The sequence below is a fragment of the Allobosea sp. P2_A10 genome (assembly GCF_056405115.1).
Genome location: NZ_JBFUCS010000013.1, coordinates 1 through 54,368, shown reverse-complemented (window position 1 = coordinate 54,368; position 54,368 = coordinate 1). Strand labels below are relative to the sequence as shown.

The 54,368-nt window shown below is 67.1% G+C and carries 56 protein-coding genes and 1 riboswitch (1 of these 57 running past the window's edge); of the genes, 28 read left to right on the top strand and 28 right to left on the bottom strand.

The genetic code is table 11. From position 1 onward, the window contains the following. Positions 1-689: the 3' portion of a phosphate/phosphite/phosphonate ABC transporter substrate-binding protein gene (locus AC1DZY_RS18360; RefSeq protein ID WP_476821583.1), read on the top strand. 118 nt of this gene lie to the left of the window's left edge; the window shows 689 of its 807 coding nt (coding positions 119-807); its start codon lies beyond the left edge, outside the window; the stop codon is at positions 687-689. Between the two features lie 5 nt (positions 690-694). Here the strand turns inward: AC1DZY_RS18360 and AC1DZY_RS18355 are convergent, their stop codons facing one another. From AC1DZY_RS18355 to AC1DZY_RS18305, 11 genes are all read right to left on the bottom strand, one after another. Next, positions 695-1,465 (bottom strand): SDR family NAD(P)-dependent oxidoreductase, encoded by a 771-nt coding sequence (locus tag AC1DZY_RS18355; RefSeq protein ID WP_476821582.1) that lies wholly within the window; start codon positions 1,463-1,465, stop codon positions 695-697. A 57-nt stretch (positions 1,466-1,522) separates the two neighbouring features. After that, the gene (locus AC1DZY_RS18350) at positions 1,523-2,281 is read right to left on the bottom strand and encodes an SDR family oxidoreductase (RefSeq protein ID WP_476821581.1); all 759 of its coding nucleotides are present in this window, start codon (positions 2,279-2,281) and stop codon (positions 1,523-1,525) included. Positions 2,282-2,344: 63 nt separating this feature from the next. Beyond that, positions 2,345-3,151 carry an aspartate dehydrogenase gene (locus AC1DZY_RS18345; RefSeq protein WP_476821580.1) on the bottom strand — a complete coding sequence of 269 codons (807 nt, stop codon included), beginning with the start codon at positions 3,149-3,151 and terminating at the stop codon, positions 2,345-2,347. Next, positions 3,148-3,975 carry an alpha/beta fold hydrolase gene (locus AC1DZY_RS18340; RefSeq protein ID WP_476821579.1) on the bottom strand — a complete coding sequence of 276 codons (828 nt, stop codon included), beginning with the start codon at positions 3,973-3,975 and terminating at the stop codon, positions 3,148-3,150. The genes AC1DZY_RS18345 and AC1DZY_RS18340 overlap by 4 nt, the downstream gene beginning before the upstream one ends. Further along, the gene (locus AC1DZY_RS18335) at positions 3,972-4,286 is read right to left on the bottom strand and encodes an NIPSNAP family protein (protein WP_476821578.1); all 315 of its coding nucleotides are present in this window, start codon (positions 4,284-4,286) and stop codon (positions 3,972-3,974) included. Before AC1DZY_RS18335 ends, AC1DZY_RS18340 begins: the two co-directional genes overlap by 4 nt. 235 nt (positions 4,287-4,521) lie before the next feature. Continuing rightward, positions 4,522-5,619, bottom strand: coding sequence for an alpha-hydroxy acid oxidase (locus AC1DZY_RS18330; RefSeq protein WP_476821577.1), 1,098 nt, complete (start codon positions 5,617-5,619; stop codon positions 4,522-4,524). After that, the gene (locus AC1DZY_RS18325; protein WP_476821576.1) at positions 5,616-6,443 is read right to left on the bottom strand and encodes an energy transducer TonB; all 828 of its coding nucleotides are present in this window, start codon (positions 6,441-6,443) and stop codon (positions 5,616-5,618) included. The genes AC1DZY_RS18330 and AC1DZY_RS18325 overlap by 4 nt, the downstream gene beginning before the upstream one ends. Beyond that, positions 6,440-6,925 carry a TonB system transport protein ExbD gene (exbD, locus tag AC1DZY_RS18320; RefSeq protein WP_476821575.1) on the bottom strand — a complete coding sequence of 162 codons (486 nt, stop codon included), beginning with the start codon at positions 6,923-6,925 and terminating at the stop codon, positions 6,440-6,442. Before exbD ends, AC1DZY_RS18325 begins: the two co-directional genes overlap by 4 nt. A gap of 4 nt (positions 6,926-6,929) precedes the next feature. Beyond that, positions 6,930-7,772 carry a tonB-system energizer ExbB gene (gene exbB / locus AC1DZY_RS18315; RefSeq protein ID WP_476821657.1) on the bottom strand — a complete coding sequence of 281 codons (843 nt, stop codon included), beginning with the start codon at positions 7,770-7,772 and terminating at the stop codon, positions 6,930-6,932. Then, complete coding sequence (locus AC1DZY_RS18310) at positions 7,741-8,424, bottom strand: Fe2+-dependent dioxygenase (protein ID WP_476821574.1); 684 nt, start codon at positions 8,422-8,424, stop codon at positions 7,741-7,743. Before AC1DZY_RS18310 ends, exbB begins: the two co-directional genes overlap by 32 nt. Positions 8,425-8,510: 86 nt before the next feature. Beyond that, complete coding sequence (locus tag AC1DZY_RS18305) at positions 8,511-10,922, bottom strand: TonB-dependent receptor (RefSeq protein WP_476821573.1); 2,412 nt, start codon at positions 10,920-10,922, stop codon at positions 8,511-8,513. Positions 10,923-11,291: 369 nt separating this feature from the next. Here AC1DZY_RS18305 and AC1DZY_RS18300 point away from each other — a divergent pair, with 369 nt between their 5' ends. The 4 genes from AC1DZY_RS18300 to rmf all read left to right on the top strand — a co-directional run bounded on the left by AC1DZY_RS18300 (position 11,292) and on the right by rmf (position 15,215). Then, positions 11,292-13,091: an ABC transporter ATP-binding protein/permease gene (locus AC1DZY_RS18300; RefSeq protein WP_476821572.1), complete on the top strand. Its 1,800-nt coding sequence runs from the start codon at positions 11,292-11,294 to the stop codon at positions 13,089-13,091. Between the two features lie 130 nt (positions 13,092-13,221). Next, the gene (locus AC1DZY_RS18295; RefSeq protein WP_476821571.1) at positions 13,222-13,797 is read left to right on the top strand and encodes a hypothetical protein; all 576 of its coding nucleotides are present in this window, start codon (positions 13,222-13,224) and stop codon (positions 13,795-13,797) included. Between the two features lie 178 nt (positions 13,798-13,975). Next, positions 13,976-14,950 carry a lysylphosphatidylglycerol synthase domain-containing protein gene (locus AC1DZY_RS18290; RefSeq protein ID WP_476821570.1) on the top strand — a complete coding sequence of 325 codons (975 nt, stop codon included), beginning with the start codon at positions 13,976-13,978 and terminating at the stop codon, positions 14,948-14,950. Positions 14,951-15,035: 85 nt separating this feature from the next. Next, entirely contained in the window at positions 15,036-15,215 is a 180-nt protein-coding gene (gene rmf / locus AC1DZY_RS18285; protein WP_476821569.1) for a ribosome modulation factor, read from the top strand. Between the two features lie 35 nt (positions 15,216-15,250). Here the strand turns inward: rmf and AC1DZY_RS18280 are convergent, their stop codons facing one another. Both AC1DZY_RS18280 and ppk2 read right to left on the bottom strand, forming a co-directional pair. Further along, positions 15,251-15,517 (bottom strand): hypothetical protein, encoded by a 267-nt coding sequence (locus AC1DZY_RS18280; protein WP_476821568.1) that lies wholly within the window; start codon positions 15,515-15,517, stop codon positions 15,251-15,253. A gap of 116 nt (positions 15,518-15,633) precedes the next feature. Continuing rightward, positions 15,634-16,605: a polyphosphate kinase 2 gene (gene ppk2, locus AC1DZY_RS18275; RefSeq protein WP_476821567.1), complete on the bottom strand. Its 972-nt coding sequence runs from the start codon at positions 16,603-16,605 to the stop codon at positions 15,634-15,636. Positions 16,606-16,759: 154 nt separating this feature from the next. On the opposite strand from ppk2, the gene AC1DZY_RS18270 reads away from it, so the two are divergent. The 8 genes from AC1DZY_RS18270 (at position 16,760) to AC1DZY_RS18235 (ending at position 24,751) form a co-directional block, all read left to right on the top strand. Continuing rightward, positions 16,760-17,818 (top strand): ATP-binding protein, encoded by a 1,059-nt coding sequence (locus AC1DZY_RS18270; RefSeq protein ID WP_476821566.1) that lies wholly within the window; start codon positions 16,760-16,762, stop codon positions 17,816-17,818. A gap of 99 nt (positions 17,819-17,917) precedes the next feature. Continuing rightward, positions 17,918-18,943: a phosphate ABC transporter substrate-binding protein PstS gene (pstS, locus tag AC1DZY_RS18265; RefSeq protein ID WP_476821565.1), complete on the top strand. Its 1,026-nt coding sequence runs from the start codon at positions 17,918-17,920 to the stop codon at positions 18,941-18,943. A gap of 230 nt (positions 18,944-19,173) precedes the next feature. Continuing rightward, complete coding sequence (gene pstC, locus AC1DZY_RS18260) at positions 19,174-20,145, top strand: phosphate ABC transporter permease subunit PstC (RefSeq protein WP_476821564.1); 972 nt, start codon at positions 19,174-19,176, stop codon at positions 20,143-20,145. 14 nt (positions 20,146-20,159) lie between these two features. Next, on the top strand, positions 20,160-21,050 hold the full coding sequence (gene pstA / locus AC1DZY_RS18255) for a phosphate ABC transporter permease PstA (RefSeq protein ID WP_476821563.1): 891 nt from the start codon (positions 20,160-20,162) through the stop codon (positions 21,048-21,050). A 45-nt stretch (positions 21,051-21,095) separates the two neighbouring features. Continuing rightward, complete coding sequence (pstB, locus tag AC1DZY_RS18250; protein WP_476821562.1) at positions 21,096-21,896, top strand: phosphate ABC transporter ATP-binding protein PstB; 801 nt, start codon at positions 21,096-21,098, stop codon at positions 21,894-21,896. Between the two features lie 53 nt (positions 21,897-21,949). Then, on the top strand, positions 21,950-22,669 hold the full coding sequence (phoU, locus tag AC1DZY_RS18245; protein WP_476821561.1) for a phosphate signaling complex protein PhoU: 720 nt from the start codon (positions 21,950-21,952) through the stop codon (positions 22,667-22,669). 31 nt (positions 22,670-22,700) lie between these two features. Further along, positions 22,701-23,399, top strand: coding sequence for a phosphate regulon transcriptional regulator PhoB (phoB, locus tag AC1DZY_RS18240; protein WP_476821560.1), 699 nt, complete (start codon positions 22,701-22,703; stop codon positions 23,397-23,399). Positions 23,400-23,539: 140 nt separating this feature from the next. Further along, entirely contained in the window at positions 23,540-24,751 is a 1,212-nt protein-coding gene (locus tag AC1DZY_RS18235) for a TIGR03862 family flavoprotein (RefSeq protein ID WP_476821656.1), read from the top strand. Positions 24,752-24,873: 122 nt separating this feature from the next. Here the strand turns inward: AC1DZY_RS18235 and AC1DZY_RS18230 are convergent, their stop codons facing one another. Both AC1DZY_RS18230 and AC1DZY_RS18225 read right to left on the bottom strand, forming a co-directional pair. Further along, a complete protein-coding gene (locus AC1DZY_RS18230) occupies positions 24,874-25,803 on the bottom strand; it encodes a dihydrodipicolinate synthase family protein (RefSeq protein WP_476821559.1) in 930 nt (309 codons plus the stop codon). 182 nt (positions 25,804-25,985) lie between these two features. After that, on the bottom strand, positions 25,986-26,672 hold the full coding sequence (locus tag AC1DZY_RS18225) for a fumarylacetoacetate hydrolase family protein (RefSeq protein ID WP_476821558.1): 687 nt from the start codon (positions 26,670-26,672) through the stop codon (positions 25,986-25,988). Positions 26,673-26,894: 222 nt separating this feature from the next. On the opposite strand from AC1DZY_RS18225, the gene AC1DZY_RS18220 reads away from it, so the two are divergent. Then, positions 26,895-27,104, top strand: a complete 210-nt coding sequence (locus tag AC1DZY_RS18220; RefSeq protein WP_054210450.1) for a cold-shock protein — start codon at positions 26,895-26,897, stop codon at positions 27,102-27,104. 178 nt (positions 27,105-27,282) lie between these two features. Here the strand turns inward: AC1DZY_RS18220 and AC1DZY_RS18215 are convergent, their stop codons facing one another. Both AC1DZY_RS18215 and AC1DZY_RS18210 read right to left on the bottom strand, forming a co-directional pair. Then, positions 27,283-28,521 carry a multidrug effflux MFS transporter gene (locus AC1DZY_RS18215; protein ID WP_476821557.1) on the bottom strand — a complete coding sequence of 413 codons (1,239 nt, stop codon included), beginning with the start codon at positions 28,519-28,521 and terminating at the stop codon, positions 27,283-27,285. A 312-nt stretch (positions 28,522-28,833) separates the two neighbouring features. Then, positions 28,834-29,466 (bottom strand): glutathione S-transferase family protein, encoded by a 633-nt coding sequence (locus AC1DZY_RS18210; RefSeq protein ID WP_476821556.1) that lies wholly within the window; start codon positions 29,464-29,466, stop codon positions 28,834-28,836. A gap of 145 nt (positions 29,467-29,611) precedes the next feature. Here AC1DZY_RS18210 and AC1DZY_RS18205 point away from each other — a divergent pair, with 145 nt between their 5' ends. From AC1DZY_RS18205 to AC1DZY_RS18180, 6 genes are all read left to right on the top strand, one after another. After that, positions 29,612-30,325, top strand: coding sequence for a hypothetical protein (locus AC1DZY_RS18205; protein ID WP_476821555.1), 714 nt, complete (start codon positions 29,612-29,614; stop codon positions 30,323-30,325). Positions 30,326-30,438: 113 nt separating this feature from the next. Then, on the top strand, positions 30,439-33,135 hold the full coding sequence (gene uvrB / locus AC1DZY_RS18200) for an excinuclease ABC subunit UvrB (RefSeq protein WP_476821554.1): 2,697 nt from the start codon (positions 30,439-30,441) through the stop codon (positions 33,133-33,135). Between the two features lie 87 nt (positions 33,136-33,222). Beyond that, the gene (locus AC1DZY_RS18195; protein WP_476821553.1) at positions 33,223-33,768 is read left to right on the top strand and encodes a hypothetical protein; all 546 of its coding nucleotides are present in this window, start codon (positions 33,223-33,225) and stop codon (positions 33,766-33,768) included. Positions 33,769-33,971: 203 nt separating this feature from the next. After that, positions 33,972-34,520, top strand: a complete 549-nt coding sequence (locus tag AC1DZY_RS18190) for a hypothetical protein (protein WP_476821552.1) — start codon at positions 33,972-33,974, stop codon at positions 34,518-34,520. A 1,016-nt stretch (positions 34,521-35,536) separates the two neighbouring features. Further along, positions 35,537-35,950 carry an NAD(+)--rifampin ADP-ribosyltransferase gene (gene arr / locus AC1DZY_RS18185; protein ID WP_476821551.1) on the top strand — a complete coding sequence of 138 codons (414 nt, stop codon included), beginning with the start codon at positions 35,537-35,539 and terminating at the stop codon, positions 35,948-35,950. Positions 35,951-36,036: 86 nt separating this feature from the next. Continuing rightward, the gene (locus AC1DZY_RS18180; protein WP_476821550.1) at positions 36,037-36,330 is read left to right on the top strand and encodes a hypothetical protein; all 294 of its coding nucleotides are present in this window, start codon (positions 36,037-36,039) and stop codon (positions 36,328-36,330) included. 723 nt (positions 36,331-37,053) lie between these two features. Here AC1DZY_RS18180 and AC1DZY_RS18175 read toward each other — a convergent pair. Next, positions 37,054-37,332 (bottom strand): hypothetical protein, encoded by a 279-nt coding sequence (locus AC1DZY_RS18175; protein ID WP_476821549.1) that lies wholly within the window; start codon positions 37,330-37,332, stop codon positions 37,054-37,056. Positions 37,333-37,527: 195 nt separating this feature from the next. On the opposite strand from AC1DZY_RS18175, the gene AC1DZY_RS18170 reads away from it, so the two are divergent. Beyond that, a complete protein-coding gene (locus AC1DZY_RS18170) occupies positions 37,528-37,965 on the top strand; it encodes a tetratricopeptide repeat protein (protein WP_476821548.1) in 438 nt (145 codons plus the stop codon). 37 nt (positions 37,966-38,002) lie between these two features. Here AC1DZY_RS18170 and AC1DZY_RS18165 read toward each other — a convergent pair whose 3' ends face one another. Together AC1DZY_RS18165 and AC1DZY_RS18160 are read right to left on the bottom strand one after the other, a co-directional pair. After that, entirely contained in the window at positions 38,003-38,497 is a 495-nt protein-coding gene (locus AC1DZY_RS18165; RefSeq protein ID WP_476821547.1) for a copper chaperone PCu(A)C, read from the bottom strand. Between the two features lie 121 nt (positions 38,498-38,618). Beyond that, entirely contained in the window at positions 38,619-38,993 is a 375-nt protein-coding gene (locus AC1DZY_RS18160; protein ID WP_476821546.1) for a hypothetical protein, read from the bottom strand. Positions 38,994-39,435: 442 nt separating this feature from the next. Here AC1DZY_RS18160 and AC1DZY_RS18155 point away from each other — a divergent pair, with 442 nt between their 5' ends. From AC1DZY_RS18155 to AC1DZY_RS18140, 4 genes are all read left to right on the top strand, one after another. After that, positions 39,436-39,666: a hypothetical protein gene (locus AC1DZY_RS18155; protein WP_476821545.1), complete on the top strand. Its 231-nt coding sequence runs from the start codon at positions 39,436-39,438 to the stop codon at positions 39,664-39,666. A 7-nt stretch (positions 39,667-39,673) separates the two neighbouring features. Further along, a complete protein-coding gene (locus tag AC1DZY_RS18150) occupies positions 39,674-40,780 on the top strand; it encodes a methionine ABC transporter ATP-binding protein (protein WP_476821544.1) in 1,107 nt (368 codons plus the stop codon). Next, a complete protein-coding gene (locus AC1DZY_RS18145; protein ID WP_476821543.1) occupies positions 40,770-41,450 on the top strand; it encodes a methionine ABC transporter permease in 681 nt (226 codons plus the stop codon). The genes AC1DZY_RS18150 and AC1DZY_RS18145 overlap by 11 nt, the downstream gene beginning before the upstream one ends. A 92-nt stretch (positions 41,451-41,542) precedes the next feature. Beyond that, positions 41,543-42,343: a MetQ/NlpA family ABC transporter substrate-binding protein gene (locus tag AC1DZY_RS18140; RefSeq protein ID WP_476821542.1), complete on the top strand. Its 801-nt coding sequence runs from the start codon at positions 41,543-41,545 to the stop codon at positions 42,341-42,343. Between the two features lie 92 nt (positions 42,344-42,435). On the opposite strand, the gene AC1DZY_RS18135 is transcribed toward AC1DZY_RS18140, so the two are convergent. Further along, on the bottom strand, positions 42,436-42,870 hold the full coding sequence (locus AC1DZY_RS18135) for a hypothetical protein (protein ID WP_476821541.1): 435 nt from the start codon (positions 42,868-42,870) through the stop codon (positions 42,436-42,438). Between the two features lie 143 nt (positions 42,871-43,013). On the opposite strand from AC1DZY_RS18135, the gene AC1DZY_RS18130 reads away from it, so the two are divergent. Continuing rightward, complete coding sequence (locus tag AC1DZY_RS18130) at positions 43,014-43,856, top strand: helix-turn-helix domain-containing protein (RefSeq protein WP_476821540.1); 843 nt, start codon at positions 43,014-43,016, stop codon at positions 43,854-43,856. A 97-nt stretch (positions 43,857-43,953) separates the two neighbouring features. Next, complete coding sequence (locus tag AC1DZY_RS18125; protein ID WP_476821539.1) at positions 43,954-44,145, top strand: CsbD family protein; 192 nt, start codon at positions 43,954-43,956, stop codon at positions 44,143-44,145. Between the two features lie 218 nt (positions 44,146-44,363). Here AC1DZY_RS18125 and dnaJ read toward each other — a convergent pair whose 3' ends face one another. Both dnaJ and dnaK read right to left on the bottom strand, forming a co-directional pair. Continuing rightward, positions 44,364-45,494, bottom strand: coding sequence for a molecular chaperone DnaJ (gene dnaJ / locus AC1DZY_RS18120; protein ID WP_476821538.1), 1,131 nt, complete (start codon positions 45,492-45,494; stop codon positions 44,364-44,366). Between the two features lie 153 nt (positions 45,495-45,647). Then, positions 45,648-47,576, bottom strand: coding sequence for a molecular chaperone DnaK (dnaK, locus tag AC1DZY_RS18115; protein WP_476821537.1), 1,929 nt, complete (start codon positions 47,574-47,576; stop codon positions 45,648-45,650). Positions 47,577-47,912: 336 nt separating this feature from the next. On the opposite strand from dnaK, the gene AC1DZY_RS18110 reads away from it, so the two are divergent. Beyond that, positions 47,913-48,797 carry a hypothetical protein gene (locus AC1DZY_RS18110; protein ID WP_476821536.1) on the top strand — a complete coding sequence of 295 codons (885 nt, stop codon included), beginning with the start codon at positions 47,913-47,915 and terminating at the stop codon, positions 48,795-48,797. A 147-nt stretch (positions 48,798-48,944) separates the two neighbouring features. On the opposite strand, the gene thiE is transcribed toward AC1DZY_RS18110, so the two are convergent. From thiE to AC1DZY_RS18085, 5 genes are all read right to left on the bottom strand, one after another. Continuing rightward, on the bottom strand, positions 48,945-49,607 hold the full coding sequence (gene thiE / locus AC1DZY_RS18105; RefSeq protein ID WP_476821535.1) for a thiamine phosphate synthase: 663 nt from the start codon (positions 49,605-49,607) through the stop codon (positions 48,945-48,947). Further along, on the bottom strand, positions 49,604-50,347 hold the full coding sequence (locus AC1DZY_RS18100; RefSeq protein WP_476821534.1) for a hydroxyethylthiazole kinase: 744 nt from the start codon (positions 50,345-50,347) through the stop codon (positions 49,604-49,606). The genes thiE and AC1DZY_RS18100 overlap by 4 nt, the downstream gene beginning before the upstream one ends. Positions 50,348-50,355: 8 nt before the next feature. Continuing rightward, the gene (gene thiC / locus AC1DZY_RS18095) at positions 50,356-52,218 is read right to left on the bottom strand and encodes a phosphomethylpyrimidine synthase ThiC (protein ID WP_476821533.1); all 1,863 of its coding nucleotides are present in this window, start codon (positions 52,216-52,218) and stop codon (positions 50,356-50,358) included. A 76-nt stretch (positions 52,219-52,294) separates the two neighbouring features. Further along, positions 52,295-52,397, bottom strand: a riboswitch (TPP riboswitch). Between the two features lie 98 nt (positions 52,398-52,495). After that, entirely contained in the window at positions 52,496-52,696 is a 201-nt protein-coding gene (locus tag AC1DZY_RS18090; protein WP_476821532.1) for a hypothetical protein, read from the bottom strand. A 118-nt stretch (positions 52,697-52,814) separates the two neighbouring features. Beyond that, a complete protein-coding gene (locus AC1DZY_RS18085) occupies positions 52,815-53,726 on the bottom strand; it encodes an OmpA family protein (protein WP_476821531.1) in 912 nt (303 codons plus the stop codon). Positions 53,727-54,368: the final 642 nt, after the last annotated feature.

The following is a 54,368-nucleotide window of genomic DNA, read 5'->3' as shown; positions in this document are numbered from 1 at the left end:
CCGCGCCAGCGCCGCTTGAGGAACTCTGGCGGCGCGACGATCTCGGGCTCGCCTTCATCTGCGGCTACCCGTTCGCGATGGGTGATTTCGCGCTGCAGCCGGTCGCCGCGCCCATCCCCGCAAATCCGCTCGCGGCGGGCCGGCCGTTCTATGCCAGCGACCTGATCGTGCGTGCTGACGGCCCTCTGCAGACACTGGAGGATAGTTTCGGCGGCCGCATCGGCTGGACGGCGCGGCATTCGCAATCGGGCTTCCAGGCCCCGAGGCGGCATCTGTCGGCCTATCGTCGCGAGGGCCGGCCGCTCTATCGCGAAAGCCTCGGCGAGTTATTGACGCCGCGCCGGGTGATCGACGCCATCATCGACGGCCGTATCGAGATCGGCCCGCTCGATTCCTATTTCCATGACCTGCTGAGACGCCACGAGCCGGAGACCGAGGCTAAACTCCGCGTCGTCGCGACGACGGAACCGACGCCGATGCCGCTGCTGGCGGCGTTTGCCGGCATCGATCCCTGCATCGTCACGGCGTTGCGCGGCGCGTTGTTGGCGCTGGGAAAGGCAGCCGATGCGCGCCCGGTCCTCGCCGAACTTTGCCTTGCAGGTTTCGCCGCCGTCGAGCCCGGCGACTACCGGCCGCTGCTGCAGCGTGCGGCCGAAATCGACGCCACCGGATATCGCGAGCCGGAATAGCGCTCTCAATCGTTCCAGAGGCCGCCGGTGATGCTGATCGTCTCGCCGGTGATGTAATCGGCCTCGTCGGAGGCCAGAAATGCCACGGTCTTGGCGATATCATCGGGAAAGCCCGGCCGGCGCAGCGGGATCGCCTGCGCCCGCTCATAGGCGTCCGGCAGACCTTCGGCCTTGCGCTTGATCTCGGACTCGTCGCGCATCTTGGTGTCGACGATCAGGCCGGGCCCGACCGCGTTGACCCTGACGCCATGTTCGCCGAGTTCGGTCGCGAGCGACTGCGTAATGCCGATGATCGCGAATTTCGAGGCGCAATAGGCGCTGTAGGAAGCGACGCCCGATTTGCCCATCCAGGACGCGATGTTGACGATCGCGCCCTTGCGCCGCTCGACCATTTCGGGCGCGACGGCCTGCGTCATGTGAAAGAGGCCGTCGACATTGACGGCGAAATGCGCCTTCCAGTCCGCTTCGCTCATCTCGAGCAGCTTGCCGACCTTCAGGATGCCGGCATTGTTGACGAGGATGTCGATCGGCCCCAGCGCCGCGCGCAGGCTCGCCACGGCCGCCCTGACCTGATCGCCGGACGAGACGTCGCCGGCAGCCACCGCGACCTTGCCGCCGGCCTTGCCGAGGCTTTCGGCCGTCGCCTTGGCCGCCGCAGGATCGAAATCGAGGATGCCGACATCGCAGCCCTCGGCGAGCAGACGCGCCGCGATGGCCTTTCCGATGCCGTGCGCCGCGCCGGTGACGATCGCCTTGCGGCCTTCAAGTCCGTACATGCGTGGAGGTCCTGTCGATCGGAGCGTGGCGAATGAACGCCTCTCTTTTATAATATATCAGCGCGCGGTCCAGCCGCCATCGGCGACCAAAGTCGTGCCGGTGCAGAAGGACGAATCGTCGCTCGCCAGGAACAGCATCGCCTTGGCGATCTCGACGGGCTGGCCAAGCCGCTCCATCGCCTGCCGCATCTCGAGGCCGCGCCGGAGTTCGGCTCCATCCGGCCCGCTCAGGATTTTCGCGAAATAGGGCGATTCGATCGTGCCCGGCGCGACGCAGTTGATCCGGATTTTCGCCGCGACATGGTCGATCGCCATCGCCCGCGTCAGCGCCGCGACCGCGCCCTTCGAGGCGACATAGGCCGCGCGGTCGGTGATGCCGACATTGGCGACGGCCGAGGCCGTGTTGACGATGACGCCGCCGCCCTGCGCTTCCATCACCGGGATCGCGTGCTTGCAGCCGAGGAAGACGCCCTTGACGTTCACCGCCATCAGCGCGTCCCAGTCGGCTTCCGAGGTCGTGACGACCGTGCCGGCAAAGCCGAAGCCGGCATTGTTGACGAGGATGTCGAGCCGGCCGTGATCGGCGACCGCCTTGTCGATCATCGCCTTGATCTCAGCTTCCTTGCTGACGTCGACGGTGTGGGCGATCGCCTTGCCGGCATTGCTCTTGATCTCGCTCGCGACGCGCTCGGCGGCGCTCCCGTCCCTGTCGGCGACGATCACGATCGCGCCCTCGGAAGCGAACAGCTTCGCCGCCTCATGGCCGATCCCGGAGCCGCCGCCGGTGATGATCGCGATCCTGCCTGCCAGCTTCATTCCGTCGGCCCTTTATGTCGTCTCGGGATCGTGCTGCGTTTATATATCAGGCGCAAGCGGCCGTCACAGCATCATCACTGGAGCGAAGAACTGCTCGATCGCCGCCAGCAGCGATTGCCCGACGATCCAGGAGGATTTCGGGTTGGTCGGCGAGGGGCGGTTGGCGATGGTCAGGCTCATCGTGCCGAACTCGCTGCGGGCGTTGACGACATGCATGTTGCCCGTCGCAGCCGGGTCGCAGATCACATCGACGCCGGTCGCCTCGAAGCCGGGACCGGCCAGCGCCAGCGCGGCGGCGACGTTGAGGTTCTGGGGATAGGCGGCCGCCGCCTCCCGGGCCGTGCCGGAAAACAGCGTCACCGGCGCGCTCAAAGCGTCGGGGTCATGGCCGAGCCCGCGCAACTCGGCGCTCCACGCCGCCGGCGGCTTGCGCGATTCATAGCGCAGCGTCAGCTCTTTCGCGTGACGGACGGCCCGGACATAGTCGAGCGCGCCGAGCGCGCCGGACGGCAGCAGCAGGCGTCCGCCGCCGGTGCGTGCGACCTCGACCAACTCAGTGAACAGCGCCTCGTCATGTAGCGCCCCGATCGACGAGACCAGCACCGGCAGGCCCTGCGCCAGGCATGCCGGCACGCTGCTCCTGACCGCGCCATGCCCTGCCGCCTCGACCACGAGATCGGGCGCAAATTCCGCCACCGCCGTATTGTCGTCCAGCACCGTGCAGGTCGCCGGCACGCGCTCCCGCGAGGGCGATCCCGTCCTGAGCAGCACGCCGACGGCATAGCCCGGAGCCGCCGCACCGAGGAGCGCTGCGGCGATGTCGCCGGCGATGGCCCCAAAGCCGATCAGGACGATGCGGCGCGGCTTCATCCGAGCTCGCCGATCCATTCCGCCACGGTGGCGGTGAAGGCGTCGGGCCGCGAGACCGGGAAGAAATGCCCGCCGGAATCGAGCATGGTCTTGCGCGAGCCGGGCAGGGCGGCGGCCAGTTCCTCCTGCAGGAACCCGGGCACGATCATGTCGTCGCGTGCGCCCAGAATGAGCGCCGGCATCACGATCGAGGCCGTGTCGGCCGAGCCGTCGAAGGCCATCAGCGCGTCGATCCGCTCGCGCACGACCTGCCTCGCCTGGGACGTCACCGGCGCCGACGCCAGCGCGGCCTCGTAGGTGGCCCAGTTCGCCTCGATCCAGGCCGGCGGATAGGCCATCAGGGCGGCGGTCGCGGCATAGGCGTGCGGGTTCTCGTCGAGGATCGCGCGCCGCGTGCCGAACAGGCCGGTCATGTAGCGGCTGGGCTTGAGCCAGGTCGCGCTCAGGATCAGCCCGTCGAGACGCTCGGGCGCGAGCCTGGCCAGCGCCTGGCCGATGCAGCCGCCGGTCGAGTGGCCGAGCAGCACGGTGCGCGCCGCACCGGCGGCGTCGAGCACGCTCAGGCAGTCCAGCGCCAGTTGGTCGATGGTGCAGGCCGCCCGGCCGCGCGTGCTGGCGCCGATGCCGCGCTGGTCGAAGCGGACCACCCGGAACGAGCGCGCCAGCGTCGTGGCGTTGCACTTCCAGAAGCCGGCAGTGCCGCCGAGCCCGCTGACGAGCAGCAGCACAGGGCCCTGGCCCTCCGCGCTTGCCTGCAGCACCGCCCCATCGGGCGTTTCGACGCTGAAGTTTCCGGCCGCACCGGTTTGCGATGCGGCGCTCATTGCAGCGGCGAGTAGGAGACCGGGGTCAGGATGCGCGTGTTCTGGATGTCGATCAGCCCATCGACGCGCTTGAGGTAGTCCTGCCAGCGTGGGTCGGCCAGCATCGTCTTGCGCTTGGCGGCGCGCTCGTCGAGGCTGTTATAGCCCCAGAGCGCCACGACATGGTTGAGCTCGCCGACCTCGGTGGTGAAATAGAAGATGAAGACGCCCAGATGCTCCTTCTGCAGCGGCAGCCCGAACTCGCCATAGATCTTGACGAACTCGCCGAGCTTGCCGGCCCTGATCCGATAGTCGCGCTCTTCATAGATCATTGGACTTAATCCTTCCCCTGGCGACGCTGACGGGCCGGCGGCTTATGACACCTGACCCATGCGCGGTTTGCATTCGGCGCGGCCGTCGGCCGCTCGTCATGCCCGCCGAACATGGCCCAGCCGGCTCGTGCCCGCCATGCCCGTAAAGACGGGGCCGGGACGCGATCCGCGCAGGGCAGAACGGCGGCCTCGGAGAGCTTCGACGTTCATATATCAGGGTGTGCGGATCGTCGAGTTATGGCGCGATCAGTGAGCGCGGGACGCCTTCGAGCGATTGCGTCCCGGTCAGCGCCATCGCGACGGCGAGTTCCTCGACGATCAGCTTGATCCCATGCGCGACGCCGAGCGGCCCGGCCGCCGCCAGCGCCATGGCATAGGGGCGTCCGACCAGTACGGCGCGTGCGCCCAGCGCCAGCGCTTTCAGCACGTCCGTGCCGCGCCTGACGCCGCCGTCGAGGAGCAGCGGCACGGCGCCCGCCACCGCCTCAGTGACGCGCGGCAGCGCCGTGATCGCGGGAACCAGCGTGTCGAGCGTGCGTCCGCCATGGTTGGAGACGATGATCCCGGCCGCGCCCCGGGACACGGCCTCGCGGGCGTCGTCGGGATGCAGGATGCCCTTGAGAACGACTGGAAGCCGCGTCCGCGCGACGAGCCAGGCGATGTCGTCCCAGCCCGGCGCATGCGCCATGGCGATGTCGAAAACGAGATGGCCGTCGCGCGCCTCCGGAGCTGGCAGGTCGGCGAGATTGGCTGCGCCGATGCCCGGCGGAAGCGCGAACCCGGCGCGCTGCTCGGCATTGCGGAGCCCGTTGATCGGCGCATCCACCGTCAGCACGACCGCGGAAAACCCGGCCGCCTCGGCCCTGCGCAGCAGCGCGAGCGTCACGCCGCGATCTGGCTGGAGATAGAGCTGGAACCATTGCGGCGCGCCTTCCGCCCGCGCCGCGATCGCCTCCATCGGCACGCTGGAGAGAGTCGCGGCGACCATCAGGGCGTCGACGGCCGACGCTGCCATCGCGGTCGCGGCCTCGCCGTCTGGATGAAACAGGCGCTGATAGGCGACAGGCGCGAGCAGGACGGGATGGGCAAGGTCGAGCCCCAGCAATTCGATGCGCGTCGATGCGCCGGCGCTTCCACGCAGCACGCGCGGCCAAAGCGACAGGGAGTCGAAGGCGGTGCGGTTGGCGGCGAGCGTCAGGCCGTCGCCGGCGGCGCCTGCAAGATAGGCCCAGGCATTGTCGTCGAGGCGGTCGCGTGCAAAAGCCTCGTAGTCGGCGAGCGCCGCGATCTCGCGCGGAATGCCGTCGAGCCGCGGCAGCAGCGCCCGGCTCATTTCAGCCGGTAATTGATCGGCACGACGAGTTCGACCTGGTCGCCGGTCACCTGCGTCGGCAGCGACGGCAGCGGCTGCGCCCTGACGAGCATGGACAAGGCCTCGGCATCGAGCACGGCCGTGCCGGAGCCCTTGGTCAGGCTGGCGCTGCGGACCTTGCCGGTCCGGTCCATGACGAAGCGCAGAACGACCTCGCCCTCGATATGTTTGGCGCGGGCCTCGGGCGGGTAGCGCTTGTGCCGGCCGAGATGCGCGATCACGGCGCGCTGCCAGCCCGGCGGCAGAACCTGCACCTCCGTGGTGCTGCCCTCGGCAGGCGCGGCGGCGCGCTCGTCGGTGGCGAGCGTCATCGGCGCGGCGGCGACGGAGGCGGCTGCGGCCTGGCTCGGCGCGGCTTCCTCCTTGCGGGCATCCATCGCCTCGGTCGGCTGGCCGTCCTCGGCCTGTTCCTGCTGCTTCTGGGTCTGCTGCTGGGCGAGCTGCAGATCGGGCGGCGCCTCATAGGGCGAGGCTTCGGCCGCCGGCAGGTCGTTTTCCTTCTTGGCCGAGAGCTTCTCGGTCACCTCGGGCGCGGCGGCTGCGGCCTGTGCATCCTCGGCCGGTGTCGCGTCGGCCTGCTCGGTCTCGGGCGCGACCGGCATCGCCTCGAACTCGACGACCATCGGCGCGCCGACATCTTCCATCGATTGCTGCGGCTGGGTCAGCGTCACCAGCGCCAGTGCGACGCCCCCGACATGCAGGCCTGCGACGACGCAGGCGGCCGCGACGAAGCGGATCACATGCTGCCGGCCGCTCTCGTGAGCGATGTCGAGCGTGTCGCTCATGGCGCGGGAGCCGCCGGCGTGGGAGGAGCGCTTGCGGGCGCAGGCCCCTTGGCGTCGCCGCCATCGAGCCCGACCAGCGCGATCTTGAGATAGCCCGCCGCACGTAGCGCGTTCATCAGACGGACGACTTCGCCATAGGAGACGGCCTGGTCGGCGCGCACGAAGATGCGCTGGTCGCGGTCGAGCCTGGTCGCCACGTCGATCGCCGAGGCCAGCTGCTCGACGTTGATCGGCTGCTCGCCGAGCACGATCGAGAGATCGGCCTTCAGCGTCAGGAACACCGGCTTTTCCGGCCGCGGTTGCGGCTTGGCGGTCGAGACCGGCAGCTCTACGGGTGCGTCCACGGTCGAGAGCGGGGCTGCGACCATGAAAATGATCAGCAGCACGAGGATCACGTCGATGAACGGGGTGACGTTGATCTCGCTCGCCTCGGGGAGATCGTCCGCGCCAAAGCCGCTGCCCTGGTTGATGCCGCCGGCCATCGCCCTACTCCGCCGCGCGCGGAAGCATACCGCGGCCGCGGTCGAGATCGCGCGAGACCAGCCGCGCCACGCTGGCGGCGGCATCGCCGACCTCGGCGCGATAGCCGGCGATGCTGCGGCTGAACAGGTTGTAGATGATCACGGCCGGGATGGCCGCGACGAGGCCGATCGCGGTCGCCAGCAGCGCCTCGGCAATGCCGGGCGCGACGACGGCAAGGTTGGTGGTCTGCGATTTCGAGATGCCGATGAAGGCGTTCATGATGCCCCATACCGTGCCAAACAGGCCAACGAAAGGCGCCGTCGAGCCGATCGTGGCGAGCCAGCCCGTGCCGCGCGCGATATCGCGACTGGCTGCGAGCTCGATCCGGTTGAGCCTCGAGACGACGCGCTCCTTGATGCCGTCCTTGTCATAGGCCTGCTTGGACGCGGCGATCTCGTCTGTCGCTGCCGCGACGAGCCGGCGGCCGAGCCGGTGCGATTTGGCCAGCGCTATCGCGGCCTCGCCCAGCGTCGCCTGGCGCGTCAGGATGATCGTCGCCTGCCGCAGATTGCGCTTGGCGGCGTTGAGTTCGAGCGTCTTGGCGAGCCAGATCGTCCAGGTCACGACGGAGGCGATCGCCAGACCCACCATCACCGCCTTCACGACGATTTCGGCCGCCATGAACATCGACCAGGGCGAGAGGTCGTGCGGCACGGTCGAGGCCTGGGCGAAGGCGAGCGAGGGCGTCAGCAGCGCTGCGGCGCAGGAGGTGAGGCGCGCCGCGCTTCGGCAGGTGTGGGTCAGGCGCATGGGTGACACGTACATTATCGCTTCTTCAGGTGTCCGCCCAGTGGCGGATGAGATTATGGTAGATTCCGGTCAGACGCACGCTTTGCGGGTCTTCAAGGCCCCGCTCGGCCTGCAGTTCCTGGATCGTGCGGTCGAGGTCGAACAGCATGGTGCGCGGCCCCTCGTCGCGGATCATGCTCTGTACCCAGAAGAAAGAGGCGCGCCTGAGGCCGCTCGTCACCGGCGTGACGCAATGCAGGCTGGTCGCCGGGTAGAGCACGAGATGGCCGGCCGGGAGCTTGACCTCGTTTGAACCGTAGAGCGTCTCGATCATCAGCTCGCCGCCCTCGTATTCCTCGGGCTCGGCCAGGAAGAGGGTCGCGGAGAGATCCGTGCGGATGCGGGCCGCCTGGCCCGGCACGCTGCGGATGGCGTTGTCGACATGGACGCCGAAATTCTGGCCGCCGGCATAGCTGTTGAACATCGGCGGCAGGATGCGCGAGGGCAGCGCGGCCGAAAGGAAGAGCGGGCTCTTGTAGAGCCCGTCGAGCACGATCTGGCCGAGTTCGCGGCCGGCGGGCGAATCCGGCGGCAGCTGCATGTTGAGCTTGATCTGCGCGGCCTGCGCGCCGGCGGTTTCGCGCCCGTCCTGCCAACTCGCGGTCTCCATCACCTTGCGGCAATAGGCGACCTCCTCCCTGGTCAGGACATCGGGGATGCAGAGCAGCATCTCGTTTTCTCTTTTCGGTCGGGACGCCGGGGCGCTGTGAGGCGCCCAGGCGTCGTGTTTGGTGCGTCGTGTTTGGTGCGTCGTGGTCAGTACTTGAAGGCCAGCGAAAACTGGGCCGAGCGTCCCGGCGCAAGATACACGTAAGGCGAACCGCTGCGGTAGAAGGCGTCGTAGAGCACCTCGTTGGTCAGGTTCAGCACCTGGATCTTGGCGGAGATCGTGGGCGTGAACTTGTATTCGGCCAGCGCATCGAAGCGCCAACCCGCCGGCAGCACGTTGTTGTTGGCCGCGAGCGTGCCGCCATACTGCTTGCTGGTGTAGGTCGCCTGCACGCCGACGGCGAGCTTGTCGGTGACATCGTATTTGGCCAGCACGTTGAAGGATTCGTGCGCCACATTGGCGAGCCTGCGCCCGACATTTGCGGCGGTGACCGACTTCGTCACCTCCGACTGCATGAACACCGCGCCACCGAACAGGCTCAGGCGGTCGAGCACCTTGCCGCCCATGCTGAATTCGATGCCGTCGATGTGATACTCGCCGCCGCCGACAATGGTCGCCCCCAGCGCCTCGCGGGCATTGGTCTTCTCGGTGCGGAAGACCGCGCCGGTCAGCAGCAGCTTGCGGTCGAACGCCTCCCATTTGACGCCGGCCTCGTAGGAGCGGTTCTTCTCGGGGCCGATCGTGGCGTTCGCGGCGGTCAGGCCGCCATAGTCGTTGCCGTTGCCGTCGAGTTCGGCGCCCGACGGGTTCGACGAGGTGCCGTAAGCCGCGTAGATCGCGAGCTCCGGCAGGACCTTGTAGGTGGCGCCGAGATTGAAGTTGACCAGCGTGTCCTCGCGCGACAGCTCGGTCACCACGCCATTGGCCGCCGTCGAGGTCGCCTTGGTGTTGTAGTTTTCGAGGCGGATGCCGCCGGTCAGGAACAGCTTGTCCTGGATGTTGACGGTGTCGAGCGCGTAGATGCTCGCGGTATCGACCAGAACCTGCGTCGGCCGGCCGGTCTTGATGAACTGGCCCGTCCACGGAATGTCGACGCCGCGCGGATTCCACAGGTTCAGCGTATTGCCGGCGATGTTGACGACGCCGAAGGCCTCGGTTGACAGCGCCTGATAGCTGTCGCGCGACAGATCCTCGCGGCTGAACTCGACGCCGGTGACCAGCGTGTGCTTCCAGCCGAAGGTCTCGAACTTGAAGGTCGCGTTGGTCTGGTTGGCGTAGGTCTCGACCTCCTGATAGCGGCTCTTGGCGGTGGAGGGCACGGTCCAGGCGCTAGGGTCGCGCGCGGTGGTCACGGGAGTGCCCGGCGCGCCGGCGACGTAGTCCAGCACGGAGAAACCGTAGCGCGTCGTATTGGTCAGGTTGAGCCAGGACGTGACGTCCCACTCGAGCTTGACTGACGCGATGTCCTGCTTGGCCTTCTGGAAGTCGCGGTTGGGCAGGCCGTAGAAGTTCGAGCGGCGCAGGCCGTTCTCGGTGAAGGGGCGCAGGTTGCGGGTGTCGAAGGGCACGCCCCAGTCCGGCAGTTGGTCGATGTCGGTGTGCGAATAGCTCAGCGTGACCTTGAAGGTCTCCAGCGGCTTGTAGGTCACCGCGAGCGCACCGCCCCAGCGGTTGTCGAAGACCTCGTCGCGTCCGGCGACGTCGGCAAGCTGGCCCATGCCGTTGACGCGGATGGCGAGGTCGGGATTGACGACATAATTGCCGTCGACGGTGAGGCGGCGGGTGTTGTCGGTGCCGAGCGTGGCGGTGGCGTTCATGAAGTTGACGAAGGACGGGGCCTTGGTCACGACGTTGACCGCGCCGCCAGACGAGCCGCGGCCGCCGACGCTGCCCGACGGACCCTTGATGATCTCGACCTGCTCGGTGTTGAAGTTCTCGCGGATCGAGACGCCGGCGTCGCGGACACCGTCGACATAGACGTCGTTGCGCGCGTCGAAACCGCGGATATAGACGCGGTCGCCATAGGCGTTGCCGCCTTCGCCCGAACCCAGCGTCAGGCCCGGCGTCGTCCGCACGAGGTCGCGGAACGAGGTCGCGCCCTTGTCCTCGATCACTTCCTTGGGGATCGTGGTGACGGTGCGCGGCGTATTCAGCAGCGGCTCGGTCAGCTTGCCCGAGGACGACCGATCGACCTTGTAGGGCGCCGACGGGTCGGCAAAGGGGTTGGCGCCGGGCGCGGCGACGACCGGGGCGGGGCCGGTGGCAGGGGATGCCTGGGCCGGACGGGCCGGGCGCGGGCGGGCGGCGCTGCGATTTGTCGCACGGGCGGGTTGCGGCCGGGCGCGGGCCGGCTGGGCGCGACGGATCTCGGCGGGCGCCTCGACATTCAGGGCCGGAAGCTGGCCCGGCGTCTGCGCGCGCGCGTCACCGATCGGGGCAGCGGATGCGATGCAGGCCGCGGCCAGCGCTCCGAGAGCTGGTTTGGCGCCGGAGAGCGCGGTCTTCGGCTGCGGACCTGCACCCCCGCGCAGGGAAAACGGAATCTTCGTGTTGCTCATTACAGCCCCAGGCAGGCTCTCAACGGCCTGCTCGCCCAGTGAAACGGAATGTTCCGGCGATCTGGGTGGCTGGGAAAGCGTGGCTGCCTGTCGCGAACAATGCCTGTCTGGCCGTCGCGCGCTCTTGAGTCAATGACATGAATGCAACGCAGCAAACAGAAATATGCAATTCATGTCAGTAACTTAGACGAATTCTAAAGTTGTGCCGGCTCGTCCGGGAAGCGCCGCGACCGTCCTGTGCCTCGGCTGCGCTCACGAAGCATTCACCTGCAATTCATTCGCGCCACGGCTGACTGCCGGCTAAGGTCCGACGGCAACGGGCAGTCCGGTTGTGCCGTGTCCGTGTCGATCCGGGGGGATCCCGCGCTGTTGCAGACGTCCGACGACCTGGCCAATCCGGCGAGCCTGCCGAGCGACCGGCAGGTCGCGCTGCGCTTTGCACGGTTCACCGGCGGCTTCTGGCGCGGCGGGAGCGCGCGCCGTGCCTGGTTCTGGTCGCTCTCGCTGGCGTCCGCGATCATCGTCGGCGTCTTCGTCAACGTCACCATCAATCGCTGGAATGGCTGGTTCTTCGACGCGCTTGAAAAGAAGGATGCCGAAAGCGCGCTGACTGCGATGGCGGTCTTTCCGGTTCTGGTGCTGATCGCGGCCGGTCTCGGCGTCGTCATCCTGATCTCGCGCGAAACCTTCCAGGTCTATTGGCGCGAATGGGTCACGGCGAAACTGGCCGATGGCTGGGTCGGCGAACGCCGCTTCTTCCGCCTCAGCCTGTCCGGCTACGAGCCCGCCAACCCCGAATACCGTATCGCCGACGACGTCCGCTGGGCGACCGAGCCGGTGGTCGATTTCGCCATCGGCCTGCTCTCCTCGATCATCACGGCGATCACCTTCATCGGCATCCTCTGGATGATCGGCGGCAGCCTGACCCTGCATCTCGGCGGCGAGGCCGTGGTCATCCCCGCCTATATGGTGCTGGCGGCGATCCTCTATGCCGTGCTCGTCTCCGTGCTGATCACCATCGTCGGCCGCCGGCTGCCGCGGCTGATCGCGGCACGCAACGAGGGCGAGGCGAGATTGCGCTTCTCGCTGATGCGCATCCGCGACCATGGCGAGACCATCGCGCTCGCCCGCGCCGAGGCCGGCGAGCGCCGTATCGTGGCGCGGACCTATGACAGCCTGGTCTCGCGCTGGCTCGCCATGATCCGCCAGCGCGGCAAGCTGACCTGGATTACCAACGGCTCGGGCGCGCTGGTGCCGGTGGTGCCGCTGCTGCTCGCCGCGCCGAAATACCTCTCCGGCGAGATGTCGCTTGGCGGCGTGGTGCAGGTCGCGGCCGCCTTCGTCGCCGTCCAGAACGCCTTCAACTGGCTGCTCGACAACTTCATGCGCATCGCCGAATGGCTCGCGGCGGCCAGGCGCGTCAACGAACTCGCCGATGCGCTGGAGAAGGTCGATCGCGATGCTCCGGGAGAGCGTCTCGCGGTCGCGCCTTCGGGAGACGGCCTGCTGCGCCTGGGCGACGTCACCCTGGTCGATCGCGACGGGCGCACGCTCGTCGCCGATGTCGATCTGTCGCTGCCATCGGGCGCGACGCTGCATCTGTCGGGCGAACTGGGTCTCGGCAAGGCCGCGCTGATCCAGGCCATCGCCGGGCTGTGGCCATGGGGCAGGGGCGAGATCGCCTTGCCCGAAGGCGCGCTGGTCACCGTCGTGCCGCAGCAATTGCATCTCTCCGAGGGCACATTGCGCGCCGTGCTCGACACCACGCTGGCGCAGCCCGTCGAGCGGCTGGCCGAGGCCTTGCGCCGCTATGGCCTGTCGGGTCTCGTCGCGCGGCTCGACGAGATCCGCGACTGGGACAAGGAACTGGCGGCTGGCGACCGGCAGCGCCTGGCGCTCGCCCGGGCCGGTCTGGAAAAGCCCGACATCATCCTGCTCGACGAGGCGACGAGCGCGCTCGAAACCGACGCGGCCCTCGATTGCCTCGCCATGCTGCGCGCCACCCGGCCGGACGCGATGATCCTGTGCTTTGGCCTCAGCGCCGGTTTCGCCGAAATCGCATCGCACCGGCTGGTGATGAAGCGCGCCGGCGGCGTCGTGCGCAGCGCCGGCCATGACAGGAGCCGGAACGAGGCCCGCCCCGACCATGCCGAGCAGGGTTCGCCATGAGCCCGGCCACGAGGCCGGCCAGGCGTTCAGTCTCGGTTCAGCGGCGCTGCGGGCTTTTGCAGGCCAGTCACATCAGCCACATCGGACGGCCGGAACGGAACCCGGCCGGTTTGCCACGGAGCCGAAAGCCATGACCGCCGCGACGATGAACATCTGGGACGTCTATTGGGGCCTGCGCGTCGAGCAATGCCCCTGCGACGTCCATTTCGTCGAATGGCTTGAGGAAGAGGGGCTGACGGAGAAGCGCATCTACCATTTCGGCACCGGCGGCCACCATTACGTCGGCATCCGCTGCGCGGAAGCCGAGTTGAACTGCACGGTGCTCGGGATCACCGCCTCGCCCAAGGAATACGACGCCTTCGTCAAGCTGGCGACCGGCAACCCGACCATCACCAAGACCTACAGCGCCTATTTCGGCGACATCTACACCAGCAATGCGCGCCTGCTGCCGCGCTTCGACATCGTCACCCTGTTCCATGCCTGCGAGTTCAGGACGGAGGCCAACGACGCCTATGGCGCGCTGACCGATCGCGAGGTCATCGATCTCTTCACCGCCCAGACCGATGTCGGCGGCTATCTCCTGTTCTACACCGGCTCGTTTGCCTATGCGACGGCCGAGCCGATCATCGCCGATTGGGCGAAGACCGCACAGGTCGACGAGGTCGCGACCTTCAAGACGCTGCGGGTCTTCCGCAAGACCGGCTGACAAGAGACGGGCTGACGCGAGCCTCGCGCGCGCCACCGGTGCGTCGCCATAGCTTGCGCAATCGCAATCAGGCGCTATCTGTCGGAGCCGGAGTCGTGCTTGCGCGGTCTTCCCGTCCCGCCCGGGACCCTGCGCGGGGGCGCAAGGTCCTGGACCAGCCTGCAAGCGAGTTCGTTGCATGTCGTTTGGCCCGCCCGAGCCAGGTCTCCCCCCACGCAAGCGCAGTCGCTGGTGGTGGCTTGGTCCGCTGGCCAGCGCGATCATCTTCTGCGCCTCGCTGGTCGTGCTCTGGTACATCGTCAGGGAGATCGAGCCTGGCGAACTTGCCGGCGCCTTCGCCAATGCCAGCCGCCGTCAGCTCGGGCTGGCGCTCGGCTTCACCGCGCTGAGCTACCTGCTGCTCACCGGCTACGACGCACTCGCCCTGAAGCGGCTCGGTCTCTCGATTCCCTATCGCACCACGGCTCTCGCCTCCTTCACCAGCTATTCGGTGTCTTTCACACTGGGCTTCCCGATCGTGACCGGTGGCACGGTGCGCTACTGGATCTACTCGCCGAAAGGCGTGCGCGCCTCCGAGGTCGCCAGCCTGACCGTGATCGCGGGGCTGACCTTCTGGCTCGGCCTCGGCGCCATCCTGTGCGCCTGCCTGTTCTACGCGTCCGATTCGGTCGCGGTGCTGGCGCGAACCTCGCCGCTCGTGGTGCAGAGCGTCGGCGCGGCGGTCGCGCTCGGCACGCTCGGCTATCTGACCTGGGTGTCGAGCGGCGAGCGCACCATCCGCGTCAGCGGCTGGAACCTGCCTCTGCCGGGGCTCGGCACCACGCTCGGCCAGATGTTCCTGGGCGCCTGCGAGGTCTGTGCTGCCGCCGCCGTGCTCTATGTGCTGCTGCCGGGCGGGCACAATCTCGCCTACCCGACCTTTCTCGCGGCCTATGTCTTCGCCTGCCTGATCGGTATCGCGAGCCACGCGCCCGGCGGCCTTGGCGTCTTCGAGGCGACGATGCTGGTGGCGCTGAGCCGCCTGCCCTATGAGGGCGTGCTCGGCGCGCTGCTGCTCTTCCGCATCGCCTATTACCTGCTGCCCTTCATCCTCGCGCTGGCCCTGCTGGCGCTCCACGAGATGGCGCGGCGGATCAAGGGTGGCGAGCGCTGACCGGCCTGCCGGAATGCCGGTGGATCAAAGTCGCGCCTTCTGCGTTCCCTGTCTGAATGGGCACGCGAATGCAGGAGGCTGCGCTATGATGTCCAGAACCGGGATTGCCGCTTACGACGAGGGTTATCAGGCCTGCCTCGACGGCATGCTGCGCAGCGAATGTCCCTACCCGCTGACGAGCGCGTCCCATGAGCAATGGCTCGAAGGCTGGGACGAGGCGCATGAACTGGCCGATGCCGAATATGCGGCTTCGCCTGAAGGCTGAGGGCGTGGACGGGTGACCGTCCACGCTTGTCTGCATCAGCGCTGGCTGAACGGCCGCGCCCGACGATCCCGCCTGCGATAGCTGCGACGATAATGGCGGCGATAGCGCCTGCGGCGATAATACTGGCTGAACTCCGCATCGCTCTCGTCGAGAGCCTTGGCCGTCTCCACGGGAAGCGCGTCGGACGCGTCGTTCGGGAGCGTGGCGGCCTTGTGCTCGACAGCCTGCGCCATGGCGATGCCGCCGACGCTGGCCGCGGCCATGCCGCCGATCAGCGCTGTGATGAATGATCGTCTGTCCAAGGAAATCTCCTCCGCTTTTATGCGGGCCTGTCCGGCATGATGCAGGGCGGCCGCATGGGGGTAACGCGGAGGCGTCGTTTTGGTTCGCGCCTGAGGCTCGTCAGCGCTCGCCACCCTCAGCGCTCGCCGCCCTTGGACAGATAGCTTTCCGCCGACAGCACGATCCTGTCGTCGATCTCACCGATCGCATCCTCGTCCTTGTCCTTGTAGGGGATGGCGTGGAGGACCTGGCGGATCGCGTTCAGCCGCGCCCGGAACTTGTCGTTGGCGCGCAGCACGCACCACGGCGCCCATTCTGTCGAGGTCCGCGCAAGAGACTGCTCGAACGCTTCCGAATAGGCGTCGAAGCGCGGGATCGCCTCGAAATCGATCGGCGACAGTTTCCAGCGCTTCAGCGGGTCGTGCCAGCGCGCATGCAGCCGCGTCATCTGCATGTCCCGCCCGATCGTCAGGAACAGCTTGAACAGGCGGATGCCGTCGCGCACCAGCATGCCCTCGAAAGCCGGCGCCTCGTGCAGGAAGCTGTCGGTCTGCTGCGGCGTGCAGAACCCCATCACCCGCTCGACGCCGGAGCGGTTGTACCAGGAGCGGTCGAAGAACACGATCTCGCCGGCCGCCGGCATCTGCGCGGCGTAGCGCTGGAAATACCATTGCCCCTTTTCGGTGTCGGACGGTTTTGACAGCGCTACCACCCGGGCCTGGCGCGGATTGAGGTGCTGGGTGAAGCGGGCGATCGCGCCGCCCTTGCCGGCCCCGTCGCGGCCCTCGAAGACGATGACGATGCGCTCGCCGTGCTCCTTCACCCAGGCCAGCAGCTTGAGCAGCTCGATCTGGAGCGGTTCGAGCTGCTTCTCGTAGTGCTTGCGCTTCATGCGCTTGTCATAGGGAAAACCGCCACTGCGAAAGGCCGCCTCGACGATGCGTTTGGGCAGCTCTGTCGCCTCGATGTCGAAATCCGGTTCGGGCGACGCTGTCGATTTTTCCCTCGACGGCGAGCCGGCTGGCGGTTTCCGCTTTGGAGCGAGATCGATCGCCCCTTTCAGTCCGGAGCCGGAAAAGCGCTTCGTCGTCTTCTTGTCCTTGGCCATCGTCGGTTCCTCGTGTCAGCTCGCGAGCCTAGCCGGGTGCGAAAGGTAGGGGAATTGACCTTGGCCGGCGATCCGATCAGGAAAGCGTTCTGCCCGTCGTTCGGTTCCCGCGCCTGTCCGGGTTGCGGCCAGGCGCAGCAAGGTGTCCAGCCCGATGTTCGATACCGTCGATCCCCATGCGCCTGCGACGCTGGCTCTCATCGAGGCGCTTGGCGCGGCCGTCGTCCTGCTCGACCGGCAGGGCCTGGCGCAGGCGCTGAGCCCGGCGATGCGCGCACTGATCCCGGCGCTGGGGACGGGCCAGCCCATGACGCTGGTGATGCGCGATCCCGATCTGATCGACGCCATCGAGCAGGTCTCGCTGCAGGGCGGCCGGCGCGTCATCGAACTGATCGAGCGCGTGCCCGTAGAGCGCACCTTCCGTATCCATATAGCCGCGCTCGGCGGCGGTGCGCGGCGCGCGGTGCTCTTGACCTTCGAGGATCTGAGCGAGCAGCGCGTCACCGAGCGCATGCGCGTCGATTTCGTCGCCAATGCCAGCCACGAGCTGCGCACGCCGCTGGCTTCCCTGCTCGGCTTCGTCGAGACGCTGCAGGGGCCGGCCCGCAACGATGCCGGCGCGCGCGACCGCTTCCTCACCATCATGCGCGAGCAGGGCCTGCGCATGGCCCGCCTCGTCGACGATCTGCTCTCGCTCTCGCGCATCGAATTGCGCGTTCACCTCGCGCCGGAGACGCCGGTCGATCTCGCCGGCATCTCGCGCGAGATCGTCGATTCGCTGACGCTGATGGCGCGCGAGCGCAATGTCACGCTCAGGCTGGAGGCGCCGCCGGAACCGGTCAAGGTCGCCGGCGACCGCGACGAATTGCTGCGCCTGATGGAAAATCTGGTGGAGAACGCGATCAAATACGGCAGGCGCGACGGCGAGGTCGTCATCGAGGTCGCCGGCGGACCGGCGGAAGCCGGCGTCAGCGTGCGCGACGACGGGCCGGGCATTGCGCCCGAGCATCTGCCGCGCCTGACCGAGCGCTTCTACCGCGTCGACACCACCGCCAGCCGCGAGGCCGGCGGCACGGGGCTCGGTCTGGCCATCGTCAAGCATATCGTCCTGCGCCATCGTGGCCGTCTGACGATCGAGAGCGCGCTCGGACAGGGCGCGACCTTCCGGGCCGTGCTGCCGCGTTTCGGCGCGCCGCCGAAACGTCCAGGGTGATGGGTTTATGACGGCTTTGGTGACGAGCTGTCATGTAGCTGTCATAAGGAAGGTGTTCTGAACGGGTCGCCAAACATGCGATCCAGAGAGGACATCTCAATGCGCAAAATTCTCATTCTCGCGGCCGCGACGATCGGTCTGTCCGGCGTGGCCCAGGCTGCCGACATCACCGGCGCCGGCGCAACCTTCCCCTTCCCGATCTATGCCAAGTGGGCCGAGGCCTACAAGAAGGACACCGGCGTCGGCCTGAACTATCAGTCGATCGGTTCCGGCGGCGGCATTCGCCAGATCAAGGCCAAGACGGTGGCTTTCGGCGCGACCGACGCACCCCTCAAGGGCGAGGACCTGACCAAGGACGGACTGATCCAGTTCCCGACCGTGATGGGCGGCGTCGTCCCCGCGATCAACATCGCCGGCGTCGAGCCCGGCAAGCTCAAGCTCACCGGCCAGCTCATCGCCGAGATCTATCTCGGCGACATCAAGAAGTGGAACGACCCCAAGATCGCTGCGCTCAACGCCGACTTGAAGCTGCCCGACGCCAACATCAACCCGGTCTACCGTTCGGACGGCTCGGGCACGACCTATGTCTTCACCGACTATCTCTCGCGCGTCTCGGCCGAGTGGAAGACCAAGATGGGCGCCAACCAGTCGGTCCAGTGGGCCGTCGGCATCGGCGGCAAGGGCAATGAGGGCGTCTCGGCCTCGGTCAAGCAGGTCGCCAACTCGATCGGCTATGTCGAATACGCCTACGCCAAGCAGAACAAGCTCGCCTACGCGCTCGTCCAGAACGCCGACGGCCAGTTCCCGGCTCCCGAAGACAAGGCCTTCCAGGCCGCCGCCGCCAACGCCAACTGGAGCGAGGCTCCCGGCTTCGGCATCTCGCTGAACAACCAGAAGGGCGCCACTGCCTGGCCGATCACCTCGGCGACCTTCATCCTGGTCTACGCCAAGCCGGAGAAGCCGGAAGACACGCAGGCCGCGCTGAAGTTCTTCGACTGGGCCTACAAGAATGGCGATCAGCTGGCGCTCGGCATCGATTACGTGCCGCTGCCGGCGAATGTGAAGGATATGGTCCGCGCCGCCTGGAAGGGCGTCGTCGACAACTCCGGCAAGCCGATCTTCTGAGCGACGCGATCAAGGATGCGAGGCGGGCCAACCCGCCTCACATCTCTCAAGAATACTCAGCCCTCATCCTGAGGAGCCGCGAAGCGGCGTCTCGAAGGGTGATCCAGAGCACTCTGGAGCCTCCTTCGAGACGCGCTCCTGCGGAGCGCTCCTCAGGATGAGGGCTGAAGCTGATCGGACCGACATGAGGTCCAGACAGTCTTGGCCACTTTTGCGACCGGAGCCTGCGGATGACCGCCGTGACAGACATGATGACCGGGCCCGCCGCGCCCGCCATCCGCAAGACGCCCAAGGGCACCTTCGATCTAGTCTTCCGCAATGCGAGCTTCCTTGCCGCGCTGCTGGTGCTGGTTCTTCTCGCGGGCATCATGCTCTCGATGGTGATCGGCGGCTGGCCTGCCTTCCGCGAGTTTGGCCTCGGCTTCATCACCTCCAGCGTCTGGGACACCCAGAACGACAAATACGGCGCCTGGCCCGCCATCGTCGGCACGCTCTCGACCGCGCTGATCGCGCTCGTCATCGGCGTGCCGCTGTCGCTGGGCATCGCGGTCTACCTGACGCAGCTCGCCCCGCCCTGGTTCAAGCAGCCGGTCTCGACGACGGTCGAGTTGCTCGCCGCCGTGCCCTCGATCATCTACGGCATGTGGGGCCTGTTCGTCTTCGTGCCGCTGTTTGCGGCCTATGTTCAGATCCCGCTCTCGAATATCGTCGAGGGCATCCCGATCGTCGGCACGGTGCTGTATTCGCGCTCGCCCTCGGGGCTGGGCATCCTGACGGCGGGCATCATCCTAGCCTTCATGATCATCCCCTTCATCGCCTCGATCGTGCGTGACATGCTCGACCAGATTCCCTCGGTGCTGCGCGAGAGCGCCTATGGCATCGGCGCGACAACCTGGGAGGTGGTGCGCCATGTGCTGGTGCCGCAGGCCGGCGTCTCGATCATCGGCGCGGTGATGCTGGGCCTCGGTCGTGCGCTGGGTGAGACGATGGCGGTGACCTTCGTCGTCGGCAACGCCAACCGGCTATCGGCATCGATCATGGATCCGGGCTCGACCATCGCCTCGCGCATCGCCAATGAGTTCAACGAGGCGCTGGGTCTCCAGCTCAACTCGCTGATTGCGCTGGGCTGCATCCTGTTCTTCGTCACCTTCGTCGTCCTCGTCATCGCGCGCATCCTCGTCGCACGCGTCAAGTCCTTCTGAACGGATCTTCGGCCATGACCATGACGACACCCTCCGCCGCGCAACCCATTCCGATCGTCCCCTGGGGCCGCGTGCGCCAGTCGCGCCGCACCGCCGACAGGGCGATGAAGCTCATCGCGACCGGCTTCACGCTGCTCGCCATCGTCGTGCTGTTCTGGATCCTCGGCATGCTGATCGTGAAGGGCGTCGGCGGGCTCTCCGTCGCGACCTTCACGCAGGTCACGCCGGGGCCGGGCTCGGAGGGCGGTGGCCTCGCCAACGCCATCGTCGGCTCGATCGTGCTGACCTTCCTCGGCATCGTCGTGGCGACGCCGATCGGCGTGCTGGCGGGCACCTATCTCGCGGAATATGGCAAGGGCTCGAAGCTCGCCGACCTGATCCGCTTCATCAACGACATCCTGCTCTCGGCTCCGTCGATCCTGATCGGCCTGTTCGTCTACGTCATCCTGGTCGAGCCGTTCCGCGGCTATTCCGGCTGGGCCGGCGGCGTCGCGCTCGGCATCATCGCGATCCCGGTCATCGTGCGCACCACCGAGGACATGCTGCGGCTGGTTCCGGGACCCTTGCGCGAGGCCGGCGCCGCGCTCGGCGCCCCGCCTTCGGTCGTGATCACCGCGATCACCTGGCGCGCCGCAAAATCCGGCATGGTCACCGGCATCCTGCTGGCGCTCGCCCGCATCGCCGGCGAAACCGCACCGTTGATCTTCACCGCGCTGAACAATAATTTCTGGTTCTCGCCGACGCTCTCGGGCGGCGTTTCCAACCTGCCCGTGACGATCTACCAGTTCGCCTCCGCGCCTTACGAGAACTGGCAGCAGCTCGCCTGGGCGGGTTCGCTGATCATCACGGTCTCGATCCTGCTGCTCTCGCTCGTCGCCCGCCGCATCGTGCGCGGCGCGAAGTAACTCACAAGACAAAACCCGTCGCGTCAGATCCGAAGGAAATCTTCGATGCTTTCGACCCTTGAACTCAGCCCGCAATCGCTCGATGCCGACGCCATGGTCCGTATCGCGGTCAAGAACCTCGATTTCTACTACGGCGAGCACAAGGCGCTGAAGAACATCAACCTCGACTTCCGCGACCGCCACGTCACGGCGCTGATCGGCCCGTCGGGCTGCGGCAAGTCGACATTGCTGCGCATCTTCAACCGGATCTACTCGCTTTATCCCGAGCAGCGCGCCACCGGCGAGGTCATGCTCGACGGCCGCAACGTCATCTCCAACGAGGTCGACGTCAACGAGCTGCGCTCGCGCATCGGCATGGTCTTCCAGAAGCCGACGCCGTTCCCGATGTCGATCTACGACAACGTCGCCTTCGGCATCCGCCTTTACGAGAAGCCGCCGAAATCGGAACTCGACGATCGCGTCGAGGGCGCGCTGCGCCGCGCCGCGCTCTGGGACGAGGTCAAGGACAAGCTCAAGGCGTCGGGCATGGGCCTGTCTGGCGGCCAGCAGCAGCGCCTGTGCATTGCCCGCACCATCGCCCAGAAGCCGGAGGTGATCCTGTTCGACGAGCCGACCTCGGCGCTCGACCCGATCTCGACCGGCAAGATCGAGGACCTGCTGGAGCAGCTCAAGACCGACTTCACCATCGTCATCGTGACCCACAACATGCAGCAGGCGGCGCGCATCTCGCAGTACACCGCCTTCATGTATCTCGGTGAGGTCATCGAGTTCGCCCCGACCAACACCATCTTCATGAACCCGCACAAGAAGCAGACGCAGGACTACGTCACCGGCCGCTTCGGCTGAGCCGACGAGACGTTTCAAGCATCCCTGCATCCGCCGCCAGAGGACTCCCTCCCATGTCCGACCATATCGTCCGCTCCTACGACGCCGAACTCGAGGCGCTGCGCCGCAGCCTCGCCGAGATGGGCGGCATGTCCGAGCGCATGCTCGGCGATTCCACGGTGGCGCTGGTGCGCCGCGACACGGCGCTCGCCCAGAAGGTGATCTCGGCCGATCAGCGCCTCGACAACCTCCAGCGCGATGTCGAGGAGCGCGCCGTGCTGACGATCGCGCGCCGCCAGCCGCTGGCCAACGATCTGCGCGAGCTGATCTCGGCGATCCGCATCGCCTCCGACATCGAGCGCGTCGGCGACCTCGCCAAGAACATCGCCAAGCGCGCGGTCGCGATCTCCGGCCAGTTCCAGCCGCCCCAGCGCGCCGTGGTCGGCCTCGAACATATGAGCCGTCTCGTCCAGGCCCAGCTCAAGGATGTGCTCGACGCCTATGCCGCCGGCAACGAGCAGAAGGCGATGGAGGTCTGGCACCGCGACGGCGAGATCGACGCGCTCTACACCTCGCTCTTCCGCGAGCTGCTGACCTACATGATGGAAGATCCGCGCAACATCACCTTCTGCACGCATCTCCTGTTCTGCGCCAAGAATGTCGAGCGCATCGGCGACCACACCACCAACATCGCCGAGACGATCCACTACCTCGTCACCGGCGGCACGCTCGACATCAACCGGCCCAAGCTCGACACCACCAACATCGAGGTCGAGGCGGTGACCGGCTCCTGAGCCGCGTCGTCGTCCCAGGGACAGCCAAGACATGCCCGCACGCATCCTGATCGTCGAGGACGAGGAGCCGCTGACGCTGCTGTTGCGCTACAATCTCGAGGCCGAAGGCTTCGAGGTCGACAGCGTCGCGCGCGGCGACGATGCGGAGCTTCATCTGCGCGACAACACGCCCGATCTCGTCCTCCTCGACTGGATGCTGCCGGGCCTGTCGGGGATAGAGCTCTGCCGCCGGCTGCGCGCGCGCCGCGACACCGAGCGCGTGCCGATCATCATGCTGACCGCGCGCGGAGAGGAGACCGAGCGCGTGCGCGGGCTCGCCACCGGAGCCGATGACTATGTCGTCAAGCCGTTCTCGCTGCCTGAATTGATCGCGCGCATCCAGGCGCTGCTGCGCCGCGCCAAACCAGGCCACGTCGCGGGCCTGCTCGCCGCCGGCGATCTCGAGCTCGACCGCACGACGCGGCGCGTCCGCCGTTCGGGCATGGAGCTCCATCTCGGCCCGACCGAGTTTCGCCTGCTTGAATTTCTGATGCAGGCGCCTGGCCGCGTCTATTCCCGGGCCCAGCTTCTCGATGCCGTCTGGGGCCGCGACGTCTACATCGACGAGCGCACCGTCGACGTCCATGTCGGCCGCCTGCGCAAGGCGATCACGCCGGGCGACGCCAAGGACCCGCTGCGCACCGTGCGCGGCGCGGGCTACGCCTTCGACGAGACGTTCGCGCGGGGCTGACGGCGCGACGTCATGATCGGGCTAGCCCCGATAATCTCACGCAGGATGAAACACCGAAAGCGAGCACGAGATGCTCGGGGCAAGACCGAGCATGACGACGGAGCTTGACCCGCGCTCTCGCCGGCCCCAAGCCCTCCGCCATGCAAGCCAAAACCATTGCGATCATCGGCGCAGGCCCATCCGGCCTCATCGCCGCCGAACGGCTCTCGCTCGCCGGCCATCGCGTCACCATCTATGACCGCATGCCGTCGCCGGCGCGCAAATTCCTGCTCGCGGGGCGCGGCGGGCTGAATCTCACCCACTCCGAACCGCTCGACCTTTTCCTGACGCGCTACCGCACGGCGCAAGGCTGGCTCGAACCCGCGATCCGCGCCTTCCCCCCGCAGGCGCTGCGCGACTGGGCCGACGAACTCGGCGCGGACAGCTTCGTCGGCACGAGCGGCCGCGTCTTCCCCGAGGCGATGAAGGCCTCGCCGCTGCTGCGCGCCTGGCTGCGTCGTCTGCAAGGGCAAGGCGTTACGCTCGCCGCCGGCCACCTCTGGACCGGCTGGAGCGAGGATGGCGCGCTGCTGTTCGAGACCCGCGATGGCGGCACGCAGGCTGTCCGGGCCGACGCGACGCTGCTGGCGCTCGGCGGCGCGAGCTGGCCGCGCCTCGGCTCCGATGGCGGCTGGGCGTCATTGCTGGCCGAGCGAGGCGTCGCCGTCGCGCCGCTGCTTCCGGCCAATGGCGGCTTCACGGTCGACTGGTCGCCGATGATGCGCGAGCGCTTCGCCGGCGTCCCGCTGAAGCGCCTCGTCATCAGATGCGGCGAGCGCCAGGCCACCGGCGAGGCGATGATCGACGCTGACGGCATCGAGGGCGGCGCGGTCTACGCGCTGTCGGGCCTGCTGCGCGAGGCGGTGCTGCGCGACGGCAAGGCCGCGATCACGCTCGATCTGCGCCCGGACATGGAAACCGCTCGCCTGATCGAGAGGCTGGGCCAGCGCCGCAAGGGCGAGACGCTGAGCAACCATCTGCGCAAGGCGGCTGGATTGTCGCCGGCCGCGATCGCCGTGCTGCGCGAAAGCGCGGGCGCTGCCCTGCCGCAGGAGCCGGCCTTGCTCGCGGCTCTCATCAAGGCCGCGCCGCTGACCCTGACCGGCATGGCCCCGATCGCGCGGGCCATCTCGACGGCCGGCGGCATCGTGACCGGCGAGGTCGATGACGGCTTCATGCTGAAGCGTCTGCCCGGCGTCTTCGTCGCGGGCGAGATGCTGGACTGGGAAGCCCCGACCGGTGGCTATCTGCTGCAAGCCTGCTTCTCGACAGGCGTCGCGGCGGCTGCTGGCATCGCGACCTGGCTGGAGTAGGTCTTCCAGAAACCACCGCCGTCATCCCGGGCTTGACCCGGGATCCATCGAAAGGCGCTGGGCTTTATGATGGATTCCAGGTCTCCGCTTCGCTGCGCCCGGAATGACGGCGGTGGTTCGTCTCAAAGTTTGGCGCGCGGATCGTGCTTGGCTACGCGCGCCAGCAGGTAGTCCACCTCCGCCTTGGCCATCGCGCTGATTGCTGGCCCCGGCTTGCGCTGGGCGTCGCTGCCCAGGATGCCGCGCTTCATCATGGTGTATTTGCGCACGGCAAGCCCGATGCCGAGCTGCTGCTCGTAGCGCAGCAGCGGCAGATGCGCGTCGAAGATGTCGTGGGCGGCGTCGCGCTGTCCGGCCTTCTGCAGCCTGACCACGTCGATCAGCAGTTCGGGGAAGGCGTAGCCGGTCATCGCGCCATCGGCGCCGCGCTCCATCTCGAAATCGAGGAACATGCCGCCATTGCCGGTCAGGATCGAGATCGGCCGCAGGCTACCGTCCGCCTGGAACTTGCGCAGCGTCGAGATCTTCTCCAGCCCCGGCCAGTCCTCATGCTTCAGCATCACGCAGGACGGGTTGTCCATCACGATCTTGCGGATGACCGCAGGCGTCATGATCACCGACAGGGTCAGCGGATAATCCTGGATCACGAAGGGGATGTCGGTCCCGATCGCCTCGACGGCCTGCGCGTAATAGCCGGTGATCTGGTCGTCGGTGCGCAAGGCTGGCGGCGGCGCGATCATCACGGCGGCCGCGCCCAGATCCATCGACTGGCGCGCCAGCGAGCGCATCGCGGCGAAACCCGGCGCGGAAACGCCGACGATCACCGGCTTGCCCGGCATGTTCCTGACCGCGCTTTTGACGATGCCGACCGATTCCTCCGGCTCCAGCTTCGGCGCTTCGCMCATGATGCCGAGCACGGTCGTGCCGTCCGAGCCGATGCCATCATAAAACGAGAACAGCCGGTCGGTGGAGGTCCAGTCGATGGTCCCGTCCGGGTTGAACGGCGTCGGCGCGATCGGGAAGACGCCGGCGGCGTCGGGGGTGAGCGTCATGAGGTTGTCCTTCCGAATTCGGCGAAGCTTTTTCATCCTCAGCCCTCATCCTGAGGAGCGCTCTGCAAGAGCGCGTCTCGAAGGATGCTCCAGTCCGCTTCGGCGTTTCCTGGAGCATCCTTCGAGACGCCGCTTTCGCGGCTCCTCAGGATGAGGGCTGAGTGGGTGTCATGCGACAGCGATCACACGATGCGCGTGCGCACGGTGCCGACGCCGGCGATCTCGCCTTCCAGCGTGTCGCCCTTGACCACCGCCGCGACGCCCTCGGGCGTGCCGGTGAAGATCAGGTCGCCGGGAGCCAGCACGACGAGGCTGGAGAGATAGGAGATCGTCTCCTCGACATTCCAGATCTGCTTGGAGAGGTCGGAACTCTGGCGCGGCACGCCGTTTACGACGAGTTCGATCTTTCCGGCGCTGGGGTGGCCGGAATGGCTGGCGGGCACGATTTCGCCGATAGGGCCCGACAGATCGAAGCCCTTCGACATGTCCCAGGGCTTGCCGCCCTTCTTGGCGGCGGCCTGCAGGTCGCGGCGCGTCATGTCGAGACCGGCGGCATAGCCGTAAACGTGGGAGAGCGCGTCGGCCTCGGCGATGTCCCGGCCCCCCGTGCCGATCGCGACGACCAGCTCCATCTCGTGATGGAGATCCTTCGTCTTCGTGGGGTAGGGCATGTCGGCGCCGTTGATCAGCAGCGCGTCGGCGGGTTTGGTGAAGAAGAACGGCTCCTCGCGGTCGGGATCGCCACCCATTTCGCGGGTGTGCTCGGCGTAGTTGCGACCGACGCAGAAGACGCGCCGCACCGGAAAGAGCCCGCCGCCGGCTACCGGAACGGCCGTCACGGCCGGCGGATCGATTACGTAGTTCGTCATGGCTTGAGGCCCTCCCTCGGCATTTTCAGAAGCGTTCATGCGGGAGCGCGAAGCGTCGGGCAAGAGGCCGTGCGCTCGGGACGGGCCTGCATCGCCGGCATTGCGCTTCGCGCCTGCGAATATGCTTTTGCGACGCGTCATTGCAACTATGGCGGATTGCCTTCTACAGTGTCAGTTGGGTCGGCATGTGCCGGCCTGAACAGAGACCAAAAGGAACAGCACGTGAGCACGGGTACCGTGAAATGGTTCAATGAAACCAAGGGCTACGGATTCATCACGCCCGATCAGGGCGGCAGCGATGTCTTCGTGCATATCAGCGCAGTCGAGCGCTCTGGCATGCGCGGCCTGAACGAAGGTCAGAAGATCAGCTACGATCTCGAGGCCGATCGCAAGACCGGCAAGTCCTCGGCGGTCAATCTCAAGACCGCGTGAGTCACCCCGAATACGGGAGGCCGATCGGCGGCGACGCTTCCCGGGCCAATGCGAATCTCTATCGATCTCTACCGGACTGAAGACGATTCCCGGCATGCCCGTCGCCAAGAGGCGGCGGTCGAAGGGCCTAAGGCCAGCCCAGATGGCCTGTTTTCCATCAGAGATGACGAATGCTCTTTCAGCTGCGACCCGGCGTCGGCCGGAACAGCCGGCCTTTTTCGGCCCAGAGCACCATCGCCAGCGCCACCAGCCCGCAGAGCGAGAAGCCCAGCGTCATCGGCACAACCGTGCCGTTGAAATGCTGGCCGATATAGAAGCCCAGCAGAGCCCCGCCGAGCGTGGTGACGAAGCCCTGCACCGATGAGGCCGTGCCCGCGACATGGCCGAGCGGGTCCATCGCCATCGCCCCGAAATTCGGCGCGAGCAGCCCGAAGCAGAACATCGCCCCGCCCTGGAAAGCGGCGAAGCTCCACAGCGTCTCGTAGCCCGCCAGCGCCACCAGCGCATGCAGGCTGGTCAGTGCGATGTAGCCGAGCAGCGCGCCATGCGAGACCCGGCGCATGCCGAGCCTGACCACGATGCGCGAATTCACCAGCGACGCCACCGCCATGCAGCCGGCGATCAGCGCGAAGATGATGGTGAAGAAGCGCTCCGCGTCGAACACGTCGACGAAGACCTGCTGCGCCGAGTTGATGAAGCCAAACAGTCCGCCGATGACGAAGGCCATCGCCAGCATGTAGCCGACCGCGATGCGTGTCGTCAGCGTGATCCGGAACGCGGCGATCACGCTGTGGAATTCGATCGGCTTGCGGTCCTCCTCATGCAGCGTCTCCGGCAGGCGCAGCGCCGCGACCACGAGGACGGCCGCGCCAAAGATCGTCAGCACGCCGAAAATCCAGCGCCACGGCGCGACCCAGAGGATCGCCTGGCCGATCGAGGGCGCCAGGATCGGCACTGCAAGGAAGACGATCATCGCCAGCGACATCACGCGCGCCATGTCGCGGCCGGAGTAGCAATCGCGCACGATCGAAATTGCCAGCACGCGCGTCGCCGCCGCACCGACGCCCTGCAGCACGCGCGCCCACATCATCGCCTCGAAGGAGCTTGAGCAGGCCGCGCCGATGCTGGCCAGCACGTAAAGCCCGAGCCCGAACAGCAGCACCGGCCGCCGGCCGAAGCGGTCCGACAGCGTCCCGTAAACGATCTGCGCCACGCCGAAGCCGAGCAGATAGGCCGTGACGATCCACTGCCGGTCGTTCGCCTCGGTGATGCCGAGCGTCTCGCCGATCTCCGGCAGGGCCGGCAGCATCGAGTCGATCGCGAGCGCGTTCACCGCCATCAGCGCCGCGGTCAGCGTCACGAAGGAACGGAAGCTCATGCCGTGACGCGGCAGGGCGGTTTCTGCGATGGCGGTCATGTCTGCCTGTACGGGGTGCGCCGCGCAAAGGCGGACGCGAAACCAGAAGAACCCCTCGATCCGCCAAAACTAGCCCACGCAAAAACGCCGGGCAACCCGGCCTTGCTGCAGTGCGTCATGCGCTGGGCGGGAGGCGGAATCCGATGGCCGTCCCGTTCGGATACGCCAACGCGCCGTCATTCCAGACAAGCGGCAAAGCCGCGCCGATCCGGAATCCATCATCGAGCGCTGTCGTTGCTCTACGATGGATTCCGGGTCTCCGCTGCGCTGCGCCCGGAATGACGGCGGCGTTTCGCTGAGGGCGTCCCTGCGCTACCCCGCCTTCTTCATCTCAGCCACCAGCGCATCGTCGATCTCGCGTGCTTTGATCGCCGCCGGCCGGCCGGCGAGCTTCTTGGCATAGGCCTCGAAGGCCGGGCGCTTTTCCATCGAGCCGAACTGCAAACCCCAGATGATCTGCGAACCGAGATAGACGTCGGCCGCGCTGAACCTGTCGCCGAGCAGGTAGTCGCCCTGCCTCACCGCGCCCTCCAGGGTGTCCATCACCGCGCCGAAGCTGCCGTAGCCGACCATGCCCTCGCGTTCGGAAGGCACCGCGACGCCGAGCGCCTTGTTGGTGACTGCGGCCTCGGTCGGTCCCGCGCCGAAGAACATCCAGCGGTAATACGGGCCGCGCAGCCGGCTCGTCGGCTCCGGCGCGAGCCCGGCAGCGGGAAAGGCGTCGGCGAGATAGGCGCAGATCGCGGCGCATTCGGTCACGACGAGGTCGCCATGCTTCAGCGCCGGCACCTTGCCCATCGGGTTCACAGCCTTGTAATCGCCCTTCATCTCCGGGCCGAAGCCGAGGATCTCGGTGTGATAGGGCTGGYCAACCTCTTCCAGCATCCAGCGCGCGATCCGGCCGCGCGACATCGGGTTGGTGTAGAGCACGAGTTCGTCGGTCATTGGCGTTGCACCTCGTCGTTTCCCCCGTTTGGTGGGCACGATAGCCACGCGAGACGGCAAGACAATGTCAGCAATGCCGGCGGCGGCGCTTCTGGCGCGGCACGGGCGACCTGCTATCGTCGCCGCGCAAGAGGGCGGGGGCCGCATGGACGATTCGAAAGCGAGGCGCGCTGTCACCCTCGGTGCGGGCCGCATGACGGTCGAGGGCGTCTCCGACATTTTTTTCCAGGGGCTCGGCCGGCGTCTGCGGCTGGAGGCCGATACGCTCGAGCTCGCCGATGGCGTCGCCCTGCGCGAGGGCGCGCTCGTCGGGACGCCGCGCATTCTCGCTTCCGCCCGGCCGGTTCAGGACAGTCTGCGCCGGGTCGGTTTCAAGGGGGAGGCGGGCGAGATCGCGCTGATCCTGCGGCCGCTGCCGGCCGGAGCCGAGCCGCGCCTGCTGCTGACGCTCACGGCCCGCGACGACAGCGAAAGCGGGCTCGACGCCGAGTTGCTCGCGCCGGCCGCCGTCTTCGAGAGCCTGCGCCGCGATATCCTGTCGGGCGCCGCGCGGACGCTGACGCTCGCCGCCAGCACCAGCCTCTGGGTCCGCGAGGCCGAGCGCGACGCCGGGCCCAGCCTGCCGGTCGCCTGGCATCTCGGGCTGGAGCCGGATGGCCGGACGAGCACGCCGGCGCGCGGGCTGGTCGAGACGCTCGACTGGACGAGCGTGCCGGCTCCGGTCGCGCCGCCACCCGCAACCGACCCCGAGGACGACCCGCCCGAAACCACGGCCGACGCGCTCGGCAAGCTCAACTGGAGCCTGCGCCAGCTCCTGCTGGTGCTGGTCTTCCTGATGATCATCGTGGCGCTGAAATAGGGCGGGCCCGCGCCGGCGAAGCTATCCCGCTCCTGCCATCTCCTGTCACCAGTCCGCACCGCCATGCGCCCCACCCTCTCGCGCCCCGCGCGGACTCGCCCCATATTGGCGCCATGTCGAAAAGCCCCGATGCTCCCGCCAAGCCCCAGCCCGCCAAAAAGCCGGCCAAGAAGCCGGCCAGCGCCCGCACGCCCAATTCCAAGGCGACGCGGCCCGAGCTCAAGCCGCTGGAGGGCTATCTCGCCGACCTGCTCAACCCGGCGATCAATCGCGGCAACGCGGTGCCCGGCGGCGCGGCCGGGTTCTCCGACAAGCCCCAGGCTGGCTACGAAGCGAAGCCAAGCTACGCCACGGAGCGGCCCGGCGGCGAGGAAAGGCCCAAGCGCAAGCTCACGAAGAGGGCCGATTCCGCCTTCGACGGCATCGAGGGCGAGACGGCCGCGAGCCTGACCGCGCAGTCGCTGCAAAGCCTGCTCGAAACCGGCAGCCCGTTCATCGACCCCGGAAAAGCCTGGACGCCGCATCGTCCGCCGCGCCCCGACAAATCCGAGGGCGGCATTCCCTTCCGCATGCAGTCCGACTTCGAGCCCGCCGGCGACCAGCCGACCGCGATCGCCGATCTGCTCGACGGCATCGGCAATCAGGAGCGCGACCAGGTCCTGCTCGGCGTCACCGGCTCGGGCAAGACCTTCACCATGGCCAAGGTGATCGAGCTGACGCAGCGCCCGGCGCTGATCCTCGCGCCCAACAAGACGCTCGCGGCGCAGCTCTATGGCGAGTTCAAGAGCTTCTTCCCAGACAACGCGGTCGAGTATTTCGTCTCCTATTACGACTACTACCAGCCCGAGGCCTATGTGCCACGCTCGGACACCTTCATCGAGAAGGAAAGCTCGATCAACGAGCAGATCGACCGCATGCGCCACTCGGCGACGCGCTCGCTGCTGGAGCGCGACGACGTCATCATCGTAGCGTCCGTCTCCTGCATCTACGGCATCGGCTCGGTCGAGACCTATACGGCGATGACCTTCGGCATCAAGCTCGGCGAGAAGATCGAGCAGCGCCAGCTCATCGCCGATCTGGTGGCGCTGCAATACAAGCGCACCCAGCACGATTTTACGCGCGGCTCGTTCCGGGTCCGGGGCGACGTCATCGAGCTGTTCCCGGCCCATTATGAAGACCGCGCCTGGCGCATCGGCCTGTTCGGCGACGAGGTCGAGAGCATCGCGGAATTCGATCCGCTGACCGGCCAGAAGACCGCCGACCTCGAATTCGTGAAAGTCTACGGCAATTCGCACTACACCACGCCGCGCCCGACGCTGACCCAGGCGGTGAAGTCGATCAAGGAGGAATTGCGTGGCAGGTTGGATGAACTGAACAGGATGGGCCGCTATCTCGAGGCGCAGCGGCTCGACCAGCGCTGCACCTTCGACATCGAGATGATCGAGGCCACCGGCTCCTGCAACGGCATCGAGAACTATTCGCGCTATCTCACCGGCCGCAAGCCGGGCGAGCCGCCGCCGACTTTGTTCGAGTATCTGCCCGACAACGCGCTGGTCTTCACCGACGAGAGCCACGTCACCGTGCCGCAGATCGGCGGCATGTATCGCGGCGACTTTCGCCGCAAGGCGACTTTGGCCGAATACGGCTTCCGCCTGCCCTCCTGCATGGACAACCGGCCGCTGCGCTTCGAGGAATGGGACGCGATGCGCCCGCAGTCGGTGCATGTCTCGGCCACGCCCGGCGCCTGGGAGATGGACCGCACCGGCGGCGTCTTCACCGAGCAGGTCATCCGGCCGACCGGGCTGATCGATCCGCCGGTCGAGATCCGTCCCGCCAAGCACCAGGTCGCCGATCTGCTCGACGAGATCAAGGAGGTCACGGCGGCGGGCTATCGCACGCTGGTCACGGTGCTGACCAAGCGCATGGCCGAGGACCTCACCGAATATCTCCACGAGAACGGCACGCGGGTGCGCTACATGCACTCCGACATCGACACGATCGAGCGCATCGAGATCCTGCGCGACCTGCGGCTCGGCGCCTTCGATGTCCTCGTCGGCATCAACCTGCTGCGCGAGGGCCTCGATATCCCCGAATGCGGCTTCGTCGCCATTCTCGACGCCGACAAGGAGGGTTTTCTGCGCTCCGAGACCTCGCTGATCCAGACCATCGGCCGCGCCGCCCGCAACGTCGACGGCCGCGTCATCCTCTATGCCGACCACATCACCGGCTCGATGGAGCGCGCGCTGGCCGAGACCGCGCGTCGCCGCGAGAAGCAGGAGGCCTATAACCGCGAACACGGCATCACGCCGCAGACGATCAAGCGCGCCATCGGCGACATTCTCGGCTCGGTCTATGAGCGCGACCACGTCACGGTCGATGCGGGGATGAGCACGCCCGCCGCCGGGCACAACTTCAAGGCGGCGCTGGCCGACCTCGAAAAGCGCATGCGCGAAGCCGCCGCCGACCTGGAGTTCGAAACCGCCGCCCGCCTGCGCGACGAGATCAAGCGCCTGCAGGCGACGGAACTGGCGATCTCGGACGACCCGCTGGCAAGGCAGGGCGACGTCGAGGCGTCGGCCGGGCGCTACAAGGGCGAGCGGAGCTATGGAGCGAGCGCGAACCTGCCGACGCGGGCGCGGAAACCGACGGATGCGGATATGGGGCCGCATAATTTCGGCGGCGGCGAGGGCAAGCCGGTGGGGCGGGCGCGGCCGAGGAAGCCGGGGCTGGATGAGATGGGGCCGAGGACGGAGCAGCGGCCGGTTGGGGCTGGGGAGAGCGGTGGGAGGCGGAAGGGGCGGAGGCAATAATCAACCGGGGACGCATTGAAGCAAGTGTGGCGATAGGGCAGCCATCTGACTGGCAATCCGTTAAATTGCGTGGTTCTGTAAAGTGCAATGGCGCTGGAACTCAATGAAGCGGTTTTCTATCTGGAATCTGACAAGGAGCTGGCCGCTGGAGCGGGATGGCAGCCTAAGAAGAACCGCGCCGGCAGCTACCCCGTGATGTTTTTTGAGCGCCGCTTGCGCATTGCACAGGCGATGCCTCGTGGACTCAAATTTCGAATATCGGTCTTTCCAACTTTCCCTGATGTGGCCACGTTCCAACTGGAATGTGACCAGCCGGGCCAGAAGACTTGTTTAGTTCTATATCGTCTCGAATGGCGACCTATCAGTGGTCATAGCAACGGTTTTGGCGCGCCAACGCCACCTGAAATTCAGGGATTGGTCTTCTTGCCGGGTGATACGCATGAACACACATGCAAAGACCATGTCGCCGCTGTCGAGCGCCATGTTTTGAAACCTGGCGTTCACGCTGCGAGGCGGATTGAGCCCGATTTCCAGACATATGATGCTGCGTTGTCCTACGTCTGTGGTAGAATCCGGCTGATCAACCCTGAGGCCATTCCCCCGTCAGGTGCACAGTGGGATTTGGGTGTCTGAAAATGATCACGGATACACGCCCTCTTAGAAGTGCCATAGCCACAGCAGTGGCGCGACTTGTCTCAGTACGTGAGTTTGGCGAGGCCAGCGTCGTCAGTGTGCCGGTATCCTACCCGAGCGGTGTGTTGGCTGCGGTCCATATCTCTGTATCTGGTGACAGATGTTTCGTGTCAGATTGCGCTCTAGGCATGCGAGAGGCCGAGATGTCGGGCGCATCAGACTTTTTCGACCGAGCTGCAAAGGATACCGCTGACTGGTTCGGCGTCGCCTATGATGGGGCCAGCGTATTCGCCGCATCAGCTCCGCTTGACCGGATCGAGGGTGCGATTATCTCTGTAGCTAATGCCTCCACTGGCGCGGTTGGCCGGGCACTCCTTCGTGCCGCAGAGTCCAAGGAGCGACACGCTAACAGTGCAGTTTTCGATCGTGTAAGCGACATCTTTGGCCGCCAAAACGTCGCTCGTAAGCAAGAGGTCGTTGGGCGCGACGCGGCTTGGGAGGCTCACAATATTGTCGTGTTTGACGGGAAAAAGGCTATCTTTGAGTTCGTTGGGGACCACGCGAACGCCGTTGCTAACAAATTCCTGATGTTCTCGGATTTGGTTAGGGCGGCAAATGCGCCTTCGCTAAATTCGGTGGTCGGCTCGATTGCAAAGATTAGCACCAAAGCCAACATGCTAAGTGACGTGTCGAACATTATTGAAATAGGTGCGGCTCGCGAGACTTTTATCCAGTATGCAAGGGTGGCCTGACGATATACTTTGAAGAGGCTTAGTGAGGCGTCGGCCCGTCGACCAGCGAAGCGCCCAGCCAACCGCAGCACCGGCGAGGTCTCGCCTCATGCGGAGATCGTCCATCCCCTCACCCTGCCCTCTCCCTCCGGGAGAGGGTTCCGCGTCGGGCTTCCGCGCCCTTTCCGTCATGGTCGGGCTTGTCCCGACCATCCACGTCTTCGCTTGTCGAGCGCTGCGCCCAAGACGTGGATGCTCGCCACGAGGGCGAGCATGACGGTACGGGCGAAGCGCACTGGAAGAACCCTTCTCCTGCATCGARGTCGGGTCTACCCGACTTCGACACTCTGAGTGCTGAACCCGGATGTATCCGGGTTCAGTGAGAAGGGCAGGGATGAGGTGTCGGCCCTCCGACCAGCAAAGCGCCCAGCCGACCGCAGCACCGGCAAGGTCGCGCCGCATGCGGAGACCGTCCGACCCCTCACCCTGCCCTCTCCCTCCGGGAGAGGGTTCCGCGTCGTGGTTCTCGCGCTAGCCGGCTGAGGCGCTGGAAGAACCCCTCTCCCGGATGGGAGAGGGGCAGGGGTGAGGGCCCGCCGCTGATTGTTGGAGCGATGGCGGAGCCGCTGCGCTTCCTTCGGAAAGGGCACACCCTCATCCGGCGCTCCGCGCCACCGTCTCCCATCCGGGAGCAGGAAAGCGTCGCGGTTCCTGTGCCTCGCGTCAGGCTGGGAACGACTGTGACGGAGCGCGCGGGATTCCGGGGCGGTCTGATAACCCGAGCCCTCATCCTGAGGAGCTGCGAAGCAGCGTCTCGAAGGATGCTCCAGTTCCCGCGCCCTCTGGAGCATCCTTCGAGACGCCATTCGCAAGGGAACGGCTCCTCAGGATGAGGGCTGAGCGAGATTGAGGTTGTGGTGGAAAGCAGGGTGTCGTTCCCTGCCACCATCATTGTCTAACCCGGGACGGGGCTTGCCGCAAGCCGGGGTGGCTGGTCCATGAAGGCTGCCCCCGATTCGCTTCAAGGGAGCAACCCGATGCCGACCACAGAAACCACCCTGCCGCAGCGCCTCTATCACGGCACCCGCGCCGATCTGAAGCCCGGAGATTTGATCGCCGTCGGCCATGCCTCCAATTTCCGGGAGGGCAGGCCGCTCTCCTGGGTTTATTGCAGCGGCACGCTCGATGCCGCGATCTGGGGCGCGGAGCTCGCCCGCGGCGAGGAGCGCCAGCGCATCTACATCGTCGCGCCGACCGGCGAGATCGTTGACGATCCCAACCTGACCGACAAGAAATTCCCCGGCAATCCGACGCGCTCCTATCGCTCGCGACAGCCGCTGCTTGTCGTCGGCGAAGTGACGGTGTGGGAGGGCCATTCGCCCGAGCGTCTGCAGCAGATGAAGGACAGTGTCGCGCGCCTCGAAGCGGCGGGTGCGGAGATCATCGACTGACGGATCGGGACGGGGCGGCCGGAACAATCACCGCCGCCCCCTGTTTCCCGCAAAACGGCCATCCGGCCCAGACAGGGAGAGAAACCATGTTCAAAACCACCATGACCCTCGCCGCGCTCGGCTTCGCGCTCGCGGTCTCGGCGGCCCAGGCGCAGACCAAGCCGGCTGCGCCCGACACCACGCCGATGACGCCGACAAGCTGCAGCGATGGCGAACTCGCCAAGATGAACGCCGAAACCGCCAAGATGGAAGACCCGGCCAAAAAGGCGGCCGCGATGAAGGAAATGACGCTGGCCAGCGACATGATGGCGAAGAAGGACATGAAGGCCTGCGCCACCCATCTCGGCAACGCCGTCAGGATGATTCCCGGCCGCAGTTGAGCGCACCGCGCTCCCCTTCTCCCCCGAGCGGAGAAGGATAAATACCGTTGCACCTCCTGCGAAACTTATCCCCGCCCCGTCTCCCTCGCCCTTATCCTGCATCACCTCATCCCCGAGGGGCGGCCGTCCGGAGGCATGCTGACGACCGGGATGGGGGCGGCGCCTGCGGGCGGGTTTGCACCCCGCTCCCGGGAGGCTTCGGGGCACCGCCCTGGGGACACTACGGTCCCTGCGCGAGGAGCTCGCTGGAACGGTCGGCGGCATCACGCCTTCGTCCCATGCCTGAGTAGACGCGACGAGGCGATGAGCCGAACTGGCGTCGAAACGGCTCGCGGCGATGGCTGGCCACAGGCCCGATAAGCGCGGCCCGGAGCCCAAAATCGCCGACGAGCGGAGCGCCACGGGGCGTGCGGGCAGTGGCTCAATCTGCCCGCGCCGCGACCTGGCTCAATGGTTGCGGCTTTATACCCTCGCGCCTCGCGGCGCTCCGCTGCCCCTCATGGAAGCCGCCGCGCGAAAGCGTGGGCGGGGATTTTGCCTGCCCGTCATTCTCGGGCGGAGCGCAGCGCAGACCCGAGAATCTCGTGCCGGATAAAGCTCCCTACCGACGCCTCACCGTCACGAGATGCTCGCCACAAGGGCGAGCATGACGGGGAGGCAGCGCCTCGCCCGAAACGGAAAAAGGCCCGGCCTTTCAGCCGGGCCCTTCATCGGGCGGATCGCTCAGTAGCGGTTGTCGTAGCGGTCGCGATCGCGGCGGCCATAGGCGCGCGCATGCGGCGGCGGACCGTAGCCCCGGCCGTAGCCGTCGCCGCGATAGCGCCGGCGCTGCTGCATCTCCTGGGTCCGCTGGATCTCCCACATGCGATGCTCGCGGTTGTGGCGGGTATAGCTGACCTCGACATTGTCGAGGCCCTTCGCGTCGGCGAAGGCTTCGCTGGCGACGGCCGGTGTCGCGGCGGCCCCCAGCGCAATGGCGGCGGCGATCAGAAAGTGACGCATGGTTCTCTCCCTTGGTTTCCTGGATGTCCCCGAGAGAACATTCCCAGACGCAACGTGGCGTGAACGGGAAGGTTCACCCCCGTTCATCTTCGCGGCGCCGGCGGCAAGGGGTTGGCGCGCCGTCGCGCCATGGTGATAATCGCGGCGCAGGCTGCGCCTGGTCCTGCAGCAGCCATCCGTCCGGGAGTCGTCGCGATGCGTCGTCTTGTGATCGTCCTCGCTCTGCTCGCAGCCGGCGCGGCCCATGCCGTCGGGCCGGACTGGACCGCTCTCGACGAGGATCCCGACTACCGCGCCGCCCGGCGCTGGATCGAGGAGAAGAACTATCCGCCGGCGATCGAGAAGCTGGACAGGCTGCTGGTCGCCCAGCCGAATTCGCCGGTGATCATGAACTGGCTGGCCTATTCGCATCGCAAGCTGAAGAACTACCCGCTGTCGAAGACCTATTACGACGCGGCGCTGCGGCAGGACCCGACCTTCCTGCCGGCGCTGGAATACCAGGGCGAATGGTTCCTCGAGACCGGCGACATGGCCTCGGCGCAGGCCAATCTCGCCAAACTCGCGTCGCTCTGCGGCCGCTGCCACGAATGGCAGGATTTGAACGAGGCGATCGCCAAAGCGCAGCCGAAATAGCCGGCGGCCGCGGCCGCCGGCGTCGGTCGTCGCGGCCTCAGTGCTTGTGTTCGGTCTCGCCGCCCTTGAAGCCGATGCTCTCGACCTTGAACTCGACCTCGACCGTGCCGGCCTTCTCGAAGGTCAGCGTGCCCTTGACGCGCTCGTCCTGCTTCAGCGGCTCCTTGAGGTCGAGGAACATCAGGTGGAAGCCGCCGGGCTTGAGCTCGATCTTGCCGCCGGCGGGCACGTCGACGCCCTGTTCGAGCGGCCGCATCGTCATGACGCCGTTGGTCACCGCCATCTCGTGGATTTCGGCGCGGCCGGCGAAGGGAACCGAGACCGAGACGAGCCGGTCGGCGGTCGCCCCGGTGTTCTCGATCGAGAGATAGCCGCCGCCGACCTTGGCGCCGGCCGGCGTGGCGCGCGACCAGGGATGGCCGATCATGAGCGGCCCGGCCTTGTAGTCATGGGCAAGCGCGGCGGGAGCGAGGAGGCCAGCGCCGGCCAGCGTCAAGACGATGGCGGCGAGGCGGGTGAGGGACGTGTTCATGGGGTGATCCTGAAAGGCTGCGATGGCTCCGCTCGCGCGGGCCGGAAGCGGATCGGCAGCGCCGCGTGGCGCGGGCGCGATCCATGGGGATGTCGAAGGCTGGGGGTCGAATGGGCGACGATCAGGCAGCCGGCGGCGCGCGCGATGGCGGCAGTGCGCAGGCGGCGCAGGCGCTGATGCCTTCCGGGTCGGGCAGCGCGGCAGCGAGGGCGGCGGCGATCCTGACGATGCCCGCCTGCGGCGGAACGTCGGGCGCGGCCAGCGCCGGATTGACCGGGCAGCCCTTGCAATGAGCCGGCTCGCCCCCAGATTGCGGCAGGTCCGGGTTCGGGGTCGCCAGCCCCGAGCAGAGCAGCGCGCCGTCCAACCCCGGATGGGCGATCGCCGCACCCGGCGCGAGCCCCGCCGCCAGAACCGCCAGCGCATAGGCGACAGCCAGCCACGCCCCGAGAACGGAGCGGCGCAACTGGGCGAGCGAGGGCAGAAAAGCCGACATCGCCCGCAGATGCCCCTCCGTGGGCCGGGCGTCAAGCCGCGCTTGGTCGCAGGTGGACGCCCGCCTCCGGGAGCGAAGGATTTTGTCGTTTCGCGGTGCGGGCCCGCAAACTTCTTTCGCCGAAGGGTGTTTCTTTAAAAGAACGATCGGATTGACAAAGCGGATAATCGGCACCAGATTGATCGCGTCATCGGCGCTGTCCGGTGGCCGCGGGGATTTGAGCGAGCAGCTTGCACCGCGTCACCAAACGCTAAAGCGCCACGGCGATGTCGTGGGCTCCCGATCGATGGAGAAGACCATGACCGACCTGTCCGTCCGCCGAAACGAGCGCCGCGCCACCCCACGTTGTCGACGCTGATCGCACGCTGAATTCCGGCCTCGCGCCGGTCTCATCCCCGTCAGATGTCCATCACAACGCCGCACAAGCGGTGGAGGCGCAATCATGTCCCAGCAGCATTCCCATGATCACCGGCAGCCGGCCCGGACGCAGGCCTATATCATCGAGATCGGCGAGACCCAGGCCGGGCTCGTCAATCGCCGGCCCGACGAACGCTATTTCACCTTCATCTCGGCATCGTCGGCGTTCCACGCGCTGGAAGGCCACCGTTTCGCGACGCCGGGCGCGGCTGAACTCGCCGCCCGCCAGCTCACCGCGCCGCGCCGCCACAACTGAGGCCATCATGAACGCCCCCGTGAAACCCGACGCCTTCCGCGTCGAGGCCGGCTTCGCGCCGGCTCCAGATCCCATCATCAGCTTCAGGCAGGTCGGGAAGAGCTTTCCGACCCGTAGCGGCCAGAGCGCGGTGACGGCGCTCGCCGGCATCGATCTCGATGTGCCCGAGGGCGCGATCCTCGGCGTCATCGGCCGCTCCGGCGCCGGCAAATCGACGCTGATCCGCCTTGTCAACGGGCTGGAGCGGGCCACATCCGGCCAGATCCTGATCGCAGGCGAGGACGTCACCGGCCTGAGCGAGGCCGGCTGGCGCGCCCGCCGCCGAAAGACCGGGATGATCTTCCAGCATTTCAACCTGCTGTCGTCGCGCACGGTGTTCGACAATGTCGCGTTGCCGCTGGAGATCGCCGGCGCGCCCAAGGCCGAGATCGAGACGCGGGTTTCGACGCTGCTCGATCTCGTCGGCCTTGCCGACAAGCGCGAGCGCTATCCCGCCGAGCTGTCGGGCGGCCAGAAGCAGCGCGTCGGCATCGCCCGGGCGCTGGCGACAGAGCCCAGCGTGCTGCTCTGCGACGAGGCGACCTCGGCGCTCGATCCCGAGACGACGAAATCGATCCTGGCGCTGCTGCGGCAGGTCAACCGCGAACTGGGCGTCACCATCCTGCTGATCACCCACGAAATCCCGGTGATCAAGGAGATCTGCGACCGCGTCGCGGTGATCGAGGGCGGCCGCATCGTCGAGCAGGGCGAGGTCTTCGAGGTCTTCACGAGGCCGCGCCATCCAACCACGGCGAGCTTCGTCGAGGCGGTGACAGGCGTGGAGCTTCCCGCTTATCTCGCCGGCCGCATCCACGAGCAGGCGCAAGCGGGTGATTCCACTGTGCTGCGCATCACCTTCACCGGCGAGAACGCCACCGCGCCGGTGATCAGCCGGCTGTCCTCGACCATCGGCGTCGACGTCAACATTCTGGCGGGCCGGATCGACGCCATCGCCGGCAAGCCCTTCGGCAGCCTGCTCGTCTCGGTGATGGCGCACGAACCCGAACTCGCCGCCGTGCTCGGCGCGCTGCGGACGCTCGAACTCAAGGCGGAGGTCGTCGGCCATGTTTCCTGAGATCATCTCGCCTGCCATCCTCGCCCTGATCGCGCAGGCGACCGCCGACACGCTGCTGATGGTCGCGGTCGCCGCGGGGCTGGGCACGGTGCTCGGTCTGCCGCTCGGCGTCTTCCTCGCCACCAGCCGGCGCGGCGAGCTTTTCGCCGCTCCCGTCGTCAATGCGATCCTCGGCACGCTGGTCAACGCCACGCGCTCGACGCCCTTCATCATCCTCGTCGTCGCGATCATCCCCTTCACCCGGCTGCTGGCCGGCACCTCGATCGGCACCAACGCGGCGATCGTGCCGCTGAGCGTGGCGGCGACGCCCTTCATCGCCCGGCTGATCGAGGGCGCGATCCGCGAGGTCGATCAGGGGCTGGTCGAGGCCGCCCGCTCGATGGGCGCGACGCCCGTCCAGATCGTCCGAAAGGTGCTGGTGCCCGAAGCGTGGCCCGCGATCGTGCTCGGCCTGACGCTGGCCATCGTCAGCCTGATCGGCTTCTCCGCCATGGTTGGCGCGGTCGGTGGCGGCGGCTTGGGCGATCTCGGCATCCGCTACGGCTACCAGCGCTTCATGCCCGAGGTCATGGCCGCCGTCGTCGCCGTCCTGATCGTCCTCGTCCAGACGGTCCAGAGCATCGGCGACCGGCTGGCCCGCAGGCTGAACAAGCGTCTGCGAGAGGCCTGAAGACCAACCACTCTTCCTCCCACCCACAGCCCGCTCCTCCGGATGAGGGCTGTGGGATTGATCCTCCAAACCCCCCAGAAGGAACCGCTCCCATGTCCACGATCACCCGCCGCACCGCCCTTGCCGCAACCGCGCTTGCCGCGCTGACCCTCGCCCTCCCGGCGCTGGCCCAGACCCCGCGGATCGTCCGCATCGGCGCCTCGCCTGGTCCCCATGCCGAGATCCTGGAGAAGTTGAAGCCGCTCGTCGCCAAACAGGGCATCGACCTCAAGATCATCGAGTTCTCCGACTATGTCGTGCCCAATCAGGCGCTCGACGCCGGCGAACTGGAGGCGAATTCCTTCCAGAACCAGCCCTATCTCGACAATCAGGTGAAGGATCGCGGCTTTAAGCTCGTCAGCGTCGGCCTGACCGTGAACTTCCCGCTCGGCATCTATTCGGCGAAATACAAGGACTGGGCGCAGGTGCCAGACGGCGCGACGATCGCGATCCAGAACGACCCGACCAATGGCGGCCGCTCGCTCCTGCTGCTCCAGGACAAGGGCATCATCACGCTGAAGGACGGCGTCGGCTTCAAGCCCGGCCCGGCCGACATCGTGACGAACCCCAAGAAGCTCAAAGTCATCGAGGTCGAGGCCGCGCAGACGCCGCGCACGCTGCCCGATGTCGCCGCCGCCGCGATCAACACGAACTATGCCGTCGACGCGAAGATCGAGCCGACCTCCGCGATCCTGCGCGAGGATCCCAAGGGGCCCTATGTCAACGTCATCGCGGTGCGCGCCGCCGACAAGGACAGGCCGTGGGTCAGGACGCTGGTCGAGGCCTATCACAGCCCTGAGATCAAGACATTCGTCGCCGAGCGCTTCAAGGGCGCGGTCCTGGCCGGCTGGTAACGCTTCCTCCCCACCTGGCCTCATCGCGGACAGGCGACTGCCCCGGATGCGCAAGCATCCGGGGCCTTTTCCATGGCCGGATGACTTGACCGTCAGGCGGTGAGCGCGTTGGCGGGCGCAGCTGCCGAACGCTTCAGCCCGATCACCTCAAGCTCGGTGACGACCGCGACCGCTGCCGCCTGCGCCAGCACGAAGGCGATGCCGAGACCGCTCGGCTGGAACCAGCCGGCGACCAGGATCGCGATGCTGTCGGCGATCCAGAGGAGGTTGACGCCGATGACCACGTATACGGCCAGCCGCGGCAGGTTTTCGCGGGTCGAGAAAAACCCGAGCAGGGCCGCACAGGGCAGCAGTACGATGCCTGCTCCGCGCAGGAAGCCGGCGGGAAAGCCCAGCAGGCTCGAAAGCGGCCCGGCGGCGAGCGCCAGCAGCATGCCTGTCGCGGCGCAGGCTGCGGCGTCGAGGGTGAGTGCGTTCTTCAGGAAGCGCGAGGACTGGATCATGGTCGAGGACTGGATCATGGACATGGTCGTCTCCTTGGCTGTGGCCGGCGCGGTTGTGGGCGTCGCGGCCGTGGTCGATGGCGGCCATGCTGACGAAAGCGGGTCGGCGGGTCGATTAAGCCGGAGGTAATTGGAAACGGGCCGGGAGGCGCGATAGCGTCGCCAGCATGAACACGCATCATCACCCCGTCGTCGGCACGCTCATTCGCGACTGGCGCCAGCTTCGCCGGTTCAGTCAGCTCGATTTGGCGCTGGAGGCCGAGATTTCGCAGAAGCATCTCAGCTTCATCGAAAGCGGCCGCTCTCAGCCCAGCCGCGACATGGTCCTGCTGCTTGCCGAGCATCTCGGCGTGCCCCTGCGCGAGCGCAACGCGCTTCTGCTCGCGGCGGGCTATGCGCCCGTCTATCTGGAGCGTGCGCTGGAAGATCCCGGTCTGCAGGCGGCCAAGGCCGCAATCGACCTCGTGCTCAAAGGCCATGAGCCCTATCCGGCGCTGGCGGTGGACCGGCACTGGACGCTGCTGGCGGCGAATGCGGCCGTAGCCCCCCTGCTGGCGCTGGTCGGCGATCCTGATCTGCTGCGTCCGCCCGTCAATGTGCTCCGGCTTGCGCTGCATCCCGGCGGGCTTGCCCCGGCGATCGTCAATCTGGAGGAATGGCGCACGCATATCGTCGCGCGGCTGCGCCAGCAGGTGAGGGCGACCGCCGATCCGGCGCTGGCCGATCTGCTGGCCGAGTTGCTGAGCTATCCTGCCCCGCAGCGACCGGCCCGCAAAGGCCATGCGCCCGAGCCGGACGCCGAACCCGCCATCGTCGTGCCGCTGCTTTTGCGTGTCGGCGGCAGCGTGCTCTCCTTCATCTCGACGACGACGGTCTTCGGCACGCCGGTCGACATCACGCTGTCGGAACTGGCGCTCGAAACCTTCTTTCCCGCTGATGCGGCAACCGCCGCGGCGCTGCGCGCGCTGGCGCAGGACAGGCCGGAACAACCTGGCCAAACGGCACGCTGAAACCTCGCAATTTTCTTTTGGAACCTTCCGCCGAGCCAACGGTTTCTCTGTCGCAAGCCGCGAGGGCGGCACGAAATTTGGCAGAAGGATCAAGACGATGGGCAGCACCATGGACAAGGTCAAGGGTCTCGCCAACGAGGCCGCCGGCAACGTCAAGCAGGCCGCCGGCAAGGCGCTGAACAAGCCCGAGATGGAAGCCGATGGCATCGTGCAGGAGCGCAAGGGCGAAGCCCAGCAGGCGCTCGGCAAGGGCAAGGATGCCGTGAAGAAGGTGGTCGACAAGGTCTGACGAACGTCTGAACCTGACCGAAGAACGGGCTGCCGCAAGGCGGCCCGTTTTTTTGTGCGTGCTATCGAGGAACCACCGCCGTCGTTCCGGACAGGCGACGAAGCCGCGCCGATCCGGAATCCATCGAAACGCGTCACGGCTGAATGGATTCCGGGTCTCCGCTACGCTGCGCCCGGAATGATGTCGATGGTGTCGCGACGGCAGCGAGAAAACGCCGCTCAGGCCGCCCCGCCGAGCCCGCCCAGAAAATCCTTCACGCGGCCGAAGAAGCCGGCGGCTTCGGGATGCGTCGAGTGCGAGCTTTCGCGCTCGAACTCCAGCAGCAGTTCGCGCTGGCGGGCGGTGAGTTTCTGCGGCGTCTCGACCAGCACCTGAATGTAGAGATCGCCGGTCTCGCGCGAGCGCAGCACGCTCATGCCCTTGCCCTTGAGGCGGAACTGCTTGCCGGTCTGCGTGCCCTCGGGAATCTTCACCCGGGCCTGCTCGCCGGTCAGCGTCGGCACCTCGATCTCGCCGCCGAGCGCAGCCGAGGTCAGGCCGAGCGGCACGCGGCAGAACAGGTCGGCGCCGTCGCGCTGGAAGATCGCGTGCGGCTTGATCGAGAGGAAGATGTAGAGATCGCCGGCCGGTCCGCCGCGTAGCCCCGCCTCGCCCTCGCCGGAGAGGCGGATGCGCGTGCCATCCTCGACGCCGGCGGGGATGTTGACCGAGAGCGTGCGCTCGCGCGTGACGCGTCCCGCGCCGCTGCAGTTCTTGCAGGGGTCGTCGATGATCTCGCCGCGGCCGGCGCAGGTCGGGCAGGTCCGCTCGACCGAGAAGAAGCCCTGATTGGCCCGGACCCGGCCATGGCCGCCGCAGGTCGGGCATTGCCGCGATTTCGAGCCGGGTTTCGCGCCGGTGCCCGAGCATTGTTCGCAAGCGATCGAGGTCGGCACGCGGATGGAAGCGTTCTTGCCGGCAAAGGCGTCCTCGAGCCCGATTTCGAGATTGTAGCGCAGATCGGCCCCGCGCTCGCGGCCGTTCGCCGCGCGCGGGCCGCCGCGCCCGCCGCGCTCGCCGAAGAAGCTGTCGAAGATGTCCGACATGAAGTCGGAAAATTCCGGCCCCTGCTGGCCGCCGCCATTCTCGAAGGCCTGATGGCCGTAGCGGTCATAGGCCGCGCGCTTCTGCTCGTCGGAGAGAACCTGATAGGCCTCGTTCAACTCCTTGAACTTGGCTTCGGCCCCCTTGTCGCCGGGGTGCCGGTCGGGATGGCAGCCCATGGCGAGCTTGCGGAAGGCGCTTTTCAGCTCCGCATCGCTGGCCGTCTTGGAGACGGCGAGGATTTCGTAATAGTCGCGCTTGGACATTAAACAGCAGCCCCTTCGCTCATCCCGCGTCATGGCCGGGCTTGACCCGGCCATCTCGTGCAGGAGAACGAGAATGTTCCTTCACGACGCCTTCCCGTAACGAGATGGCCGGGTCAAGCCCGGCCATGACGTCGTGGTGGATGAAAAGCGCGCTCAGGCGCTCTTCTTCTTGCCGCCCTTGTCGTCGCTGACATCCTTGAAGTCGGCGTCGATGACGTCGTCCTTCTTGGCCTCGGCGTGGGGCTCGCCGTCGCCGTCGGCAGCGCCCGCTTCGGTCTGGCTCGCCGCATACATGGCTTCGCCAAGCTTCATCGAGGCCTGCATCAGGTCGGTGGTGCGCGCCGTGATGGTCTCGGCATTGTCCTCGACCAGCGCCGCCTTGAGCGCGTCCATCGCGGTTTCGATGGCGGCCTTGTCGGCCTCCGAGACCTTGTCGCCATACTCCTTCAGCGACTTCTCGGTTGAGTGCACCAGGCTCTCGCCCTGGTTCTTGGCCTCGACGACCTCGCGGCGCTTCTTGTCCTCGCCGGCATTGGCCTCCGCGTCCTTGACCATCTTCTGGATGTCGGCTTCCGACAGTCCGCCCGAAGCCTGGATGCGGATCTGCTGCTCCTTGTTGGTGGCCTTGTCCTTCGCCGTCACCGAGACGATGCCGTTGGCGTCGATGTCGAAGGTCACCTCGATCTGCGGCATGCCGCGCGGCGAGGGCGGGATGCCCATCAAGTCAAACTGGCCGAGCATCTTGTTGTCGGCCGCCATCTCGCGCTCGCCCTGGAAGACCCGGATCGTCACTGCCTGCTGGTTGTCCTCGGCGGTGGAGAAGACCTGGCTCTTCTTGGTCGGGATCGTGGTGTTGCGGTCGATCAGGCGCGTGAACACGCCGCCCAGCGTCTCGATGCCGAGCGAAAGCGGGGTCACGTCGAGCAGCAGCACGTCCTTGACGTCGCCCTGGAGGACGCCGGCCTGGATCGCTGCGCCGATGGCGACCACTTCATCGGGGTTGACGCCCTTATGGGGCTCCTTGCCGAAGAACTGCTTCACCACTTCCTGGACCTTGGGCATGCGGGTCATGCCGCCGACGAGAACGACCTCGTCGATCTGGCCCGCCGACAGGCCCGCATCCTTGAGCGCCTTGCGGCAGGGCTCGATGGTGCGCTGGACGAGATCGTCGACCAGGCTCTCGAACTTGGCGCGCGAGAGCTTGATGGCGAGGTGCTTGGGGCCGGACGCATCGGCCGTGATGTAGGGCAGGTTGATCTCGGTCTGGGCCGTGGTCGAAAGCTCGATCTTGGCCTTCTCGGCGGCTTCCTTCAGGCGCTGGAGAGCGAGCTTGTCCTTCTTCAGGTCGATGCCCTGCTCGCGCTTGAACTCGTCGGCGAGATATTCGACGAGGCGCATGTCGAAATCCTCGCCACCGAGGAAGGTGTCGCCATTGGTCGACTTCACCTCGAAGACGCCGTCGCCGATCTCCAGCACGGAGACGTCGAAGGTGCCGCCGCCGAGGTCATAGACCGCGATCGTGCCGGCCGACTTCTTGTCGAGGCCATAGGCCAGCGCCGCTGCCGTCGGCTCGTTGATGATGCGCAGCACTTCGAGGCCGGCGATGCGGCCGGCATCCTTGGTCGCCTGGCGCTGGGCGTCGTTGAAATAGGCCGGGACCGTGATGACGGCCTGGGTGACGGGCTGGCCGAGATAGGCCTCCGCCGTCTCCTTCATCTTGGTCAGCGTGAACGCCGAGATCTGCGACGGCGAATAGTCGGTGCCGTCGGCCTGCACCCAGGCGTCGCCGCCAGAGGACTTCTTGATCTTGTAGGGGACGAGATTCATGTCCTTCTGCGTCATCGGGTCGTCGAACGGACGGCCGATCAGGCGCTTGATCGCGAAGAAGGTGCGCTCGGGGTTGGTGACGGCCTGGCGCTTGGCGGGCTGGCCGACGAGACGTTCGCCATCATCGGTGATGGCGACGATCGACGGGGTCGTGCGTGCGCCTTCCGAATTCTCGATGACCTTGGGCGTAGAGCCTTCCATGACCGCGACGCAGGAATTGGTCGTGCCGAGGTCGATACCGATAACTTTACCCATGGAGGGGATCCCTTTTAAATTGAGCAGATCGCCGGCCAGCGACGCCTTAAGCGTCACCTTCCGGCCCATGGACCAGCCCGCCCCCGCCTAACGCGGCGAACGAAACCGGCATTCCACGTCGAGCGGTCGTTAAACCGCCTCTTGGCGGCGTATATAGGGAGGGTGTTCCACCCCTTGCAAGACACGAGAGCCGATTAAGAATCCCTCTCAGCCATGACATGCGCGCAGAACGGCGGGCAATCATTCCCGGCGCAGTGTTGCGATTGTGTGCTTGCGCGCGGGCTCGCGCCACTTCATGCAGGGGCGGACTGCCCAAGCTTTCGCCAGGGTTGCGACGTGATACGACATCTGCGCCTTGCCTCGACTATTGCCCTGCTGGTCCTCGCCTGTGGCGTGACGCTTGCGCATGCCCAGCCCTTGCAGCTTCCCGGCGCGCAACCGCTGAACCAGCCCGGCACGCAGCAGGCCGCGCCGCCGGCCTCTCCCCACGCGACGCCTGCAGCCCCCCGCGCCGCCGTCATGCCGGCGATCAAGGTGGCCGGCGAGGATGCGATCGTCGGGCGCGTGCTTCGGCGCAATGGCGGTTTCGGCGAGGCGACCTTCGAGAAGACGGCGACGGGCTACGGCCTCAAGCTCAACGCCCAGGGCTATCAGGCCTCAAATCTCGTCGAGCCCTGCGCGATCTCGTTTGGCGAGACGCCGGTGCCGTTGACGTCGCTGGGCAAGCCTGCCGGCGTACCGCGCTACAAGCTCGAGGCCTCGATCTGCCCGATCGTCTTCGACGTGCTCGACGGGGCCTTCCACGTCATCGAGCCGGCCCAGCCCTGCGTGGTGGAGGCCGCCGCTTGCCGCATCGACCCGCGTGGCATGTGGGGACCCGACTCGCGCACGCTGCCGCCCCGCGCCAAGGAGATCGAAGCCGCGCGCAGCACGGCCGAGAAGGCGGTGCGCGAGGGCTACAAGGTGCTGACCGCCAGGGCCGACGCCGTCGAGCAGCGTTCGATCGCCCGCGAGCAGGCGGGCTTTTCGGCCGAGCGCGAGCAGACCTGCCGCGACTTCCAGCGCGAGGGCCAGCTCGGCTTCTGCGGCGCGCGCATGACCGAAGCCCGCGCAGCTTCGATCCGCGCCCGTCTCGGCATCACCAGCGATCCCAAGCCGCCCGCGCCCAAGCGCCCGGCGGCGCCGAAGCCCGCGCCGATCCCGCTCGCGCCGACGAATTGAGTCGTCGCGCGAATTTCCAACCTCGCCGTCATTCCGGACAAGCGGCGCAGCCGCGCCGATCCGGAATCCATCGTAAGGCGCTGACTATGCTCTACGATGGATTCCGGGTCTCCGCTTCGCTGCGCCCGGAATGACAGCGGCGTCTTGTCAGGTGCGGGCAGGCGCATCTTGGCCGCGCCCCAGCGCCGCCCTCAGCGTCCGCGTCGCACCCTCGACGTCGTCGCTCCCGAACATCGCGCCGATGACCGCGATGCCGTCCGCGCCCGCCGCCATCATGGACGCGGCATTCCCGGCCGTGATCCCCGCAATAGCCCCGACCGGTAACGCGCCGAGCGCCGTCCGGGCCGCCTCGCGCAAGCTGCGGTAGCCGTCGAGCCCAAGGGGCGCATCGGCGTTGTCCTTATGGGCCGTGGCGAAAACGCCGCCGATGCAGGCGTAGTCGATGCGCGTGGAGGCGAGATAGGGCAGTTCGCCGGCATGCTTCAGCGTCGCGCCGATGATCGCACCCTGGCCGAGCAGGCGGCGCGCATCGGCAAGCTCCATGTCGTCGGCCCCGACATGCACGCCCTCGGCTCCCGCAGCGAGCGCGACATCGATGCGGTCGTTGATCAGCAGCGGCACGCCCGTACCGGCGAGCGCGGTGCGGATCGCCCTGGCTTCGCGCACCATCTCCCGCGTCGAAGCGTCCTTGGCGCGGTACTGGATCAGCGTCGCGCCGCCTTTCGCGGCGGCTCTCGCGAGTTCGGCCAGCGACCGCCCCCGCGCGATCTGCGGATCGACGATGCCGTAGAGCAGGATGTCGAGGGTCATGTCGCCATCCGTTTTGCTAGCGCCGCCTCGTCGATCCGCGCCAGTGCGTCGATCAGATGCACACCGAAACTGCCTGGTCCGCGCGCCGTCTCGGCCGCCATTTCGCCCGCAATGCCATACGCGGTCAGAGCGGCGGCTGCAGCGAGCGCAAAATCGCTCTCGACCGCGCAGCAGGCTGCGATCAGCGCGCCCGCCGCGCAGCCCACGCCGGTGACCTTCGTCATCAGCGGATGGCCATGGGCGACGGAATAGTGCCCGCGCGCGCCCTCGATCCGGTCGACCTTGCCGGTGGTGACCAGCGTCAGGTTTTGCTCCTGCGCCGATGCAATCGCAGGGGCAAGCGCATCCATCTCCGTCGCGTTGCCGCGCACGACGATGTTCTTGAGCCGCAGCACCTCGCGCGCCACATGCTGGCGTAGCGGCGAAAGCTCGACGAAGACCGGGTCGAACACCAGCGGCTTGCCCTTGTCGCGGGCGACCTCCAGCAGCTTGGGAATGGCGAGTTCGCTCTCGGCGTTGATCGTGCCGATATTGATCAGGATCGCGCCGGCCCCGTCAGCCATCGCCGCGACCTCGTCGACATGAACAGCCATGGACGGGATCGCGCCGAACGCCAGCAGCATGTTGGCGGTGATGTTCTGCGCAACCGTGTTGGTCAGGCATTGCACGCGCGGGCGGGCCGCCGCCACGCGCGCCAGAATTGCCGCGACGCCAACAGCGTCGAGGCGTTCTGCAGTCATCGCGATGCTCACTCAGCCGCCGGCAGATAGAGTTTCGCGCCCTTGTCGAGGAATTCCTTCGACTTGGCCGCCATGCCTTCCAGCGCCGCGCGCTCATTGTCGCCCATCGCCAGCACCTCGGCGCGCAGATCCTGCGTAATCTTCATCGAGCAGAATTTCGGCCCGCACATCGAGCAGAAATGCGCGACCTTGTGCACGTCTTTGGGCAGCGTCTCGTCGTGATAGGCGCGCGCCGTGTCGGGATCGAGCGCCAGGTTGAACTGGTCCTCCCAGCGGAAGTCGAAGCGAGCCCGCGACAGCGCGTCGTCCCTGAGCTTCGCCGCAGGATGGCCCTTGGCGAGATCGGCGGCATGGGCCGCGATCCGGTAGGTGATGACGCCGGTTTTGACGTCGTCGCGGTTGGGCAGGCCGAGATGCTCCTTGGGCGTGACATAGCAGAGCATCGCGCAGCCGAACCAGCCGATCATCGCAGCGCCGATGCCCGAGGTGATGTGGTCGTAGCCCGGCGCGATGTCGGTCGTCAGCGGTCCAAGCGTGTAGAACGGCGCCTCGCCGCATTCGCGCAGCTGCTTGGTCATGTTCTCCTTGATCTTGTGCATCGGCACATGGCCGGGGCCCTCGATCATCACCTGGCAGCCGCGATCCCAGGCGACCTTGGTCAGTTCGCCAAGCGTCTCCAGCTCAGCGAACTGGGCGCGGTCGTTGGCGTCGGCAATCGAGCCCGGACGCAGGCCGTCGCCAAGCGAGAACGAGACGTCGTATTTGCGCATGAGGTCGCAGATTTCGTCGAAGCGCTCGTAGAGGAAGCTCTCCTTGTGATGCGCCAGGCACCAGCGCGCCATGATCGAACCACCGCGCGAGACGATGCCGGTGAYGCGCGAGGCCGTCAGCGGAACGTAAGGCAGCCTGACACCGGCATGGATGGTGAAATAATCGACGCCCTGCTCGGCCTGCTCGATCAGCGTGTCCTTGAACACCTCCCAGTCGAGCTTGATCGGGTCGCCGCCGACCTTCTCCAGAGCCTGGTAGATCGGCACCGTGCCGATCGGCACCGGCGAGTTGCGCAGGATCCAGGAGCGGATGTTGTGAATGTTGCGGCCGGTCGACAGGTCCATGACGGTGTCGGCGCCCCAGCGGGTCGCCCAGACCAGCTTCTCGACCTCCTCGGCTGCGCCCGAGGTCACGGCCGAATTACCGATATTGCCGTTGATCTTGACCAGAAAATTGCGGCCGATCGCCATCGGCTCGAGCTCGGGATGGTTGATGTTGGCCGGGATGATGGCGCGCCCGCGCGCGATCTCGCTCCTGACGAATTCGGGCGTGACGAATTCCGGCACGGAGGCCCCGAAGCTTTCGCCATCGGCATGGCGCTCCTTCGCGCCCTCCATCATCGCGGCGCGGCCGAGATTCTCGCGGTGCGCGACATAGATCATCTCTTGCGTGATGATTCCGGCACGGGCGAACTCGAACTGCGTCGCCATCTGGCCGTCGCGTGCCGTCAGCACAGGCCGCTCTGCCGGGCAGGCGGGTACCAGCGCGTCTGCCGAAATGTGGCCGTTGTCGGCGTCGGTGACGGCGCGGCCGGGAATGGTGTCGAAGCCGCGCGCTTCGAGCCAGGCGCGGCGGATCTGCGGCAGGCCCTGATTCAGGTCGATCTTCGCGTCGGTCTCGGTAAAGGGCCCGGAAGGGTCGTAGATGCGGACCGCCGGCTCGGTGTCGGTCGTCAGCAGCACTTCGCGGAATGGCACCTTGATCGACGGGTCTTCCGGCGTCGGCACATAGATCTTGCGCGAGCCGATGATCGGGCCGGTGGTGACGGTCTGGGGCGCGGCTTTGACGCCGTTTTTGGGCGTCTTGGTGTGTGCGTTCATGGGATCTCCTCCTTGGTCCAAGGTTCAGGAGATCCGGCGTCGAAGCGGTCTAGCGCTGTGATGCGGATGTGGCGGGCCACGAGCCGCGTTCCAGTCCCTCCGCCGGTATGACCCGGATCAGGTTCGACGGGTTCGGCTTTTCGCCATCTCAGCTCTTGCGAGCACCCCTCGGAACGGGACGGAAGTTAGGCCCGATAGCCCGGAAGCGCAACCGGCAACGGACCATGCATGCGCATGGCGCAATTGCGAGGATGGAAGTCGCGCAAACACATGGGCGTCAGGCAAGGATATCGACGGCCTGTCCCTGTCCATCCGGCAGCGGCGCCTTCTGCTGTTCGAGACTGCTTTGAAGCAGGTCGACGACGGCGCTTTCGGCCTGTGCCTGTTCCTTGACGAACTGGTTCTGGAGCGCCTGCTGGGCGGCTGCCGCCTCCAGCGCGCCCGTGCCTTGCACGAAGGCGACCGTCGAACCGCTCATGAGCCTCTCCTCATTTCGTGCGCGTTTCCGGCAAGGTTAGGCTGATGACCTTGCCCAATCCTGAATCGGGACCGTGCAAATTGACCGGGCGCGGCGGTCGTCTGCCGCGCCCATCGCTTCAACGGCCGTTCTGACCCGCGAGCAGCGGAGTGATCCGCCTGAGCGTCACGCGCCGGTTCTGCCGCGAGTCGCCCTGCGTGTTGATCTTCAGATACTGCTCGCCATAGCCCTGCGTCGTCAGGTTCTCGGGCGGCACGCCGAAGTCGCGGGTCAGGATCTCGGCGACCGACTGCGCCCGCCGGTCCGACAGCGACAGGTTGTCGATGTCGTTGCCGACCGCGTCGGTGTGGCCCTCGACGAGGAAGACCTCGTTGGGGGAGGCTTGCAGCGCCTGCCGGATTGATTGCGCGATCACCGAGAGCCGCTGTGCCTGCGCCGGTTCGACCACCCAGGATGCGCTCTCGAAGGTCACCGTGTCGATATCGACGCTGCGCATCCGGGCGCGCAGATCGGGCGAATAGCGGACCTCGTCCAGCGTGTAGCGGCGCGGGATCGGCGCGACCGGCGGCGCGATGATCGTCTCGTAGATCAGGCGCTCGTCGGCCTGCTCGGCGTCGACGATATAGCGCTCGCGCGGGATCGGCAGAGCCGGGCGCTCCAGCGTGACGATCTCGTCGGAGAAGCGGTCATTGGGCCGGTCGCGGCGGGTGTTGTCGATGATGACGAACTCACGCCCGTCGCGATCGAGCCTGGTGCGGCGGATCAGCCGGCCGTCCTCGTCCGTGACCGTGACCACGCGGCTGCCATCTGGCCGCTCGAAGACCGTGCGCGTCTCGCCGTCGCGGCGCTCGACGCGCTGGTCGAGGCCGAGATCGCGGAAGCGCTGCGTCTCGTCGCGGCGGATGATGACGCGGTCGTCGTCGCGGATGATGGTGCGGCCGGGCTCGCGGATGATGGTGACGTCACCCTCGCGGCGCTCCTCGCGCCGGCCGCGGACATCATCGAGCCGCTGCCCCCCTTGCGTCGCCATGATGCCGCCGATCGCGGCTGCGCCGAGCCCGATCGCGGCCGCGCCGCCAAGCCCGATGCCGCCGCGACGGCCCTGCCGGTCAGGCGCGGGCGGCTGCCCGGGAGCGGCGGCCGCCGGCTGCTGACCAGGCGGTGGAGCAAGCTGGGTCTGGCCGGGTTGCGGCTGTCCGGCCGGCTGTCGAGGTGCGCCGACCGGCGGGAGCGGAGCGCCTTGCGGGGCTGCCTGCGGAGGCGGCGCGCCGGGTGCGCGGCCGGCAGGAGGGGTCGGCTGGGCCTGCGGAGCGGGCGCTTGCGGAGCGGCTCCCTGAGGTGCGCTGCCTGGTACGGCCGGACGGAGCCCGGGCGTGAACGGCTGGGGAGCCGGCGCCGGACGTTGCGAGGGAGCTGGCGCTGCTGCCGGTGGCGGGACTGGAGCAGCCTGCGGTGCGGGGACGGGCGCAGGAGTAGGGACCGGTGCGGCGCGCGGTGCGACCGGGGCAGCGGGCGCGGTCGGTCCCGGCAAAGGCTGGGCCGGGGCGGGGCGTGCCGCAGGCGGCTCGGCACGAGGCGTGGGCGGTACGGTGCGCAATTCCGGCGCAGGCCGCGCTGGGGCGGTCGCGGGCGGGGCTGGTCGGCGCTGCGCGGGCTCGGCGCTGCGCGGGCT

What these genes read in the sequence shown, in the direction of transcription:
- AC1DZY_RS18355 (WP_476821582.1), bottom strand. Translation starts at nt 1,465, where the DNA reads ATGTACGGACTTGAAGGCCGCAAGGCGATCGTCACCGGCGCGGCGCAC.
- AC1DZY_RS18350 (WP_476821581.1), bottom strand. Translation starts at nt 2,281, where the DNA reads ATGAAGCTGGCAGGCAGGATCGCGATCATCACCGGCGGCGGCTCCGGG.
- AC1DZY_RS18345 (WP_476821580.1), bottom strand. Translation starts at nt 3,151, where the DNA reads ATGAAGCCGCGCCGCATCGTCCTGATCGGCTTTGGGGCCATCGCCGGC.
- AC1DZY_RS18340 (WP_476821579.1), bottom strand. Translation starts at nt 3,975, where the DNA reads ATGAGCGCCGCATCGCAAACCGGTGCGGCCGGAAACTTCAGCGTCGAA.
- AC1DZY_RS18335 (WP_476821578.1), bottom strand. Translation starts at nt 4,286, where the DNA reads ATGATCTATGAAGAGCGCGACTATCGGATCAGGGCCGGCAAGCTCGGC.
- AC1DZY_RS18330 (WP_476821577.1), bottom strand. Translation starts at nt 5,619, where the DNA reads ATGAGCCGGGCGCTGCTGCCGCGGCTCGACGGCATTCCGCGCGAGATC.
- AC1DZY_RS18325 (WP_476821576.1), bottom strand. Translation starts at nt 6,443, where the DNA reads ATGAGCGACACGCTCGACATCGCTCACGAGAGCGGCCGGCAGCATGTG.
- exbD (WP_476821575.1), bottom strand. Translation starts at nt 6,925, where the DNA reads ATGGCCGGCGGCATCAACCAGGGCAGCGGCTTTGGCGCGGACGATCTC.
- AC1DZY_RS18310 (WP_476821574.1), bottom strand. Translation starts at nt 8,424, where the DNA reads ATGCTGCTCTGCATCCCCGATGTCCTGACCAGGGAGGAGGTCGCCTAT.
- AC1DZY_RS18305 (WP_476821573.1), bottom strand. Translation starts at nt 10,922, where the DNA reads ATGAGCAACACGAAGATTCCGTTTTCCCTGCGCGGGGGTGCAGGTCCG.
- AC1DZY_RS18295 (WP_476821571.1), top strand. Translation starts at nt 13,222, where the DNA reads ATGACCGCCGCGACGATGAACATCTGGGACGTCTATTGGGGCCTGCGC.
- AC1DZY_RS18290 (WP_476821570.1), top strand. Translation starts at nt 13,976, where the DNA reads ATGTCGTTTGGCCCGCCCGAGCCAGGTCTCCCCCCACGCAAGCGCAGT.
- rmf (WP_476821569.1), top strand. Translation starts at nt 15,036, where the DNA reads ATGATGTCCAGAACCGGGATTGCCGCTTACGACGAGGGTTATCAGGCC.
- ppk2 (WP_476821567.1), bottom strand. Translation starts at nt 16,605, where the DNA reads ATGGCCAAGGACAAGAAGACGACGAAGCGCTTTTCCGGCTCCGGACTG.
- AC1DZY_RS18270 (WP_476821566.1), top strand. Translation starts at nt 16,760, where the DNA reads ATGTTCGATACCGTCGATCCCCATGCGCCTGCGACGCTGGCTCTCATC.
- pstS (WP_476821565.1), top strand. Translation starts at nt 17,918, where the DNA reads ATGCGCAAAATTCTCATTCTCGCGGCCGCGACGATCGGTCTGTCCGGC.
- pstC (WP_476821564.1), top strand. Translation starts at nt 19,174, where the DNA reads ATGACCGCCGTGACAGACATGATGACCGGGCCCGCCGCGCCCGCCATC.
- pstA (WP_476821563.1), top strand. Translation starts at nt 20,160, where the DNA reads ATGACCATGACGACACCCTCCGCCGCGCAACCCATTCCGATCGTCCCC.
- pstB (WP_476821562.1), top strand. Translation starts at nt 21,096, where the DNA reads ATGCTTTCGACCCTTGAACTCAGCCCGCAATCGCTCGATGCCGACGCC.
- phoU (WP_476821561.1), top strand. Translation starts at nt 21,950, where the DNA reads ATGTCCGACCATATCGTCCGCTCCTACGACGCCGAACTCGAGGCGCTG.
- phoB (WP_476821560.1), top strand. Translation starts at nt 22,701, where the DNA reads ATGCCCGCACGCATCCTGATCGTCGAGGACGAGGAGCCGCTGACGCTG.
- AC1DZY_RS18235 (WP_476821656.1), top strand. Translation starts at nt 23,540, where the DNA reads ATGCAAGCCAAAACCATTGCGATCATCGGCGCAGGCCCATCCGGCCTC.
- AC1DZY_RS18225 (WP_476821558.1), bottom strand. Translation starts at nt 26,672, where the DNA reads ATGACGAACTACGTAATCGATCCGCCGGCCGTGACGGCCGTTCCGGTA.
- AC1DZY_RS18215 (WP_476821557.1), bottom strand. Translation starts at nt 28,521, where the DNA reads ATGACCGCCATCGCAGAAACCGCCCTGCCGCGTCACGGCATGAGCTTC.
- AC1DZY_RS18205 (WP_476821555.1), top strand. Translation starts at nt 29,612, where the DNA reads ATGGACGATTCGAAAGCGAGGCGCGCTGTCACCCTCGGTGCGGGCCGC.
- uvrB (WP_476821554.1), top strand. Translation starts at nt 30,439, where the DNA reads ATGTCGAAAAGCCCCGATGCTCCCGCCAAGCCCCAGCCCGCCAAAAAG.
- AC1DZY_RS18195 (WP_476821553.1), top strand. Translation starts at nt 33,223, where the DNA reads ATGGCGCTGGAACTCAATGAAGCGGTTTTCTATCTGGAATCTGACAAG.
- AC1DZY_RS18190 (WP_476821552.1), top strand. Translation starts at nt 33,972, where the DNA reads ATGTCGGGCGCATCAGACTTTTTCGACCGAGCTGCAAAGGATACCGCT.
- arr (WP_476821551.1), top strand. Translation starts at nt 35,537, where the DNA reads ATGCCGACCACAGAAACCACCCTGCCGCAGCGCCTCTATCACGGCACC.
- AC1DZY_RS18180 (WP_476821550.1), top strand. Translation starts at nt 36,037, where the DNA reads ATGTTCAAAACCACCATGACCCTCGCCGCGCTCGGCTTCGCGCTCGCG.
- AC1DZY_RS18175 (WP_476821549.1), bottom strand. Translation starts at nt 37,332, where the DNA reads ATGCGTCACTTTCTGATCGCCGCCGCCATTGCGCTGGGGGCCGCCGCG.
- AC1DZY_RS18170 (WP_476821548.1), top strand. Translation starts at nt 37,528, where the DNA reads ATGCGTCGTCTTGTGATCGTCCTCGCTCTGCTCGCAGCCGGCGCGGCC.
- AC1DZY_RS18165 (WP_476821547.1), bottom strand. Translation starts at nt 38,497, where the DNA reads ATGAACACGTCCCTCACCCGCCTCGCCGCCATCGTCTTGACGCTGGCC.
- AC1DZY_RS18160 (WP_476821546.1), bottom strand. Translation starts at nt 38,993, where the DNA reads ATGTCGGCTTTTCTGCCCTCGCTCGCCCAGTTGCGCCGCTCCGTTCTC.
- AC1DZY_RS18155 (WP_476821545.1), top strand. Translation starts at nt 39,436, where the DNA reads ATGTCCCAGCAGCATTCCCATGATCACCGGCAGCCGGCCCGGACGCAG.
- AC1DZY_RS18150 (WP_476821544.1), top strand. Translation starts at nt 39,674, where the DNA reads ATGAACGCCCCCGTGAAACCCGACGCCTTCCGCGTCGAGGCCGGCTTC.
- AC1DZY_RS18145 (WP_476821543.1), top strand. Translation starts at nt 40,770, where the DNA reads ATGTTTCCTGAGATCATCTCGCCTGCCATCCTCGCCCTGATCGCGCAG.
- AC1DZY_RS18140 (WP_476821542.1), top strand. Translation starts at nt 41,543, where the DNA reads ATGTCCACGATCACCCGCCGCACCGCCCTTGCCGCAACCGCGCTTGCC.
- AC1DZY_RS18135 (WP_476821541.1), bottom strand. Translation starts at nt 42,870, where the DNA reads ATGTCCATGATCCAGTCCTCGACCATGATCCAGTCCTCGCGCTTCCTG.
- AC1DZY_RS18130 (WP_476821540.1), top strand. Translation starts at nt 43,014, where the DNA reads ATGAACACGCATCATCACCCCGTCGTCGGCACGCTCATTCGCGACTGG.
- AC1DZY_RS18125 (WP_476821539.1), top strand. Translation starts at nt 43,954, where the DNA reads ATGGGCAGCACCATGGACAAGGTCAAGGGTCTCGCCAACGAGGCCGCC.
- dnaJ (WP_476821538.1), bottom strand. Translation starts at nt 45,494, where the DNA reads ATGTCCAAGCGCGACTATTACGAAATCCTCGCCGTCTCCAAGACGGCC.
- dnaK (WP_476821537.1), bottom strand. Translation starts at nt 47,576, where the DNA reads ATGGGTAAAGTTATCGGTATCGACCTCGGCACGACCAATTCCTGCGTC.
- thiE (WP_476821535.1), bottom strand. Translation starts at nt 49,607, where the DNA reads ATGACCCTCGACATCCTGCTCTACGGCATCGTCGATCCGCAGATCGCG.
- AC1DZY_RS18100 (WP_476821534.1), bottom strand. Translation starts at nt 50,347, where the DNA reads ATGACTGCAGAACGCCTCGACGCTGTTGGCGTCGCGGCAATTCTGGCG.
- AC1DZY_RS18090 (WP_476821532.1), bottom strand. Translation starts at nt 52,696, where the DNA reads ATGAGCGGTTCGACGGTCGCCTTCGTGCAAGGCACGGGCGCGCTGGAG.
- AC1DZY_RS18085 (WP_476821531.1), bottom strand. Translation starts at nt 53,726, where the DNA reads ATGGCGACGCAAGGGGGGCAGCGGCTCGATGATGTCCGCGGCCGGCGC.